Here is a 57,671-nt window from a genome sequence, read left to right on the forward strand (position 1 = left end):
GGCCTCCACTCCAGCCAGCATCTTGAATCACAGAACCGACTGATCGGGAATCCCCTTCGATTCCGTCAAATCAGGAACCGCTCTAAATTGAGTATGGTGCCAATTGGCTCCAAAGACCCGCCTCCCGAGGCGGGTTTTTCGTTTCTGACCCTGTTGGCGCCAGGCTCAATCGATCTTGATGAACACGCCCTTGGTGTTGAGATATTCGTCGAGGTGTTCGGCGCCACCCTCGCGGCCGTAGCCGCTCATCTTGTAGCCGCCGAAGGGCACGGCCGGATCGATGGCGTGATAGGTGTTGACCCAGACCGAGCCGGCGCGGATCTTGCGCGACAGCTGGTGGGCGGTGGCGAGATTTTGGGTGAAGACCCCTGCAGCCAGGCCGTAAGGCGTGTTGTTGGCCCGCTCGACCGCCTCGTCCAGCGTATCGAACGGCAAGGCTGAAATCACCGGCCCGAAGATCTCCTCACGGGCGATCTTCATGTCGTCCGAGACGCCGGCAAAGACGGTCGGCGCGACGAAATTGCCGGCGGCAAGCGCGCCTTCCACAAGCCGGGTGCCTCCGGTGACGAGTTTCGCCCCTTCCGCGGTGCCGGCCTCGAGGTAACCGGTGACCCGTTGCAGCTGCTTTTCGGAGACGAGCGGACCGATCTCGGTCGCCGGGTCGATGCCGTCGCCGACCCTGAGACCCTTGGCGTATGCCGCGAGCCGCTCGACGAACTCGTCATGGACGGCGCGTTCGACGAAAAGGCGAGAACCGGCGATGCAGATCTGGCCGGAATTGGCGAACACCGACATCGCCGCCACCGGCACCGCCTTGTCGAGATCGGCATCGGCGCAGACGATGACCGGCGACTTGCCGCCGAGCTCCAGGGAGACGCGCTTGAGGTTGCCGGCCGAGGCCTGCACGATCGACTGGCCGGTCGCCGTAGAGCCGGTGAAGACGATCTTGTCGACGCCCATATGCTCGGCGAGTGCGGCACCTGCCTCGGTGCCGGTGCCGGTGACGATGTTGACGACGCCTTCCGGAACGCCGGCCTCGTTCATGATGTCGGCGATCAAAAGTGGCGTCAGCGGCGCCTCTTCCGATGGTTTCAGCACGATGGTGCAGCCGGTCGCCAGCGCCGGGCCGATCTTCCAGATCGACGCCGCCGTTGGCGCGTTCCAGGGAATGATGGCGCCGACGACGCCGACCGGCTCCTTGCGGGTGAAAGAGACGATTTCGCCGGGCAGCGAGTTGTCGATCGTCTCGCCGTGCAGCGCCGTCGCCATGCCGGCATAGTAGCGCAGCATGCCGATGACGCGGTTGCGATTGGCGCGGGTGCGTATGATCGGCATGCCCATGTCGGTGGTGTCGGAGCGGCTGATCTCTTCCCAGTGCTTTTCGAAGAGGTCGGCGATCCTTAGCAGCAGCACCTGCCGCTCATAAGGCTTGAACCGGCTCCATGGCCCCTCGAACGCCTTGCGGGCGGCAGTCACCGCGACGTCGATGTCCTGGCGGTCGGCGCGCGGCACTGTGGCGATGACCGCGCCGGTGGCGGGGTTGCGGCTCTCCATGGTCCGACCGGAGCGGGCATCAACCCACCCACCGCCGATGAACATCCGGCGATGGCGCCCGTCGATCGGCAGCCGCAGCGCCGCCGCTGTCTGAGGCATGGTCATAACGTCCTCCTCCGGCGCCTACGCCTGGTGGGCGGATTAAACCGCCGGAGGTCACATTTGCCAACAGCGCTATTCGGCCGCCAGGGCCAGTTGCGGCCTTTCGTTCTTTTCTTCCGTCTCGGCCGGCTGCTCCACCGCCTTCTTGGGCTCCCTGCCGAAGAACAGCGCATAGGCTGCCGGCAGGACAAGGATGGTCAGCACCGTGGCGACGAGAATGCCGCCCATCATGGCGTAGGCGAGCGGCCCCCAGAAGACGCCGCGCGAGATCGGGATCAGCGCCAGCACCGCCGTCAGCGCCGTCAGCACGATCGGCCGGAACCGGCGCACCGCCGAGCCGATGATGGCCTCGGAACGCTCCACGCCGGCGGCGATGTCCTGGTCGATCTGATCGACCAGGATGATCGAGTTGCGCATGATGATGCCGAGCAGGGCGATGACACCGAGGATGGCGACGAAGCCGAACGGCGCGCCGCTGATCAAAAGTGCCGCGGCCGCGCCGATAATGCCGAGCGGACCGGTCGCCAGCACCAGCATCGCCTTGCCGAAATGCTGCAGCTGGATCATCAGCAGCACGACGATGACGGCCAGCATGATCGGCGCTTTCGCCGCAATCGAGGCCTGGCTTTCGGCCGCATCCTCGGCGCCGCCCTGGATCTCGATCTTGTAGCCGGGGGCGAGGCTGGCGCGCAGGCCCTGCATCTCGCTGTACATTTTCATGGCGACATCGTTCGGCTGCACGCCATCCGGAAGCGTGGCGCGTACACTGATGGTCGGCAAGCGGTCGCGCCGCCATTCGACGCCTTGCTCCAGCACCGGGACGATCTTGGCGACCTGCGACAGCGGCACGGAGCCACCGAAATCGGTCGGTATATAGACGGAGTCGACCGCCGACAGCAGGTGACGGCTTGCCTCCGGCTCACGGGCGACGATCGAAACCGTCTCCTCGCCGTCGCGGAAGTCATCGAGCGGCGCTCCCGACATGGTCGCCTGCAGCATCTGGCGGATGCGCTGCGAGGTGACGCCGAGCGCACGGGCACGATCCTGGTCGATCACCAGCTTCATCGCCGGCACCGGCTCCAGCCAGTCGTCGTGGATGGCGCCGAGCAGCGGATTTGCCTGGAACTTCGCCTTTACCTCGTCGGCAATGCGTCGCACCTCCTGGCGATCGGGACCCATGACGCGCATCTGCACCGGCCAGCCGGTCGGCGGACCGAGGAACAGGCGATCAACCTTGGCGCGGATCGATGGGAAATCTTCGGCCAGGATGGTGCGCAGCTTGACGATCAGCCGCTCGCGGGCCGGTTCGTCATTGGCCATCACCAGAAGCTGGGCGAAGTTCGGGTTGCGAAGCTGCTGGTCGAGCGGCAGGAAGAAGCGCGGCGCGCCTTCGCCGATATAGGTGGCTATGAAGCGCTTGTCCTTGTCGTCCATCATCCTGGCTTCGAGCGCCTTGGCCTGGGTCTCGACTTCCTTGATGCTGGTGCCTTCCGGCAGCCAGAGATCGACGAGGATTTCCGGACGCGACGATTGCGGGAAGAAATTCTGCGGAATGAACTGGAACGCCCACAGGCTGGTGGCAAACGTCATCAGCGTCATCACCAGGACGATGATGCGATGGCGCACCGCCCATCCCACGGTCGAGCGAAGACGGCGGTAGAAGCGCGTGTCGAAGACATCGTGATGGTTGCCGGCGTGCTTGCGCTGCTTCAGGATCATGTGGCCGAGCCACGGCGTGAAATAGACTGCCGCAAACCAGGACACGACCAGCGCGATGCCGACGACGTAAAACAGGGTGCGCACATATTCGCCGGCCGTCGAGGCAGCGAACCCGACGGGAATGAAGCCGGCCGTGGTGATCAGCGTGCCGGTGAGCATCGGGAAAGCGGTCGAGGAGTAGGCGAAGCTCGCCGCCTCGACCTTGACCAAGCCTTCCTCGAGCTTTCGCTCCATCATTTCGACGACGATCATCGCGTCGTCGACCAAGAGGCCAAGGGCGATGATCAGCGCACCGAGCGAAATGCGCTGCAGGTCGATGCCGAGCTCGTACATAATGGCAAACGTAGCCGCCAGGACTAACGGAATGACGATCGCGATTACCAGGCCCGAACGCCAGCCGATCGACAGGAACGAAACGAAAAGCACGATCAGGAGCGCTTCGCCGAGCGCTTCCATGAATTCGCTCACCGCCTCTTTCACCACGTGCGGCTGGTCGGAAATCTGATCGACCGCAACGCCATAGGGCAGCGCCTCTTCGAAGCGCTTGTAGGTCGCTTCGACGTCCTTGCCGACGTCGGTGACGTTGAAGCCCTTGGCCATGACGACGCCGAGCTGGACGCTGTCGTGACCGTTGAAACGGTATTTGCGCTGGTACGGATCCTCGAGGCCCGAGGTCACGGTAGCGATGTCGCCAAGGCGCGTCACCTGGTTGCCGGCGCGCAGGCGAAGCTCACGGATGTCGGCCGCCCTGGTGACATCGCCCTCGACCGAAATGCGCACCGAACGCTGGCCGGTGTCGACAGAACCTGCCGGGTCGACATTGTTCTGGCCTCGGATCGCATTCTGCAGGTCGGTCAACGTCAGGCCACGTTCGGCAAGCGCCTTGGATGAAACGTCGATGTAGAGTTTTTCCGGCTGGTCGCCGATGATCACGGCCTTCTCGACACCGGGCGTCGTCAGCAACATGTCACGCGCCTGGATGGCGAATTTCTTCAGTTCGGGATAGCTGTAGCCGTCGCCGCTGATCGAATGCAGGGTGATGAACGTGTCGCCGAATTCGTCATTGAAGTAAGGCCCGAGCAGCCCCTGCGGCAGCTCATTGGCGATATCGCCGACCTTCTTGCGCACCTGATAGAAAGCATCGGCGACCTGCGCCGGATTGGTGTCGCCCTTAACCTGCAAGGTGATGATGGCGCTGCCGGCGCGGGTGTAGGAGCGGACAAAATCGAGGTGTGGGGTTTCCTGCAGCTTGCGCTCGATCTTGTTGACGACCTGGTCCTCCATCTCCTTGATCGAGGAGCCTGGCCAGATCGCCTGGACGACCATGACGCGGAAGGTGAAATCGGGGTCTTCCTTCTGGCCCATGCGCATCAGGCCGAGCGCACCGGCGACGATGATCAGCCCGAACAGGAAGCGGGCAATGCTCGGATGGCCGATTGCCCAGCGCGAAAGATTGAAAGACCGCTTTTCATTGGTGTCGATGGTCATCGGCGTCAGTCCGTTTCAATTTGATCAACAGAGCACGCGCTTTCGCATGCCCAAGGAACTTCCGATGTGGGCTTCCGGGCGGCGTGGCTTTCCGAGTTGAGAGATCTACATCGCGGTGGGACGCGAGGATCGACGTGGGGGTTACATCGACCTGAGATCTCGAAAATCGGGGGAGGCCTGCCGCCCGGAAACCGTGAATTGCCTGGCCGTCAGCGCAAGCGCCTTGCAGCGTCATCGGCAGACGCCGACTGTTGCGCTGCATCACCGGTCAGCTTGACTTTCAGATTCTCGGTCATGAACTGCGTGCCGGCGGCGACGACCACGTCACCCGGCTTCAGCCCATCGGCGACACTGACGCCGTCGGGGGTGAAGGCGGCGACCTTGACCGGATGCGCGTGGACGGTCCCGCCATTGCGGTCGACGGTCCAGACGATCGATTGGCTGTCCTTTTGCGCCAACGCGGCTAGCGGGATCGACACCAGCTGCTGCCGGTTGTCCGCCGCGGCTTCGATGGAGGCGGTCATGCCTAGCAGCACGCGAGGATCGTTGGGCAGGCTGACGCGAACGGCAAAGGTGCGCGACTGCGGATCGGCGCTGCCGGCGACTTCGCGGACCTTGCCGTCGAGCGTCAGCGCCTCGTCGGACCAGAAGCCAGCCTTGACGGTCTTGCCCGGCTTGAATTCGGCGATATCGGTTTCCGGAACAGCGATCAGAACTTCCTTCTCGCCGTCGATGGCAACGGTCACCACCGGCGTGCCGGAGCCGACCACCTGGCCGACATCGGCGGCAACGGCGGTGACGATGCCGTTCTTGTCCGCCTTGAGATCGGTATAGCGGACCTGGTTCTGCGCCTGGGCAAGCTGCGAGCGGGCGGAGTCTCGCGTGGCGACCGCCTGATTATAGGTGAGCGTCGCCTGCTCGAGCTGCGACTTCGGCGCGAAATTCTTGGCGTAGAGCTGTTCGGCGCGCTTGCGCGTAAGCTCGACTGTCTCGACCTGACGGTCGGCGGCATCGAGGCTGGCCTGAGCGCTTCTCACCGAAAGCTCGTAGTCGGTGGGATCGATGCGGGCGAGAACGTCGCCCGGCTTGACGCGGTCACCGATGTCGACAAGGCGCTCGGTGATCTTGCCGTTGATGCGAAAACCGAGACTCATCTCGGTGCGGGCACGCACCGATCCGGAATAGGAAAGCTGACGGGTATCACTCGCCTTGGCGATCTCGACCACCTTGACCGGGCGGATGATCTCGGTGACCTCGGCTTTCTCCTGCGAGCAGCCAGCGAGGCCGAGGGTGGCAACGACAAGCAATGCCAGGCCTGCGGCCGGTCGCCCGTTGGTGATGGACTTGGACAAAGACACTTTTCGTACTCCCGAACTGTGGAGATGAATTCTCGGCATCGCCGCCCGACGGGCGGCAACGGTCATTTCTTCAAGGCTCTGATGGCAAAGTCGGCAAGCTCGTCCGGCGTTGCCCGGTTCTTCTTGGCGAGGCACTGGGCCACCATCTGCGGATGACAGAGGCTGATAATGGCAGCGCCGAAACACCGGGAAGCGATCACCGGATCCTGATCGACGAACTCGCCGGTAGCGATGCCCTCGCGGATCACTTCCGCGACCAGTTCATGGATGCTGTCGATGTGCTTTTCGATGACGTGCCAGTCGCGCTCGATGGCGACGATGACCATCTCGTGCACCTTCTCCTGGTCGATCATGGTCTCGAGCGTCCACTGATAGTGCGTATGCACGTAGCGGCGGAGCTTTTCGCTGGCGGTGCCGGGGCTATGGCAGGCTTCGTAGGTCAACCGGTAGCAGGTGGCGAGCATACGGCCGCAAACCGCCTGGTGGATTTCCACCTTGGAGGCGAAGAAGCGATAGATGTTGGCGGTCGACATGCCAAGTTCGCGCGCTATGTCGGCGACGTTGGTCTTTCCGTAGCCGTAGTGGCGGAACAATCGCTCCGCGCAATCCAGGATGCGCGTGACATTTTCCTGGCGGGCGGAATCGGCGGTGGTGTCTAGCGTTTCAAGCATCTCGTTGGCCAAAATTTACGATTGACGAATTTAGAATTTCGTCACTCGTAAATTGAAAACCATCACCTGTCAAGGCACGATTTTGGCCGCTGACGACAGAAAGTGACATCTCTGGACGGAGCTGGCCCATGAAGCGCATGGGATTGGCGCCGGGCGCGCCTGCGACAGCGCGCGTCTTTGTGTGCGAAGGATTTTTGGAAAGATGCTTTCCGAAATCGGTTCCGTTTCGGATCAGGCGCTAAGGCTGCTTCGCCATCTCCCGCAGCCGGAACTTCTGGATCTTGCCCGTCGAAGTCTTCGGGATTTCGGCGAAGATCACCGCTTTCGGCACCTTGAAGCGGGCGAGCAGCGCGCGGCAGTGCTCGATGATTTCGGCCTCGGTCACCGCCTTGCCCGGCTTCAGCTCGACATAGGCGACGGGCACCTCGCCCCATTTGTCGTCGGATCGGGCGACAACGCCGCAGGAAGCCACGGCGGGATGCTTGTAGAGCGCCTCCTCGACCTCGATCGAGGAGATGTTTTCGCCGCCGGAGATGATGATGTCCTTGGAACGATCCTTGAGCTGGATGTAGCCGTCCGGATGCATGACGCCGAGGTCGCCCGAATGGAACCAGCCGCCGGCAAAAGCCTCGTCGCTCGCCTTGCGGTTCCTGAGATAGCCCTTCATGACGATATTGCCGCGGAACATCACCTCGCCGATCGTCTCGCCGTCGGCCGGCGTTTCTTGCATGGTCTGCGGGTCCATCACCGTCAGGCCTTCGAGCGCGGCGTAGCGTACGCCTTGCCTGGCATTCTTCGCCGCCCTCGCCCCCTTCTCCAGCCCGTCCCACTCGCCGTGCCATTCGTTGACGACGGCCGGGCCGTAGGTTTCGGTCAGGCCGTACAGATGGGTGACGGCAAAGCCCGCATCGGCCATGCCCGACAGCACCGCCTCAGGCGGCGGCGCCGCGGCGGTGTTGAAGGTGACGGTCTGCGGAAACTGTCGCTTGTCCTCGTCCTTGGCGTTGATCAGCACCGACATCACCACCGGCGCGCCACACAGATGGGTGACGCCGTGATCGGCGATGGCGTCGTAGATCGGCTTCGGCCGCACCCAGCGCAGGCAGACATGGGTGCCAGCCTGCACGGCAAGCGTCCAGGGAAAGCACCAGCCGTTGCAATGGAACATCGGCAGCGTCCACAGATAGACCGGGTGCTTGCCCATGCCGGCATGGATGGTGTTGGCATAGGCCATCAGTGCCGCGCCGCGATGGTGACAGACGACGCCCTTCGGATTGCCTGTCGTGCCGGAGGTGTAGTTGAGCGAGATGGCATCCCATTCGTCGTCCGGCATCGACCAGGCGAAATCCTCGTCGCCGTCGGCGACAAACGCCTCATAGTCCAACGTGCCGATCCGTTCCCCCTTGGGATAGGGCGCATCGGCGGCATAGTCGGGATCGTCGTAATCGATCAGCAACGGCCTGACCTTGGCCAGCGTCAGCGCTTGCCGGACCACGCCGGCGAATTCGCGGTCGACGATCAGCACCTTGCTTTCGGCGTGATCGAGCTGGAAGGCAATGACGGCGGCGTCGAGGCGGGTGTTGAGCGAGTGCAGCACCGCCTTGGTCATCGGCACGCCGAAATGCGCTTCCAGCATCGGCGGTGTGTTGGACAGCATGACGGTGACGGTGTCGCCCTTGCCGATGCCGCGCTTAGAAAGGGCCGAGGCAAGCCTCAGCGAGCGTTTCCAGAAATCGCGATAAGTCGAGCGCCGGCGGCCATGAATGATGGCGACCTGGTCGGGAAAGGTTTTTGCCGCCCGCTCGAAATAGGTGAGCGGCGTCAGCGGCTGATGGTTGGCCGGGTTCCTGTCGAGATCCTGTTCGTAGGGATTGCCCATCCCGTCCTCCCCGATGTTCGTCCAGAACTTTAGCTACAGGTTTGCGGTCCGTCACCACCAACGATGCCGCGACAGACCGCATTTGGCACAATGACGGTCTAGATTCGACCGGCGCGAGAGCATTACCTGCCCGCGCGTAGTTTGACTTTTGTCGAGAGCCGTGAATAATGTCAGCGAGGAGATGGCATGGCGATCCGACCGGCAGAACAGCTTATCCACAAGGCCGCGTGGCTTTACTACGCACACGGCTTGCGCCAGGATCAGGTGGCCAGCCAGCTCAAGATTTCGCGTGCCTCGGTGGCGATGTATCTGCGCAAGGCGCGCGAGACCGGCATCGTCAACATCTCGACCTCGACCCAGCTTTTCACCGACGACGTCCTGGCGCGCGAGCTGGAAGACGCGCTGAAGCTCGACGCCGTCTGGATCGCGCCGGAAAACGGCTATGTCGCCGACCCGTCCACCGACATCGCGGTACTTGCGGCAAGCGTCTTTCTCGAGCTGGTCAGGAAGGGCGACCGCATCGGCGTCGCTTGGGGGCGGACCATCTACACCATCGCCGATATCATGTCCTATGCCGATCTGCAGGACGTCACCGTGGTGCAGCTCTGCGGCAATCTGGGCGCCCCCTATTCGTACCGGCCGGACCAATGCACCATGGAAATCGCGCGCCGGCTCAACGCCAAGGGACTGAATTTTTACGCGCCGCTGGTGCTGACGACGGAAGAACTGGCACGCGGCCTGCGCGCCGAGCCGGTGATCCGCGAGCAATTGTCGGGCATCGGTGACTGCAACCTGGCGCTATACTCGGTCGGCTCGGTGGACACCGACAGCCATCTGGTCAAATGCGGCGCGCTGACGCCAAGCGAAATGGCTACATTGCGCAAGGCGGGTGCGGCCGGCGTCATTGCCGGGCAAATCATCGACGCCCAGGGCCAGGCGCTCGACTGCAGCTACAACCGCCGGCTGATTTCGGCGGAGCTGTCATCGCTGCGCCAGATCGAAAAGCGCCTTGTGGTGGTGCAGGAGGAGAGCAAGTTCGAACCGCTCGTCGCGGCGATCGCCGGCGGGCTCTGCACCCATCTCGTCGTCGGCGCGCGCATGGCACGACGGCTGCTCGACCATGCCGGAGCGGCAGCAGAAAAGGTAGCCTGATAGCCGCCGGTGCGTTGTCATCAAGGCGTCGCGGCATTCCTGTTCACAACAAAGAGAAATCGGACGAAGCTGACATGAAGAACCTATGGAATGACGGCGAGGCGGAGAAGCTGGTCGCCGACTATGCAAAGAAGGGTGTGGCCCGCGACCTGGCGTTGCGCGTCTACACGACCAGGCTGCTGGGCGGCGAGCCGCGGCTCGTCCTACATGGCGGCGGCAACACCTCGTGCAAGACCAAGGCCACCGATCTTGTCGGTGACGAGTGGGACGTGCTCTGCGTCAAGGGCAGCGGCTGGGACATGGGCGTCATCGAGCCGCAGGGGCTGCCGGCGGTCAAGCTCGGCGCGCTGTTGAAGGCGCGGTCGCTGAAGAAGCTCTCCGACGAGGACATGGTCGCGCTGCAGCGGGCGAACCTCATCGATCCGTCCTCGCCAAATCCATCGGTCGAGACGCTGCTGCACGCCTTTCTGCCGCACAAATTCGTCGACCACACGCATTCGACCGCAATCCTCGCCATCGTCGACCAGGAGGACAGCGAGGCGCTGAGCCGCAAGGTGTTCGGCGAAAAGATGGGCTTTGTGCCTTACATCATGCCGGGCTTCGATTTGGCGAAGGCGGCCGCCGATGTTTTCGACGCCGATCCGATGGTCGAAGGCCTGATCCTCGACAAGCATGGGATTTTCACCTTCGGCGACGATGCCAAACAGGCCTATGACCGGATGATCCATTACGTGAACGTCGCCGAGGATTTCATCGCCAGCCACGGCAAGCCGCGCACCGAAAAGCTGGCACTGCCAGCCGGGCTGGCCAAGCCCGCGGAGATTGCTCCGATGCTGCGCGGCGCGGTGGCGGTGGCGCGCGGCGAAGGCCGTTTCGACCGCATGATCAGCGATTTCCGCACCTCGGATGCGATCGTCGACTTCATCAATTCGGCAAAAATTGCCGACTATGCCGGGCGCGGCGTGTCGACACCCGACCTGTCGATCCGCATCAAGACCGGACCGATGGCACTACCAGCGCCCGACGCTGACAAGGTCGGCGACTACAAATCCGTCATCCGCCAGCATGTCGAGAAATTCGCCAAGGACTATCGCGCCTATTTCGAAACCAATGATGCGCTCGACGACGTGAAGCGCACCATGCTCGACCCGATGCCGCGGCTGACGCTGGTGCCCGGCCTCGGCATGTTCGGCCACGGCCGCACACTCAAGGACGCGAAGATCGCCTCCGACGTCGGCGAAATGTGGATCGAGGCGGTGCGCGGCGCCGAAGCCGTCGGTGACTTCCGCCCGCTCTCCAAAGCCGACCTGTTCCCGCTCGAATACTGGTCGCTGGAACAAGCCAAACTCGCCTCCAACAAGCCGAAGCCGCTGACCGGCCAGGTGATGCTGGTCACCGGCGGCGCCGGCGCGATCGGTGCCGCCACGGCAAAGCTGTTCGCCGACAACGGTGCCCATGCTGTCGTCGTCGATCTCGATGGGTCAAGGGCTGCCGAGGCGGCAAAAAAGGCCGGCAACGGTTCGATCGGCATTGGCGCCGACATCACCGATCCGGCGCAGATGCGCGCTGCGTTCGACAAAGCGGTCGCCGTCTACGGCGGCCTCGACATTCTCGTGTCAAATGCCGGCGCTGCCTGGGAGGGCCGGATCGGCGAGCTCGACGACGCCACCTTACGCAAGAGTTTCGAACTCAATTTCTTCGCTCATCAGTCGGCGGCGCAGAATGCCGTGCGCATCATGCTGGAACAGGGCACCGGCGGCGTGCTGTTGTTCAATACCTCCAAGCAGGCGGTCAATCCGGGGCCGAAGTTCGGCGCCTATGGCATTCCCAAGGCGGCAACGCTGTTTTTGTCCAGGCAATATGCCCTCGACTACGGCGCGCATGGCATCCGCTCCAATGCCGTCAACGCCGACCGCATCCGTTCGGGGCTGTTGACCGATGCCATGATCGCCAGCCGCTCGGGCGCACGCGGCGTGTCTGAGAAGGAGTACATGTCCGGCAACCTGCTCGGGCAGGAAGTGACGGCCGAAGACGTCGCCCAGGCCTTCCTGCATCAGGCGCTGGCCGAGCGGACAACCGCCGATGTGACGACGGTGGACGGCGGCAACATCGCGGCGGCGTTGAGGTAGATCTAAACACCGGGCCAACAAAAAAGAGCGGCCCGCGAGCCGCTCTTTTCCTTTGCGGATAGCGAAAGACTACTTCGCGTTCGGGTTCGGCATCCAGGCCGGCATCGCGACGTCGGCATGGGCGAATTGCGGCAGCTTGGCCGAGAGGTCCTCCATGTTCTTGATGTCCTTGTCGATCAGATCCTTCTGAGTGATCAGCGTCGGCGGCACGATGACGTTGTGGCCGGGATCTTCACCGGCCAACAGCTGCGCCAGCGCACGCACCGAGACCTGGCCGACGACGGCCGGGTTGGTGGCGGCGGTTGCGGCCCAGGCGCTGTCCGGCTCGCGCATCGCGGCGATGTCCGAGGTCGAGATGTCGGCCGAATAGATCTTGATGTCCTTGTTCAATCCGGCCTCGTCGACGGCGATCTTCACGCCTTTGGCGAATTCGTCATAGGGCGCGAACATCACCTTGATGTCGGGATGAGCCGACAACACCGAGCGAGCCTGGTTGGCGACCGAATTGGCGATCGGATTGTCGAGCGTGCCGAACATGGCGACTTCGTTGATGCCCGAATATTTCTTCTTGAATTCGACCCAGGTCTCGTTGCGGCGGTCGAGCGGGGCGATGCCGGCGACATAGACATAGCCGGCCTTCCAGCTCTCGCCATTGTCTTTGACCGCCTGTTCGAGCGCCAGGCGCGCGAGGTCGCGGTCGGATTGCTCGATCTGCGGGATCTTGGGGTTTTCGACATTGACGTCGAACGCGACGACCTTGATGCCGGCATCGACCGCGCGCTGGGCGGCGTCCTTCATCGATTCCGTCAGTCCGTGCTGGATGATGATGCCCTGGACGCCGAGCGCGATGGCCTGGTCGACCATGTCGGCCTGAAGCGCTGCGTCCTGGCGACTGTCGAGCACGCGCAGGTCGACGCCGAGCGCCTTGGCCTGCGCCTCGACGCCGGACAAATACGCCTGGAAGAAGTCGCCGGTCGAGAGATAGCGGACCAGCGCTATCTTGACGGCGCCCGGCTTGTCGAACGGCGCTGGCCGATCCTGCGCCATTGCCGGCAACTGCATCAGCAATGTTGCGCCGGCAAGCCCGAGCGCTGCCTTCCCCAAAAGTCTTCTTGTGATGTTCACGTCGCTTCCTCCACTTGTTGAACCCAAAATGTGACCCGGTCGAACCCTATCTCCTGCCCCTGCCGGACAGGGCGAAGGTGAAGACAAGGGCGACCACGAGAACCACGCCCTTGACGAAATCCTGTGTGTAGTAAGGCGCGTTCATCATCGTCAGGCCCTGCAGCAGCACGCCGACAAACACCGCGCCGACAGCCGTGCCGAAGGCGTTCGGCTTGGCGGCGCCGAGAACCGCGTAACCGATGAGTGCCGCAGCCACCGCGTCGAGCAAAAGATTATTACCCGAGGCGATGTCGCCACGTCCAAGCCGGGCGGCGAGCAAAATGCCGCCGATCGAGGCAAAAACCCCAGAAATAACGTAGGCCCAGATTTTGTATGCCTTGACAGGCGCGCCGGCGAGTTCGGCAGCGCGTTCGTTGCTGCCGACCGCATACATCATGCGCCCGAAACGCGTGTATTCTAGAAAGAACCAGATCAGTACGGCCAGCACGAGCAGGACGACGACCGACACCGGGATGAGGTTCGGGATGAAGAAGTCGAAGCGATGGCGGCCAAGCGCCAGGAACGCGGCGCCGAAGCTGCCGTTGGCGACCGAGCCGTCGGGCATGGTCATGCCGGTGGCGATCGAACGGCCCTCGGTAGGTATGCGCTGCAGGCCGACAAGCAGGAACATCATGCCGAGCGTCGCCAAAAGGTCCGGCACCCGCATATAGACGATCAGCCAGCCATTGATGAGGCCGACGACGGCGCCGATCACAAGGCAGACGACGACCGCCACGACGGCGTTCTGTTCCAGCACCACCATGACGTAGGCAGCCGCCATCATGGCGCTGGTGGCGACCGAGCCGATCGACAGGTCGAAGCCGCCGACGACCAGCGTAGCGGTGACGCCGAGCGCCAGAACGCCGGTGATGGCGACCGACTGGAAGATGAAGACGGCGCTTTGCGGCGAGACGAAACCATCGGCGGCGACGGCGAAATAGGCGATCAGCCCGAACAACAGAACGATGAAGCCGTATCGAATAGCATGGTCGCGCAGGATCATTCAGCGCTCCCGCACGCTGGCACCGTCTTTATCCGACCCGAATTCATACCCTCTCCATTCCAATTCTCATCGTCTTCCCGCTGTCAGGCTGCGCTGTGCAACGGCCCGCCCGCCACTTCGGCCAATAGCCGCTCGAGATCGACATCGGTATTGCGGTGCTCGCCGACGATCGTCTGCTCCGACATCACCAGGATGCGATCGGCTGTCTCCAGGGCTTCGTCGAGTTCGGTGACGAACAGCAGCGTCGCGCGGCCGTGGGCGCTCGCCCGCAGCTTTGCGGCGATATCGCGTCTGGCCGAGATGTCCACACCTTGAAACGGCTCGTCGAGGATGAAAAGCCTTGCCGCCTGCGACATCCAGCGGGCGACCATCACCTTCTGCTGATTGCCACCGGAAAGCGACGCCATCTCGTCCCTCTCGGAGCGGCAGACGATGCCCAACTCCTGGATCTGCTGGCGGGCAACAGCGCGTTCGATACCGCGTTTGAGAACACCGAGACGCGACATGCGACTGTGGAACGGCAGGCTGATGTTTTCCTGGATGTTGAAGTCGCCGACGATGCCGTTTTCGCCCCGGTCCTTGGCGACGAGAAACACGCCGGCGGCAATCGCTTCGCCGGTCGACGCCGGCGCATAGGGTTTCCCGTTCAGCACCATGGTCCCGGACAGCGGCTTGCGCAAACCGAACAGCGTCTCGGCGAGTGCGGTCTTGCCGACACCGACGAGGCCGGTGATGGCGACGACCTCGCCGTCGCCGAGGGTCAGCGAAATCGGCCTGGCGCCTTCTGCAATCCGCAACCCGTCAGTGGCAAAAATTGCCTTGGCCGAATTCCTGGCGACGATCCGCTCAAGCTGGATCTTGCGGCCGAGCATGGCGTTGACCGCACCTTCGTAATCCAGCGGCTTCCTGTCGAAGATGCCTGAGATGACTCCATCGCGCATCGAAATGATGCGATCGGCAAGTCGCCTGATGTCCGACATACGGTGCGAGATGTAGAGGATCGCCACGCCTTGCCGGCGGAGCCGGTCGAGCAATGCGAACAGCCGGTCGGCTTCGGCGCTGGACAGCGAGGAGGTCGGCTCGTCGAGGATCAGCACTTTCGGCCGGTGCGCCATGGCGCGGGCGATCGCCACCATCTGGCGGTCGGCCAGAGAGAGATCGCTGATCCGGGCCTTGAGGTCGATGGCCAGTCCCATACGGTCGGCCACCGCCTTTGCCTCGCGACGCACTCGGCCCGGATTGAACAGCGTCGGCACGCCGCTGCCGCTCAACCTGTCGAGGGTAAGATTGGTGGCGACGTCGAGGTCGGCGACGACACCGTCATTGATGTTCTGGTGGACGGTAACGACGCCGGCGCGGATCGCCTCCGCCGGCGTTTTCGGGTCGAAGTCCTGACCGGCAAGCGACATCGAGCCGCCGCCATGGTCGTAAACGCCGCTGATGATCTTGACGAGGGTGGATTTGCCGGCGCCGTTGGCGCCCATCAGCACGGTCATCTCGCCGGCATGCAATTCGAGCGAGACGCCGCCAAGCACCTCGATATGGCCAAAGGATTTCCTCAGGCCGTCGACGCGGAACACGGCATCATTGCCCATTCGTTCCTCCCTGACCTGACGCTATGGGCTATATCGGCAATTGTCAACACGATTGACAATTGCCAGAAGGCTTCCTAGCTTGGCCCGGCCGCCATGGCTCCGCTATCATCGGAGCTCATAAGCGGGAGGTGAGGATGACTGGGAAATCGCCGTTCGAAGCACTGTCGGTCGAGACACTGGCGGGCCGTCTCGGTGCCAACGAGGCCCTGTGTTCGCAGATCGGCAAGGATACGAGCCAGTGGAAAGTTCGTGAAGTCGGCGACGGCAATCTGAACCTTGTGTTCATCGTCGAGGGTGCTCAGGGTGCGGCCGTCGTCAAGCAGGCCCTGCCCTACGTCCGGCTGGTCGGCGACAGCTGGCCGCTGCCGTTAAAACGCTCCTTCTTCGAATACCATGCGCTGACGCGGCAACAGGCACGGGCGCCGGGTTCGGTGCCTGAGATCTACCACTTCGATGAAGGCCAGGCGCTGATCATCATGGAGTACCTGTCGCCGCACATCATCCTGCGGCGGGCACTGATCGAAGGCCGGCAATTGCCGAACATCGCGAAAGACATCGGCTTGTTCATGGCCCGCACGTTGTTTCGCGGCTCCGACCTGCATATGGCGACCAAGGATCGCAAGGCCGATCTGGCGCTGTTCGCCGACAATGTCGAACTCTGCGACATCACCGAGAACCTGGTTTTCTCGGATCCGTATTTCGATGCCAAGATGAACCGGCACACCAGCCCGCAGCTCGACGGCATTGTCGCCGAGCTGCGCGCCGACCGCGACCTCAAGGTCGAGGCGCAGCGCATGAAGCACATCTTCGCTGCCAATGCCGAGACGCTGCTGCATGGCGACCTGCATTCCGGCTCGATCATGGTCACCGACACCGAAACGCGGATGATCGATCCCGAATTCGCCTTCTACGGCCCGATCGCCTTCGACGTCGGCATGCTGCTCGCCAATTTCTGGATGGCGTTCTTCTCGCAGCGCGGCCATGAACAGGACGGAAGCCGCGATGCCATGCGGGACTATCTGCTCGGCGTTACGGTCGAGACATGGTCGGTGTTCCGCGTCGAGTTCTCGCATCTGTGGCGGACGGAGCGTACCGGCATGCTCTACCAGAAGAGCCTGTTCGAAGATCAAGGCGACAGGCTTGGCGCCGAGCAGGCGCTCGACCACGTGCTGCAGTTGATCTGGACCGATCTGCTCGGCTTTGCCGGCGTCGAGGTTCACCGGCGCATTCTCGGCCTTGCCCATAATGCCGATTTCGAGACCATTGCCGATCCTGATCTGCGCGCCAGATGTGAGGCAAAGGCGCTGAAATTCGGCCGTCACCTCGCCGTCAACCGGCGCCAGATCCACAGCATCGACGAGGTCAACCGGTTGGCCGCGCTGATCGAACGGGAGAGCAGGATTTGAACGTCGGCGACCGCCACTACCGCACCATCTGGCCGAGTGACGACGGGCGTTCGGTGGAGATCATCGACCAGCGCTGGCTGCCGCACGAGTTCCGCATCGAAAAGATCGATACCGTCGCCGGCATCGCCACGGCAATCCGCGACATGTGGGTGCGCGGGGCGCCGCTGATCGGCGTCACCGCGGCCTATGGCGTCGCCATGCAGATGGCCGACGACCCGTCGGATGCAGCACTCGACGCCGTCTGGGCAACCTTGCACGAAACGCGCCCGACGGCGATCAATTTGCGCTGGGCGCTGAACGAAATGCAGCGCTTCCTGCTGACGCTTCCCCTGGCAGAACGTGCCGCGGCTGCGTATCGGCGTGCCGGCGAGATCGCCGACGAGGATGTCGGCCTCAACCGCGCCATCGGCGCCCATGGGCTCGAAATCATCAAGGCGATCGCGGCGCGCAAGCAGCCGGGCGAACCAGTCAACATCCTAACCCACTGCAATGCCGGCTGGCTGGCCACCGTCGACTACGGCACCGCCACCGCGCCGATCTATCTGGCGACGGAAGCCGGCATTCCAGTCCATGTCTATGTCGATGAAACGCGACCCCGCAACCAGGGTGCCCAATTGACCGCCTGGGAGATGGCCGGCCACGGCGTGCCGCATACGCTCATTGTCGACAACGCCGGCGGCCATCTGATGCAGCGTGGCCAGATCGACATGGTCGTCGTCGGCACCGACAGGACCACCGCCGACGGCGATGTGTGCAACAAGATCGGTACCTATCTCAAGGCACTGGCCGCCGCCGACAACGACGTGCCGTTCTATGTCGCGCTGCCGTCGCCGACGATCGACTGGACCGTGGGCGACGGGCTGGCCGAAATCCCGATCGAACAGCGCTCGCCCGACGAGGTCTCGCTGGTCTGGGGCAAGACCGCGTCCGGCGAGATCGCCCAGGTCCGCGTGTCGCCGGAAGCCACGCCGGCGGCCAATCCGGCCTTCGACGTGACGCCGGCGCGGCTGGTCACCGGTTTGATCACCGAACGCGGTGTCGCTACGGCCTCGCGCGAAGGCCTGAAGACGATGTTTCCCGAGCGCGGATGATCGGCTTTTCCGGGAGGGCGCTCTGGATTGCCTCATCTCACGATTTCTTGACCACGGCACGGTTAAAAACGCCCGTTGCCTGTCCCACATGGACGGCCGTATGCGTAGCGGCGGGGCGGCGCCCAACGCTCGAAGCCGGGGTTGACCACGGCCCGGCGAGTGAACAAGCGGGGTACCGCGATGTCATTCAGACCATTGCTTGGTGACGGACGGGTTCGGAGCCAGGACGAGAAGTCGGAGCCCCTGCAAACCGCGTCATGGGTCAGCTCCTCGATCGTGTTCGACAACCGGCGGTGGGCGTGCCGGGAGGCGGAGCTCCGCTGGACAGCCCCTCATCATCTGATCGTGCTGACCGAAGAAGGCGGCACGTCCCATACATCCATCCGGCACGAGGCACGATCCCTTTACGATGGAATGGACCGTCCCGGAGCCCTCACCTTCGTCCCGGCAGGCGCGGAGCGACAGGGCTTCTATCGCGATGTAAACCTCTCCTATTCAGCCCTGTGGATCGATCCCGATATCAGGCTTCCCGGATGCGAACGCCTGAGGAATCTGCCTATACTGGTAAACAAGAAAGACGCGGTCGTCGCCACGCTCCTGAGTTCGCTTCGCGACGAGATGGCACTCGGCCACAAGCCAGACACTGCCTATGTCGAGCATCTGGTCGCCCTGGTCAGCCTCCGCGTGGCCAACCTGAGCCGGGAGCAACAGCGGTTTGTACGTCACGGCTGTCTCAGCCGCCGAGCACTTGGTCGCGTTCGGGATTACATCGATGCGCATATGAATTCCGACATTTCGCTAAGCGAGCTGGCAGCCGTCGCGGGCATGGCCGTCGACAGCTTTGCGCGTCGCTTCAAGGCGACGACCGGCCTTGCACCCTATGCCTATGTGATCGAGGAACGGGTGCGGCGAGCGGAGGTGTTGCTGCGCGAAACGGGTTTGTCGATCGGTATCATTGCCTTTCGGCTCGGCTTTTCAAGCCAGAGCCACTTCACCACGACCTTCCGACGTCTAAGGCGCACGACGCCTCGTGCCTATCGGATGAATTCTTCTCCAGAATCCTGATAGTGCCGCCGGTTTCTTGAAAGAAAGGCGCCGCGCGCACTCCCACCTCCAGTGTCGTTGGGTGACAGAACCCGAGGGTTGCTCGGGTCAAGTTGCCGTCTGCGCTTCATTGCGACTGGGAGATCATGCATGGCCAAAACGGACAACAGGAGCGGGCCGACGCGTCGGATGGTGTTGGAAGGCGGTGTTGCGACCGGGGTGCTCCTGGCTACCGGAATACCGGTTGACGCCGAGCCGGCCGAGACCGTCACGGCGGCGGCATCGGCCACGCCGGTACCGACGATGACGATATCGTTGCGGATCAACGCGAAGGATCTTGCCATCGCGCTCGACCCGCGGACGACGCTGCTCGACGCCCTGCGCAACCATCTCGGCCTCACCGGCTCGAAGAAGGGCTGCGACCACGGCCAGTGCGGCGCATGCACGGTGCTCGTCGATGGGCGCCGGATCAATTCCTGCCTGACGCTTGCCGCAATGCATGAAGGCGACGAGATCACCACGATCGAGGGCCTTGCCGAGGGTGACCGGCTGCATCCGGTCCAGGCTGCCTTCATCGCCCGCGACGGTTTCCAGTGCGGCTACTGTACGCCAGGCCAGATCTGCTCGGCGGTTGGTATGCTGGGCGAAGCGCGGGCCGGCTGGCCAAGCCATGCGAGCGCTGACGTGGCAGCGGCTTCCGTCGGTCTCACCGATGTCGAGATCCGCGAGCGGATGAGCGGCAACATCTGCCGTTGCGCCGCCTATCCGAACATTGTCGCTGCAATCCGCGACGCGGCAGAGGAGGCATGAGCAATGCAGTCCTTCACTTATGAACGTGCGACGAGTGCCGAGCAGGCGGCCGCCGCGGTTGCGGCCCGGCCGGACGCCAAGTTCATCAGCGGCGGCACCAACCTGCTCGACCTGATGAAGCTCGAGATCGAGCGCCCAGCGCATCTCGTCGACATCAGCCGGCTGCCTCTTGATCGGATCGAGGAGACGGCGGAAGGCGGGCTTCGGGTCGGCGCCCAGGTCCGCAATAGCGATCTCGCCGCCGACCCACGGGTAAGGTCGCGCTACCCGATGCTCACGCAAGCGCTGCTGGCGGGAGCGTCTGGACAGATACGCAACAAGGCCTCGACCAGCGGCAATCTCCTGCAGCGTACGCGCTGCCCCTACTTCTATGACCGCAACATGCCCTGCAACAAGCGCCAGCCGGGTTCGGGCTGCGCGGCGCTTCAGGGCTTCAACCGCATGCACGCCGTACTCGGCGCGAGCGAAGCCTGCATCGCGGTACATCCTTCTGACATGGCGGTCGCCATGTCCGGGCTCGACGCCTGGATCGAGACCGTCTCGCCCGGCGGTGAGACCCGCACGATCACGATCGGCGATTTCCATCGATTGCCCGAGGCGACGCCCCATGTGGAGACCGTGCTCGGCCACGGCGAAATGGTCGTTGCGGTTACCCTGCCGCCGCCACCACCCGGCCGGCAGCTTTACCGCAAGGTGCGCGACCGTGCCTCCTACGCCTTCGCGCTGGTGTCGGTGGCAGCAATCGTCGAGAAAAGCGGCGACCGTATCCGAAGCGCTCGGATCGCCATGGGCGGCGTGGCAGCGAAACCCTGGCGCGCGACGGAGGCGGAGCGCGCGCTGGCAGGCGCGGCGGCGTCCCACGGTGCCTTTACCGACGCGGCCGAAGCCGCGCTCGCCGGAGCCGTCGGGCATGGCGCCAATGATTTCAAGGTCCCGCTGGCGAAACGGACGATGCGGCACACGCTCGCTGCTGCCGTCGAACGTGCATGAGGTGGTGCGATGACAGAGACGACGACCCCGAGCAGCGGTTCCCAGATGCAGGCGACGAGCGGGGGATCGATATGAAACTCACGCGACGCGCCGTTGCCGCCGCGGGTGGCGGCCTTTTTGTTTCTGCCGCCGCAGCCTGGGGCGCCACATCCGACCCGGCAGCTCGTCACGTGCTCGAGGCCGCCGTTGACGCCTTCTTTGCCGGCTGGGCCTCTGGCGACTGGACGGCATTCCTTGATTCTTGCGATGAGACGATGACCTTCCAATTCCCTGTCGGCGAGCAACGAGGCCGACATGGACCGCCAGAAGGCAAGCAGGCACTCGCAGCCTGGACCGCCGCGCATCAAGCGCAGGGAAACAGGATCACGAAATCGACCGTCGATCTCAAGCTCTTCGCCGCCGACTGGGTCATCGTCTGCGATCGCGGGAGCGGGACAATCAGTGGCGCGCCCTACACTGGCCTGCATGCGATCTTCATGCGGGCCGGCCCGACAGGGAGGCTGGTCGAGTTTCGCGAGTATTTCGGCGAGATCGCCGCGTGAGCTCCGGCCGCCGCGCGACGAACATGAAGGTGCAAGGAAGAGGCGTCGTCGCGGCCTCGATGCTTCTGAACTCCCAATGAAATCTTTAGGTGACTTATGAACGACACCATACCCGGACTGCCCGGCTCCGCCATCCATTCAGGGGTGAAACCTCGTCCCGATGCCGGCGTCATCGGGCGGCCGATCGACCGCATCGACGGTCCGCTCAAAGTGACGGGCGGCGCCACATACGCTTACGAGAATGAGCTGGATGGTACAGCCTTTGGCTACATTCTCGGCGCCTCCGTCGCCAAGGGCCGCATCGCCGAGATCGACACGACCGAAGCCGAACGGGCGCCGGCAGTGTTGCTCGTCATGACGCACCGCAATGCGCCGGCCCAGCCGGATTTCGGCCCAACGGTCACGCCGACGGTGCCGGAGGTCTTCACGCGCGCCCGGCCCGCGCTCAACAGCGAGCGGGTGCGGTATTACGACGAGCCCGTCGCGCTGATCGTTGCGGAGACGTTCGAGGCGGCACGCGCTGCTGCGGGCCTCATCATGGTGCGCTACGACGAGGAGCCGGGCGTCTACGATCTACCGGGCCATAAGGCCGACGCCTATGCACCAAAGCGGACAAATGCCGGCTTCGAGACCGACAGCGTGATCGGCGACTTCGAGAGCACCTTTGCTGTGGCTCCGGTCAAGATCGATGCCACGTACCGGACGCCTTTCGAACATCACAATCCGATGGAGCCTCATGCGACGCTTGCTGCCTGGTCAGGCAACGAGCTGACGATCCGTACATCGGCGCAGACCCTCGCGAACTTCCGGGCCGGGGTCGCCAGCACGCTTCGCATCCCGCCCGAGCGAGTGCGCATCGTGAGCCCCTTCATCGGCGGAGGCTTCGGGTCCAAGCTGATTGTCCATGCCGATACGATCCTGGCCGCGCTTGCAGCGCAGGTCCTGCGGCGCCCCGTGAAGATCGCGCTGACGCGACAACAGATGTTCGCCAATGCCGGTCATCGTGCAGAGATGATCCAACAGGTGCGTCTCGGCGCGCGCACCGACGGGCGGCTCACCGGGATCGCGCACGATGTCTGGTCCGCAACGTCCAGCTTCGAGGAGTACTGCGAACAAACGGCAGTTTTTGCGCGCTCGCTCTATGTGGCGCCGAACCGTCTCACCCGCCATCGCCTGGTTCCGCTGGATATCAACCGCGGCGAATGGATGCGCTCGCCCGGCGAAGCGCCCGGCATGCTGGCTTTCGAATGCGCCATGGATGAGCTCGCCGACCGGCTCGGCCTGGACCCGATCGAACTCAGGGTCCGAAACGAGCCGGCACAGGATCCCGAGCGCGGCGTGCCGTTCTCCACCCGCAATCTCGTCGCCTGCATGGAGGAAGGCGCCCGCCGTTTCGGTTGGGAGCGGAGAAACCCGACACCTGGCCGCACCCGAGAGGGCCGCAAGCTCATCGGCTACGGCATGGCGGCGGCAATCCGTCCGAACTACATCGGCGCGGCGACGGCGCGGGTTGCGATCGACCGGGACGGTCGGGTGACGGCGCGGCTCGACATGACCGATATCGGGACCGGCACCTATACGATCCTGACCCAGATCGTGGCGGAGAGCCTCGGCCTGCCGATCTCGTCCATCAAAGTGGAGCTTGGCGACAGCCGCTTCCCGCGTACCGCCGGCTCCGGCGGGTCCTGGGGCGCAGCAAGCGCGGGTTCGGCGCTGCACAACGCCTGCAACGCTCTGAAGGAACGCATCCTGGAGGCGGCGCAGTCGAACGAAGCCTCGCCGTTGCGCGGCGCGAACGCCACCGAGGCAAGCTTTGCCGACGGCGAGGTCAGGGTCGGCCAGCGATCGGCGAGCCTGGCCGATCTTATCCGAGGGATCTCTCCCGACGGGCTCGAAGCCGAAGGCTCCGTAGCCGCGGGCGCCACTACCCAGTCATACAAGACCTATTCGCAGCATTCCTATGGCGCGCATTTCGCAGAGGTCGCTGTCGATTGCGATACCGGTGAAATCCGCATGCGCCGGATGCTGACTGTGATCGGCGCGGGCCGTATCCTCAACGCCAAGACCGCGCGCTCGCAAATCATCGGCGGCATGACCTGGGGGATCGGTGCAGCGCTGATGGAGCAGACGGTGCTCGATCCGCGCTACGGCCACTTCGTCAATCACGATCTTGCCGAGTATCATGTGCCGGTCAATGGCGATGTCCCCGATATGGAGGTCGCCTTCCTCGAGGAAGATGACGACAAGGCCAACCCGCTTGGCGCAAAGGGTCTCGGCGAGCTCGGCGTGTGCGGTGCCGGGGCAGCTGTCGCCAACGCCATTTACAACGCGACCGGCGTGCGAGTGCGTGAATTTCCCATCACCTTGGACAAGGTGCTGCCTGCCTTGCCTGTGATCGCCATTTGACGCTGCAAGTTGTCAGCGCCTCCTCGCCCTCAAGGGTGACCGCGACGCCGGTGGTTGACAGCGTCATCCAGCCCTTTCATACAAACGCCGTCAATGTTCTCAGGGCGGGGTGAAAGTCCCCACCGGCGGTGAAGGGTTTCGGCCCAAGCCCGCGAGCGCCTTCCAGATGATCGGAAGGGTCAGCAGATCCGGTGTGATTCCGGAGCCGACGGTCAAAGTCCGGATGGAAGAGAACGAATGGAAGACGGGTCCGCTCTCGCGGTTCGGATTCCCTATCGTGCGTCCTGATTCTGGTTCGAAACGGAAGGATGGACCCATGAATCAGCATTCCCGGAAAAACTATGAAATGATCCGCGTTGCCGTCATTCGGGCGCGCTGGCACGCCGACATCGTCGACCAATGCGTTGAAGCGTTCGAGGCGGAACTGGCGGTTCTCGGGGAGAAACGCTTTGCCGTCGATGTCTTCGACGTGCCGGGTGCCTATGAGATTCCCCTGCATGCAAAGACCTTGGCCCAGACCGGTCGCTATGCGGCGATCCTCGGCGCGGCGTTTGTCGTCAATGGCGGCATCTACCGCCATGAATTCGTGGCGGGCGCTGTCATCGACGGCATGATGAACGTGCAATTGTCGACTGGCGTGCCCGTGCTTTCGGCGGTGCTGACGCCGCACAACTACCATGACAGCGCGGACCATCACCGCTTCTTCTTCGAGCATTTCAAGGTCAAGGGCAAAGAGGCGGCCAGTGCCTGCGTGCAACTGCTGGCGGCACGCGAACGCATCGCGGCATGAAATCTCCGTCGCGGGTGGAAATCCCGGTAAGGCGCTGTAGTATCTCACGAAAACCAGGGAGGATGCCGGTGCAGACCAAGAAGATCATCAATGACGGTAACCGCTCCGTCGACGAGATGCTGGAGGGCATCCTGGCTGCGCATCCGCGCCATCTCAGCAGTGCGGAGGGAAGTCCGCGCTCCATCATCGCCCGCGACGGCCCACGCCCCGACAAGGTCGGTCTCGTCATCGGTGGCGGCTCGGGCCACGAGCCGACCTTCCTCGGCTTCGTCGGCAAGGGGCTGGCCGACGCCGCCGCAATCGGCAATGTCTTCGCCTCGCCGCCGCCGGACCCGATCCTCGAATGCGCCAAGGCGGCCAGCGGCGGCGCCGGCGTGCTGTTCATGTACGGCAACTATGCTGGCGACGTGATGAACTTCGACATGGCCGCAGAGATGGCGGCGATGGACGACATCGAAGTGCGCACCGTGCTGACCACCGACGACGTCGCCTCGGCGCCACGCGACCAGAGGCAGAAGCGGCGCGGCGTCGCCGGCAATTTCTTCATCTTCAAGGCCGCTGGTGCAGCCTGCGACCGGATGCTGTCATTCGATGAATGCGAACGCATTGCCAGGAAGGCCAACGATCACACCTTTACCATGGGCGTGGCACTGTCGCCCTGCTCGCTGCCGCAGACCCGCCGGCCCAATTTCGAGATCGGGCCGGACGAGATGGAGATCGGCATGGGCATTCATGGCGAACCGGGCATCGCGCGCGGAAAATTGAAAACCGCCGACGAGATCACCGACGAGATGCTGGACAAGATCTTCGACGAGATGGCGCCGGCGCGCGGCGATAAGGTCGCCGTGCTCGTCAATTCGCTCGGCTCAACGCCGCTGATGGAGCTCTACATCATGAACCGGCGGATCAAGCAGAGGCTCGATGACATCGGCGTTTCCGTCCACGCGACCTGGGTCGGCAATTATTGCACCTCGCTCGAAATGGCCGGCGCCTCGGTGACGCTGATGCATCTCGACGGCGAATTGCAGGAGATGCTCGACCATCCCTGCGACTGCGCCATGTTCCGCGCCGGCTGAGAGAGCATCATGACATCCACCGATACGGCCAAATTGAAAAGAATGTTCGATGCGATCGCCGCGGCGATCGACGCCGACAAGGACAGGCTCTGCCGGCTCGACGGCGTCATCGGCGACGCCGACCATGGCATCGCCATGGCACTAGGCTTCGGCGCTGTGCGCGACACGCTGGACCAGATCGATGCGTCGACCGAGCCGACGGCATTGCTCAACACCGCGGCAAAGTCGTTTCTCAACGCAGTCGGCGCCTCGTCGGGCCCGCTCTATGCGACCGCCTTCATGCGCGGTGCCGCCGCCGTCAAAGGCAAGGCAATTCTGGAGGACGCTGACGTCATCGCCATGTTCCGGGCGATGGCACAAGGCATCCAGGATCGCGGCAAGGCCGAGCTCGGCGAAAAGACCATGGTCGACGCCTGGCTGCCGGCAGCGCAGGCAGCGGGTGTCGCACAGGAAGCCGGCAAGAGCCTGTCCGAGAGCCTGGATGCGGCACTTGCCGCGGCCGAAAGCGGCGCCGAGGCGACCAAGGACATGATCGCCACGAAGGGCCGCTCTTCGCGTCTCGGCGAGCGCTCGATCGGCCATCTCGATCCTGGCGCCGCATCGGCCGTGACGATCATCAGGGCAATGCGGAACAGTCTGGCTTAACCCCGCTTCGCCGCGTCGAGCCTGTCGATGGCCTGGACATTGCCGGCCGATGGTCCCTTCTCATCGAATTCCGATGCGAGCCAGGCGTCGACGATCGACTTGGCCAGTTCCGGGCCGATGACGCGCGCGCCCATGGTGATGATCTGGGCGTTGTTGGATTTTGCCGCGCGCTCTGCCGAATAGGTGTCGTGGGTGAGTGCGGCGCGAATGCCGGGCACCTTGTTGGCGGAAATGGATACGCCGATGCCGGTGCCGCAAAACAGGATGCCGCGATCGTTCTCGCCGTCCAGGATGGTCTGGGCGAGCTTCTGCGACAGGTCGGCATAGTAGCCCGCCTGGCTGAGGTCGCTAACCGTGAGGCCGGGCTTGGTGGCGAGGTGAGCGGCAATGACGTCGAGCAGCGGCTTGCCGGCGCTGTCGGCTCCAATGGCTATTTTCATGTTCGGTTTCCTTCCTGTTCGATGCTTCAGATCGCCGCCGAGGCGCGTTTGAGGATGTCGATATAGCCTTCCGCCTGCCAGGCGGAACGGCCGATGAACAAGCCGTCTATATTGGGCTGGCCGACCAGTTCGGCGGCATTTTGCGGATTGACGCTGCCGCCATAAAGCACCGGCGGCACCACCGGCAGCAGGTCGCGGGCGATTTTCTTGATCAGCGCCTGCTGCCTGTCGGCATAATCAGAACTGGCCGGCACGCCCTTGTCGCCGATCGCCCAGACCGGCTCATAGGCAAACAGGATCGTCGCCGCCTTCGCCGCCCCTTCGAGAAACTGCAGTGCGCCGTGCACCTGCAGGGCCAGTATCGCAGCGGCCTGCCCGCTGTTGCGTTGAGCCAAGGTCTCGCCGACGCAGATGAGTGGCACGAGACCGTGCTTCACCGCCGCTGCAGTCTTCAGCCCGACAGCCTTGTCGGTCTCGCCGAAATGCTCGCGCCGTTCGCTGTGGCCCAACTCTACCATATCAAGTTCGCAGTCTTTCAGCATTACCGGCGAGATCTCGCCGGTCCAGGCACCGGCGTCGGCCCAATGCATGTTCTGCGCGCCAACCTTGATGCGTGTCGGCGACAGCGCTTTCTTGACCTCGCGGACCGCCGTGAAGGGCGGGATGACGAAAGGCTGAATGCGCTCGTCGAAACCGGGGACGAACTCCGCCAGCGCCTCGGCGAAAGCCATCGCCTCGGCGAGCGTCTTGTTCATTTTCCAGCTGGTGCCGACCCAATAAACCATACGCGCCCTCCTAGTCTGCGATCACGGTCAGCGAAACGCCAGCGCCATCCAGCGCGGCGCGCATCTGCGGCTGCGGCTCGCGGCCGGTGAAGACCATGTCGAAGGCCTTGAGATCGGTCAGGAAGTGCAAGGCGGTGCGGCCAAACTTGCCGTGATCGGCCAGCAGATATTTGCGCGCTGCTGCGGCCATCATCAGCCGTTTGGTCTGGACCACTTCCTGATCTTGGTGAAAGGCAGAGGCACCATGGATGGCCGATGAAGACAGGAAGGCGACATCTGCGCGCAAAGATTTCAGCGTGTCTTCGGCGAGCAGGCCGAAGAAGCCGTGGAACTTCTTGCTGTATTGGCCGCCAAGCGCAATCAGGTTGATGCCGGCAACGCCCGCCAAATCCTGGATGACAGCCAGGTTGTTCGAGATCACCGTCAGCGGACGCAGATCGGCAAGGTGCCGAGCAACGCCGCCCGCGGTCGAGCCGTCGTCGATAATCACCGTCTGGCCCGGTTCGATCATCCTCACGGCGGCGACGGCGATGCGCTTTTTCTCGTCGCCAGCCAATCTCTGGCGGTAACGGAAATCGCTCTCGAAAAGGCTGCTCGGCTGGATCGAGGCGCCGCCGCGCACCTTGCGCAGAAAGCCGCTTTCCTCGAGCTCGTCGAGGTCGCGGTGGACGGTCATCTTCGACACGCCGAAGCGTGAGGCAAGATCGTCGACACTGGCCGTACCGGTGTCCATCAGAAAATCCATGATGCCTTGCCGACGGCCGTCGCTCTTCATTTCCGCGGCTTCCTCGTGCACCCCGGTTCCGAGACATAACAGCAAACGTCGCACAAGCCATCAAATTTTTTGTGATAATGTTATGTCTCTATGGGATATCATGACGCTTCTGGTCGCGTGCTGTAACAAGAATTGCTGCCGGCCGAGCGCCCAGCGGTTGCGGTGCCGCGGAAATCCGGCCAGAAGCATCAGGGGCTCGACGACAACCGAACAGCCCGCAAACACTGGCTCGAAACCGGATACGGGAGACTACTGAGTGGCTCGCATCACACTGAGACAATTGCTCGATCATGCCGCCGAATACGGCTATGGCGTGCCTGCCTTCAACATGAACAATATGGAACAGGGCCTCGCCGTCATGGAGGCAGCCGAGGAGACCAAATCGCCGGTTATCCTGCAGGCGAGCCGCGGCGCGCGAGCCTACGCCAACGATGTGGTGCTGGCCAAGCTGATCGACGCGCTGGTCGAAATCCATCCCGATATCCCGGTCTGCATGCATCTCGACCATGGCAACAACGAAGCCACTTGCGTCACCGCGATCCAGCACGGCTTCACGTCGGTGATGATGGACGGATCGCTGAAGGAAGACGGCAAGACACCGGCCGACTACACCTATAATTCCGGCATCACCCGCCGCGTCGTCGACATGGCGCATTGGGGCGGCGTCTCGGTGGAAGGCGAGATCGGCGTTCTCGGATCGCTGGAGATGGGTGGCGGCGAGCAGGAGGACGGCCATGGCGTCGAGGGCGTCATCAGCCACGACCAGCTGCTGACCGATCCCGTGCAGGCCGAACAGTTCGTGCGCGACACCCGTGTCGATGCGCTGGCCGTCGCCATGGGCACCAGCCACGGCGCCTACAAGTTCAGCCGCAAGCCGGACGGCGCTGTGCTGGCCATGAACGTCATCGAGGAAATTCACCGCCGCCTGCCGAACATGCATCTCGTCATGCACGGCTCGTCCTCGGTGCCGGAAGAGCTGCAGGAGATCATCAACAAATACGGCGGCCAGATGAAGCCGACATGGGGGGTGCCGGTCGAGGAGATCCAGCGCGGCATCAAGCACGGCGTGCGCAAGATCAACATCGATACCGACAACCGCATGGCGCTGACCGGCGCCATTCGCAAGGTGCTGACCGAGAACCCGGGCGAATTCGACCCGCGCAAATATCTGACGCCGGCGATGGCCGCCATGCGAAAGCTCTGCAAGGAGCGTTTCGAGCAATTCGGCACCGCTGGCAACGCACCGAAGATCAAGCCGCTGCCGCTATCGGAAATGGCCAGGCGCTATAAATCCGGCAGCCTCGACCCTAAATTCGGCTGATGTGTTCTGGATGAGCAGGGGCCGCATCGGCTCCTGCTCATCCATCATGCTCGCGGCAAAAGATCGGCCCTGCCAGTCTCGATGAAGGGCGCCCAATAGTCGACCGACTCGCGGATCATGGCGATGACCCGGTGGTCGACGGGCTCGCGCTCGCGGAACGACAATTCGAGGCAGATCTCGTTGTCGACGCCGCCGCCACGGCGAACCGTCTCCAGCAGCTTTTCCGGCGTGATGCGGCCGTCCTTGTTGTGGGCGGCAATGAACGGCCAATGGCCACCCTTGTTCATCGACGACTGCTTGACGTGGATGATCGGCGATTGCTTTGGAAAGGCTTCGGCCCAGGCATAAGGGTCGATGTCGTCCGGATTGCTCGACGTCACGTCGCCATGGTCGATGTCGACCATCATCTTGAGCGGGATCGCCATGCCGGCGGCATCGATCTCGCGCTGCAGCGTCCGGCAGCTCTCGATCGTATGGCCGAACTCGCGGCCGACCGACATCGGCTCCCAGAACAGGTAGATCAAGCCGGCGGCCCGGGCATGCTCGGCAACCTCACGCCAGCACGCCAGCGCGATGTCGAAAAGCCGCGCGCGACGTTCAGGATCGTCGTAATCCCGATGGGTGAAGATCGCGAACTGCGTACCCATGCCGCCGGCGCCGAGCTCGGCCGAAATTTCGGCAAAGGTCTTGAACCAGTCGACGTAGTAGCGTCGCACGTCGGCATCGGGATGGCCGAAATGATTGAGCCGGCCGTAAGGGCCGGTCATCGCCGAGGTCACGCGCACCCCGGTGCGGTTGAGAGCGGAGCGGAACAGGCGGGTGAATTTAGCGATCGTTGCCGCCGGCCAGCCGGGATTGATGAACTCATGCGTGAGCTGCACGTCGCGGATGCCGATGTCGTAGGCGATCGTATCGATCAGGTCGTCCGGTTCGGCAAAACGGTTGACCAGCGGATTGGTGTTGAGGGACAGCGTAAAGGCCATCAGCCGGCCTTCGCCAGCCGATTCGAACACCAGTCCTCGAACGCTTCTCTTTCCGCGCTGGACAGATGCAGGCCGTGCTTGGTGCGTCGTTCGAGAATATCGGCCGCGGTCTCGGCCCATTCGTGCTCGAGCAGGTAGTTGGCTTCGCGCTCGAAAAAATCCTTGCCGAAGCGCCGGCCCAGTTCGGTGAGCGAACCGGCCGCGCCGACCAGATCACGCGTCCTTGTGCCATAGAGCCGGCCATAATGCTTGACCAGGGAGGCGGGCATCCAGGGATATTCGTGGCCGAGGTCACCGAGGAACTGCTCGAAATCGGCATTGGCGATATCGCCGCCCGGCAGATGCCCTTTCGAGGTCCACGGCTTGCCCATCTTCGGAAAGAACGGGGCGATGCGGTCCAGCGCGTGCTCGGCCAATTTGCGGAAGGTGGTGATCTTGCCGCCGAAGACGGAAAGCAGCGGCGCCTGCCCTGCCGAAGCGTCGAGTTCGAAAATATAATCGCGGGTCACCGCACTCGGATTGTCGGCATTGTCGTCATAGAGCGGCCTGACGCCGGAAAACGAATGAACGACGTCGCTGCGCGCAAGCTGGCGCTTGAAGTAGCGGTTGACCACCTTGATCAGATAATCGATCTCGCCGGCATCCGCGGTCACGTCTTCCGGCCGCCCGTCATAGGGGATGTCGGTGGTGCCGATCAGCGCCAGATCGTTCTGGTAGGGATTGATGAAGATCACGCGCTTGTCGCTGTTTTGGACGAGATAGGCCTGTCGCCCTTCCCAGAATTTTGGCACGACAATATGGCTGCCCTTGACCAGGCGCACGTTCCGCTTGGAGTTCTGGCCGGCCACGCGGTTGACGATGTCGTTGACCCAGGGACCGCCGGCGTTGATCAGCGCGCGTGCCCGGACGGTGGTCCTGACGCCGGTTCGACCGTCGCGCATCTCCACCGACCACAGGCCGCTTTCGCGACGGGCGGCAATGCAGGCGGTGCGGGTGAATATCCTGGCCCCGCGCTCGGCGGCGTCGAGCGCGTTGATGACGACCAGGCGGGCGTCGTCGACCCAGCAGTCGGAATATTCGAAGCCGCGCTTGAAGGCGTCCTTGATCGGCGCGCCTTCGGGTGCGGTGCGCAGGTCGAGCGTGCGGGTGGCCGGCAGCCGCTTGCGGCCGCCAAGATGATCGTAGAGGAACAGGCCGAGCCGGACCAGCCAGGCCGGCCGGTCATCGGGGCTGTGCGGCAGCACGAAGCGCATAGGCCAGATGATGTGCGGCGCGGATTCGAGCAGCACCTCGCGCTCGATCAGCGCCTCCCGCACCAGGCGGAACTCGTAATATTCGAGATAGCGCAAACCGCCATGAACGAGCTTTCCCGATCGCGAACTGGTGCCCTCGGCGAGATCGTCTTTTTCGCAAAGAATGACCGACAGGCCCCGGCCCGCCGCATCGCGCGCGATTCCGGCGCCATTGACGCCGCCGCCGACGACGAAGAGGTCGACGATTTCGGTTTCACCGTTCATCTCGCTCGATGCCCTGTCGTCAGCATGGATTGACCGGAGGCAGACCGGCGATGAAGCGGCGCACTTCCTCGGCCGCCTGCTCGGCCGCATAAGTCACCGTGCGCACCGACGCGCCGGCGATATGCGGCGTCAGTGTCACGTTCGGCAACTGCAGCAAGGGCCAGTCGGCAGGCACCGGCTCGACGGCGAACGTCTCCAACATGGCACTGCCGATCTGTCCCGAGACGAGCGCCTCGTAGAGTGCATCGTAGTCGACCAGCGGTCCGCGCGCGGTATTGACGAAGATTACGCCTGGCTTCATCCGGGCAATAGCGTCCTTGCCGATGAGGCCGCGCGTCTCTTCGGTGACCCGGGAATGCAGCGTGACCACATCGGAGCGCGACAGCAGATCGTCCAGCGCTACCAGCTCGACGCCGGCATTGCGGTCCTCGACGCTCAACTGCACATAGGGATCGCAGACCAGGATGCGACAGCCGAAAGCACGCAGCAGCCGAACCAGCCTGGTGCCGATATTGCCATAGCCGATGACGCCAACGGTCATTTCGTTGAGCTCGCGGCCGGTGCGGTCGGCGCGGTAGAGATCGCCGCGCCACTCGCCCTTGCGCAAGGCTTCGTGACCGACGCGGATCAGCCGCGTTTCGGCGAGAATGGCGCCAATGGTGAACTCGGCCACCGCGCTGGCGTTGCGGCCGGGCACATTGACCACCGTGATGCCATGGGCCTTGGCGGCAGCCATGTCGATGTTGATCGGCCCGCCGCGCGACACCGCAACCAGCTTGAGTGTGGGCAGGCGCTGCATCATGGCTTCGGAGAGCGGCGCAAGCTGGGTAACAAAAATTTCGGCATCGCCGATAAAATCGACCACCTCGTCCGGATCGCCGAAATACTCCTTGACCTTGTCGAGGCCGAGCGCCGCATTGCCGAATTGCATCGGCTCGTCGGGCCAAGCGGTCTCAACGGTGCGGATGTCGAGATTGTCGCCGCAGGCCGCCTCGATTTTCTCGCGAAACACGTCCGGAAGCATGAAGCGGTCGCCGATGATCGCAATTTTCTTGGGCATGCTCTTCTCAATTCACGTCGGTTTGCCTGGACGCGGCCAGCGAACGCCAGACCGGCCGCAGCGCCTGGTGCGCCAATGTGTAGGACGGAGCCATCGCCTCATAGGCAGCGGCAAGCTTTCGGTCGCTGGGCTCGGCCGCACGGAGCAACGGTGTGACCCATTCACTGACGCAATCGTCCATCGATGCGTACTGGCCGACGCAGACCGCAGCAATCATTGCGGCGCCCGCCGCACCGGCCTCCTCGCGCTCGCTGGTGCGAATGTCGGCGCCGATCGCAGCACCCAGGATATTGCGCAGCGCCGGGCTCCTGGCCGCTCCGCCGGTCAGGCGGATTTCCTTGGGCAGCGGCCCCATGGCGGCGTAGCAATCGCGTGCCGCGAAAGCCAGCCCCTCGAACACCGCACGAACCATGTCGGCATAGCCGTGCCTGGACGAAATGCCGATGAAGCCGGCCCGGGCATTGGCATCGACGAACGGGCCGCGCTCGCCGGCCTCCGAGACATAAGGCTGGTAGAGCAACGAGCCTGGCTCGGACGACGATATCCACTGGTCGACCAGCGCGATCATCTCGCCATTGGTCCGTGTGATACCTTGCGAGGCGAGAATGCCGGAGGCGAGGCCAAGGACCCAGTCAATATTGAGCGTTGCCGCCATGTTCGACTGCATCTGCGCAAAGACGCCCGGTGCCGGCATCGTCATCGTGTAGCCGGTTGCAGCCTCATTGAGCAGAACCTCCTCCGGCGTTTCGGCAAGCCGCATATGCATTCCGGTGGAGCCAATGATCGAGCATCCCGGCTTGCGCTCGCGATCGAACAGGCCGGCGCCAAGCGCCGTGCAGGCGACATCGACATAGGCCAGAACGACCGGTGTGCCGGCGAGCAGACCGGTCGCTTTGGCTGCTGCCGCCGACAGCGAGGTGCTTTGCCTGGTGCCATCTACGATCGGCGGCAGCAGATGCCGGAGATCGGTGACTCCGAGTACCTCGAGCACATCATCTGAATAGCCGCGCGTGCGGAAGTCGCCGAAGGTAAAGGTGCCCTCGGACGGGTCGGTGGCGCGTTGGCCGGTCAATTTGAAATAGAGCCAGTCCTTGCAGTGGAAGGCCGTCGCTGCATTGGCAAGCATCGCGGGCATGTGGCGCTTCATGAAGACGAACTGCGATCCCTGCTGGCAGGCAGCGAGCCCGCTGCCGGTCTTTTCGAAGCGCAGCCGGTCCTCGGGCCGCGCGCGTATCTCCTCGACGACCGCGGCAGCGCGCGCGTCGAGCCACAGCCAGCCCTTGGCCACCGGCTCACCATCCTTGTCGATCAGCCAGGTGCCGTCGCCCTGCCCGGTCACGGCGATGGCAATGGTCCGGCTGGCGAGATCCGGCACCTTGTTGGCAAGCTCGTGCAAGGTCGTCGCGGTATCGGCCCAGGTGCGTGTCAGGTCCTGCTCGGCGCCGCCGCCCGGCAGTGTCTCGTACTTGTTGGGCAGCGCGGCGGCCGCGATCTGCCTGCCCGCCGTGTCGAAGGCGACGGATTTGATGACAGACGTGCCGGCGTCGACGCCGATCAGCACATCCCGCATCAGGCAAGCTCCGTGCCGTGCGAAATGGCGTCACCGCTCGCCTGATCGAAGACGTGCAGGTTTTTTGGATCGATGCTGACCTTGATCGGCGCCCCGAGCTCCAGGCGGGTCCGGTCATGCTCGACCAGAACCAGCGAACCGCCGGCGAAATCGGCGGCGATATGGGTCTGATCGCCGAGCCATTGATTGGCCGAAACCGTGGCCGGCACGCCGTCCTTGGAGCGGCGGACAGCATAAGGCCTGACGCCGATGACGACGCGCTGCCGGTTGAGCAATTCGTCGCGAACCGGGCCGCTGAAGGCATCCTTGTCGTAGTCGAGCGAAAGCCCGTCGGGCAGCTTGAGACTGATCTTGCCGTCAGTCGTGCCGACATAGGCTTCGAAGACATTCATTGGCGGCTCGCCAACGAAGGTGCCGGTGAACAGGTTTGCCGGCCGCTCCTTGATCCTGTCAGGCGTATCGAACTGCTGCAGCACGCCGCCTTCCATGACGGCGATACGGTCGGCCAGCGCATTGGCCTCCGTCTGATCGTGGGTGACCAGGATCGCGGTCAGGCCGCGCTCCTTGATGAAGTGCTTGATGCGGCCGCGCAGCACAGCGCGAAGCTGCGGCTCGAGTTGGCCCATCGGCTCGTCCAGCAGGTGCAGGTTGGCTTCGCGGATCAGCGCCCGGCCGAGGCTGGCGCGCTGCTGCTGGCCGCCGGAGATCGAGCTCGGATAGCGCTCGAGAATGTCCTCTATCTCAAGCAGCTTGGCGATATGAGCAACCTTTGCATCGACCGCGCTCTTAGCCAGCCTGGCAGCCTTGAGGGCGAAGGCCATGTTCTCGCGCACGGTCAGCGGCGGGTAGAGCGAATAGCCCTCGAAGGCCATCGCGACGTTGCGCTTGACCGGCGGCAACGTGTGCACCTTGCGGCCGGCAACCGAGATTGTGCCGCGTGAGACCTCTTCGAAGCCTGCGATCATGCGCAATGTCGAGGTCTTGCCGCAGCCGGATGAGCCGAGCAGTGCCACGATCTCGCCCTTGGCGATTTCCATCGTCAGGTTCTTGACGGCGTGCACGCCGCGGTCGATCGGACCGTAGAACTTGTCGACGCCCGAAATGGTGATTGCGCTCGGGCTCATGCCGCTTCTCCACTGCGCAAATTGACGACATTTTTCGAGCCGATGCGCTCGCCGCTTGCACGATCGAACAGCACGGCGCTTTTGCTGTCGACAGCGATATGCGCCCTACCCTCGGATTGACCCGGTATCCCGGACGGACGCGAAACCAGGATTTCACGGCCGCGCACGGTGCGCACCAGGGTGACGATCTTCTCGTTGAGCGGCGTCTCGGCCTCGACCGTCACCGGGATGGCGCCGGACGTGCCTTCGTCAACAAAGGCCAGCGCCTCCGGCCGCAAGCCTATCACGCAGTCACGGCCGACCGCCGCCTCATGCGCGCCGGCCAGATGGACCTGGACATTGGACAGGCCGACATAGACGCCCTTGGCATCCCGGGACGGCTTGACGTCGAGCAGGTTGATGGTCGGGTCGCCGAACAGTCGGGCGATCTCGACGTTGGCCGGCTCGCGATAGATCTGTTCGGGCGTGCCGAGCTGTTTCACGACGCCTTGCGACATCACTGCGATGCGATCGCCAAGCGCCATCGCTTCCTTGTAGTCCTGGGTGACGTAGACAACGGTTGCGCCACGATCGGCGAGCAGTCTTGGCAGTTCGAGCCGCATTTCGAAGCGCAATTTGGCATCGACGTTGCGCAAGGGATCATCGAGCAGCAGAAGCGGCGGCGAGCCGACCAGGGCGCGGGCAAGCGCGGTGCGCTGCTTCTGGCCGTTGGACAGCGCCCGCGGCTTGTGGCTGAGCACATGGCCGATCTTCAACAGCTTGCCGACGCTCTCGACGCCGGCCTTGATCGCGCCCTGCGACGAATGCTTCGCCTGCAGCGGCGTGGCGATGTTGTCGAACGCCGTCATATGCGGGAACAGCGCGAAGTTCTGGAATGCCATGCCGACGCCGCGGAACTCGGCGTCGACGTCGGTCATGTCCTCGCCGCCGATGAGGATCTTTCCCTCGTCGGGGTCGATGACGCCGGCGACCAGCCGCAATAGCACCGTCTTGCCGGCGCCGGACGGCCCGAACAGGACCAGCGTTTCGCCGTCGGCGACGGTCAGCGACAGATTGTCGAGAACGGTCTGGCTTTTGTAGCGCTTGACGATGTTTCGCAGTTCGAGGCTTGCCATCGGACTATCCTTTCACCGCGCCAAGCGACAGGCCTTCGACGAGATAGCGCTGCGCATAAAGCGCGAGCGCCAGCGTCGGCGTGATCGACAGCACGATCGCGGCTGAGATCTGGCCGTACTGGATGCCGGAGGAGGTGATGAACGCCAGCGCGCCGACCGTCACCGGCTGCTTGTCGGCTGAAGCGAGCACCAGCGCAAAGACGAAATTGTTCCAGGCGAAGATGAAGGCGAGTAGGCCGGCAGCGGCAATGCCCGGCCCGGCGAGCGGCAGCGCGATCTTGCGGAAGGTGGCAAACCAGGAATGGCCGGCGATGCGGTAGGCGTATTCGATGTCGGCCGGAATATCCTCGAAATAGCCGCGCACGATCCACAGGATCAGCGGCAGACAGATCAGCTGGTAGACCCAGATCAGCCCGATATAGGTGTTGGCCAGCCCGAGCTTCTGGAAATAAAGGGTGAGCGGCAAAAGCACCAGCAGCGCCGGCGCGAACCGGAACGACAGCAGCGTGAAGGCGATGTCCTCCGAGCCGCGGAATTTGTGCCGGGCAAAGGCATAGGCTGCGGGAACGCCGAGCAGTAGCGCGACGGCAACCGAGGTGACCGACAGGAAGACGGAATTCCAGAGATTGCGCATGAAGGCGATGTCGAGCGTGCCGGCTGCCGTCATCAGCTTGCCTGTGATCAAGGCGGTGTAGTTGGCGAGCGTCGGCTCGAAGACAAGCTGCGGCGGGATCCGCAGGATTGTCTCGTTGGTCTGGAACGACATCATCAGGATCCAGACGATCGGGAACATGAAGAAGATCACGACCAGCGCCAGGGCTATGCCACGCAGGATGCGTTCGAGAAGGGAGGTGTGTTCCATGCCAGCCTCCTATGCATGGCCGCGGGCGCGTTCGCGCAGCCGCAGCCAGTTCTTGATGAAAATGTTCGAGAGGAAATAGGTGATCGCCCACAGGATGATCATCAGTGCTGCCGAGCGGCCGACATTGGTCGACTGGAAGAAGTTGAGATAGGCCTCCACCTGGAAGACGGTCAGCGTATCGCCCGGCCCGCCTTGGGTCATGGCGTAGATGATGTCGAACTGCTGGATTGAATCGAGCAGGCGGAACAGCGTCGCTGTCAGGATATAGGGGGTCAGCATCGGCAGGGTGATGCGGAAGAAGACGAAGCTGCGCGGCACGCCGTCGAGTGCTGCCGCCTCGAAGGGCTGCGTCGGCAGGCTGCGCAGTCCGGCAAGCAGCAGGATCATGATGAAAGGCGTGTAGACCCAGATGTCGACAAGGACGACGGTGAGCAATGCCGTCGACGGAGACGACGCCCAGCGGAAATCCTGCAGCCCGATCAGGCTAGCTAGATAGCTGAGTACACCGAAGCCGGGATTGGTCATCAGCTTCCACATCAGCGCGGCGAGCGCCGGCGCCGTCATCAGCGGCATCAACAGCATGATCGAGATGAAGTTGTTTAACGTCGAGCGCCTCTGCAGCAGCATGGCGATACCGAGACCGAGAAGCAGCTCGAGCACGACGGTGATGCCGGCGTACAGCAGCGAAATCTCCAGCGTGTTCCAGAACTTCGGGTCGGTGAAGAAGGAGATATAGTTGTCGCCCCAGTTGAACTGCCGCGCCCAGGGTTGGCTCAACCGGTAGCGCTGGAACGAATAGACCACCGAGGTCAGGAACGGGATCAGGATTCCGATGCAGACCAGCAGGGCCGGCAGGCTGAGGAGGTAAGGCAGCACACGCTTGCTGATCCTGAAGCCCGACGGCCCGTTTCTTTGTATTGTCGCCGCAGTCATCTGCTGCTCCGTCATCCTGTTGCTTCGCCGTCCCGGCCGCCCAAGGGAGCAAGGCGGCCGGTCGGGCGAGCAGGCGGCACCTTTCGGGACCGCGTCGCAAACGATCACATCTCAAAGGCTGGCCCGCGACGGGCCAGCCTTTGCCGCGCCTTAGCCGAGCCCGGCTTCCTTGAGCTGGCCGTTGATGCTCTCGGCCAGCTTGTCGAGGCCCTCGTCGACCGGCACTTCCTTGGCGACCATCTTCTGCAGCGTCGCCGCCCATTCGGTGGTGAGATCGAAGAACAGCGGCTGCGGAGTGAACTTGATGCTGGCGCCCGGCGCCGAGACGTCGAACATCTCGACATAACCGGGATAGCTCTTGTTCAACTTGTCCCGGAACATCTGGTCGTTCCAGACCGACTGGCGGACCGGATTGACGAAGTCCATCTTGGTCGCACCGAACAGTGCATGCTCGGGTCCGGATGCCCATTGCATGAAGTACCAGGTGGCGTCCTTGTCTTTGGAGAAGTTGGACATCGACAGCGACCAGATCCAGATATTGGGCGTCGGTGCCTTGGCGGCGGGATTGGCCTTGAACGCCGCGAAGGCGAGCTTGCCGGCCATCTTGTTATCACCGCCATTCATGAAGTAGCCGAGAATGTCGGCATCGTAGATCATCGCCGAGGCGCCTGCACCGAGATCGGTGCCGACCTGGTACCAGGTATAGGTCGACCAGTCCTTCGGGCCGCTCTCCTGAATCATCTGGACCCACTGTTTGTGGAAAGCCTTGGATTCGGCGGTGCTCATCGCGGCCGACAGCTTGCCGTCAGCCGAGACGTTCAGGTCCTTCTGGTCGAAATTGGCGTAGGCCGACAGGAAGCCCGGGTGGATCGTTGCCCAGGAGCGCGAGCCGCGCACGCCTATGCCGTAGACGCCTCCACCAACATCCTTGGTAAGTTTCGCCGCCGTAGCGACCATCTCATCCATATTGCCGGGAACGCTGACGCCGACCTTGTCGAACATGCCTTTGTTGTAGGTGATGTTGTTCTGTTCGAAACCCCACGGAATGCACCACTGCTTGGCGTCGTCGGAACCGAGCACTCCGCCAGGCTGGCCGTTCCAGGCGCAGGACTTCCTGACGCCGGGCAGGAAGTCGTCCCAGGCATATTTCGGGTTGGTCTTGGCCGGATCCTTGATCCATTCGTTGAGGTCGGTGATCCAGCCGGCCGGGCCGTAGGTCCAGGTCATGTAGGCGCCCGTCATGAAAGCATCGTATTCGGGCGAGCTGGCCGACAGCGCGGCGGTAACCTTGTCGAAATAGACGTCTTCGGGGAACACGTCATAGACGACATTCATGCCGGTCAACTGCTTGAAATTGTCGAGGTTGGCGATCATCGCATCGGCGTAAGGATGCTTGTTGAGCAACAGCTTGATGGTCTTGCCCTTATGCGCCTGCCAGTCGAAATCAGCCGCCAGGGCGCGGGTCTGCCCGAAATTGAGCAGTGTGCCGGCGGTGCTGGCGGCAAGGCCCATTGTACCGAGGCCCTTGATCAGCCCACGGCGGTCGACTTGTCCACGCAGGAACGCGTCGATGAGGTCTTTCTCTTTCTCACGCATTTCTCTTCTCCTCCACAGGGTAGTTTCAACGAAATGGTTGCCGGCTACCCGACCGGCGTCTGTTCCACGAGCGATCGCGCCGTCCGCTCGTCGGTTATCAAGCCTTTGAGATAGCGGCCCTCCAGCACTGACTTGATGGCGCGAACCTTCACCTTGCCGCCGGCAACGGCGACAATCCTGCGGTTGCTGATGTCTTCGCGCGCCAGCGCCAGCGCCCGGTCGGAAAGCGTCGTCGCAACGGCCTTTCCGGCGTTGTCGAAGAAATGCCCGAGCAGTTCGCCGACGCCGCCATTGCGGCGGATCTCCTCCATCTCGCCCTTCTCGATCATACCGGTGGCGACAAGCGAGGCCTCACGTTCGGCGGTGCCGATGCCGGCGATAAGCAAGTCGGCGGACTTGGCGAGGTCGAAGACATCGCTGACGCCCTTCTGCCCGAGCAACACGGTTCGATCCTCGACCGTGTTGGCGAACATCGGTACGGGCATCACATAGGCCTCCGCACCGGTCCGTTCCGCGACGCGGTGGATGACGTCATGCGGATTGGCCGAGAACTTGCGCGTCAGGCCGCCAAGCAGCGAGACGAAACGGATCCGGCCGGCCGATATGCGCGGCAGATACTCCACGCAGGCGGCAAGCGTGCGGCCGTGGCCGACGCCGATCAGCGCCTCTTCGCCGCGTTCGATCTCGCGCTTGAGAAACTGCGCGCCTGCGATGCCGAGCGCCTTGAGCGGCAGGTCTTCGGCATCGAAGTCCGGAACTACCTCGCAATAGTCGAGGCCGTAGCGGCCGGACAACTCGTCCTCAAGCTCCACGCATTCGGAGACTTCGCCGTCGATATAGACTTTGACCAGGCCTTCCTGATTGGCCTTGGTGATCAGGCGATGCGCCTTGAGGCTGGTCAGGCCGAGCCGCTTGGCGACCTCCGACTGGGTCAGGCCGCCGGCATAGTGAAGCCAGGCGGCACGGGCTGCCATACCTGTCTCATCGTCGCGCAGCAGGCCGTTGCCAAAACCAACCATTTCCGCCCTTTGATATTTTTATCAGTTGCTGCAAAATTTTTCACAAGGCGTCGCCCGAGTCAAGCAACCGCTGCGTTTAAATCGCCGACTAGGAGCTTGCGGGCCGGGGTCGATAGGGCCGCGCTACCCAACGGGCAAGAAATCACATCGACCGCGCACCATTTAAAACGTTTGCAATTTCGCTTGAAGTGATTACAAACGTTTCAAACTTCGTTCGGGAGGAACGATGCCGGCCCGCGTTACCACCCTCAAGGAACTTGCTGCGCAGCTCGGCCTGTCGATCACCACCGTTTCGCGGGCCCTTGCCGGCCACGAGCAGATCGCCTTGAAAACGCGCCAACGTGTCACCGAGGCCGCGCGCCTGGCCGGCTATGTGCCGAATACCGCAGCCCGCACGCTGGTCTCCGGCCGCAGCGGCTTTGTCGGCATGGTGCTGCCGATCCGCGGCCCCAATCTGGTCGATTCCTTCCTCGGCGAATTCGTCACAGGGCTCGGCGAAGGGCTGGTTTCGCACGGCTCCGACCTGATCCTGGCCGCAGCGGCGCAGGGCCAGTCGGAACTTTCCGTGCTTCGCCATGTCGTCGAATCGGGCCGCGCCGACGGGGTCATCGTCACCCGTATCGCCGAGGTCGACGAGCGGCTTGCCTATTTGCGCCAACGCAATTTCCCGTTCGTCGCGCATGGCAGGCTGCTCGACGGCGACTTTGCCTACCATTGGCTCGATACCGATGGCGCGCATGCTTTCGGCGAAGCCTTCGACATGCTCTACGACCTCGGACACCGGCATTTCGGCCTGGTGACGATTTCCGAGCCGATGACGTTTCGCCATCTTAGGCAGGATGGGCTCGCCGCCGCGATCGCCCGCCGGGGCGATCCGTCGGTCAGGCTCGATGTGGCGACGGCGCCGCGTTTCGATCGCGGTGCCAGCATCCAGGCGATCAACCGGCTGCTGCACGCTGCCGAGCGGCCGACGGCCATTGTCGCGCTGTTCGACGAGCTGGCGCTGACGGTCATGGAAGAGGCAGGGCGCGCCGGACTTGCCATTCCTCACGACCTGTCGGTGATCGGCTTCGACAACATAGCCGCCTCCGCCTATGCGCCGCCGGGGCTGACCACTTTCGACGCCTCGATCCGCCAGTGCGCGCGCGAGATCGGCGAGATGCTGCTGACCGTCATCGGCGACAGGCCGACCAAGCCGCTGACGCGGCTGGTGCGGCCGATACTTGTCTCGCGGGCAAGCCATGGCCCGACACCTACAGGACGGAACTGACGCCTTAGCGGCGCACAACCAGGGAGGAAGATGACGATGAATGCGTTGAGGACATTGGCAGGTGCGGTGCTGGCGTTGTCGCTTGCTGCTGGCGCAGCACAAGCCCAGCAAGTGTTGTTCTGGTCGACACAGGCGCGACCAGTGGAAGAGACACAGAAGATGCGCAGCGAAGTGCTGAAGGGGTTTGACGGCCAGGTCGACTATCAGGTCGCCGAGGACGGGCCCTGGCTCACCCGCCTTCAGGCCGAACTGCAGGCCGGCTCCGGCACCATAGGCGTGCTCGGCGGCCTGCACGGAGACTTCTCCACCGTCGGCGCGAACCTTGTCGATCTGTCCGGCGTCGATCTCGGTGGCGTCAAGGTCAACGAGACCTACAAGAAGCTCGGCATGCTCGGCACCGGCGAGCAGAAGTACCTGCCATGGATGCAGGCCACCTTTCTGATGGCGGCCAACAAACAGGCGCTGCAATATCTGCCGGCCGGCACCGATCTCAACACCATCACTTATGACCAACTGATCGAGTGGGCGAAAAACATCGCGGAAAAGACTGGTTCACCCAAGTTCGGTTTTCCGGCCGGCCCGAAAGGGCTGAAGCATCGTTTCTTCGAGGGTTTTCTCCTTCCGTCTTATACCGGTTCGATGGTGACCAAGTTCCGCTCGGCGGAGGCCGAGACGGCGTGGAACAAATTCAAGGAGTTGTGGCAGTACACCAACCCGAATTCGACCAACTATGCCTTCATGCAGGAGCCGCTGCTGACCGGCGAAGTCTGGGTGGCATTCGACCACGTGGCGCGGCTTGCCGACGCCTTTAACCAGAAACCCAATGACTTCGTCGCCTTTCCGGCGCCGGCTGGCCCGGCAGGCCGCGGCTACATGCCGGTGGTGGCCGGTGTCGCTATCCCGAAGACCTCGCCTGACATGGACAAGGCCAAGGCGCTGGTCGCCTATATGCTGAAACCGGAAACCCAGATCGCGACGCTGAAGGCGACAAACTTCTTCCCCATCGTCAACGTCAAGCTGCCCGACGACATGCCGGCCTCGGTGAAGGCTTTCAGCCCAGTGATCGCCACCATGACAGCAGCTCCCGATGCGTTGCCGGCGCTGCTGCCGATGGGACTTGGCGGCCTCAGCGGCAAGTTCAATCAGATCTACACCGACAGCTTCGAGCGCATCGTGCTCGGCGGCGAGGATGTGCACGGCGTGCTCGACGAACAGGCGACGGCGCTGAAAGCGATCATCGAACAGGCGAAGGCGCCGTGCTGGGCGCCCGACAAGCCATCGCAAGGCGCCTGCCCGGTCGATTAGGAATCCTCCCTGGGCGTCCGGATTTCCAGCGCGCCGGGCGCCCACCCTTTTTTCAAGCGTCGAATAGAGAGCGCTCCATGCACGGCAAGGCCCTTCCCTATCTGCTGCTGATGCCGGCGACGCTGTTCCTCTGCGTCTTCTTCCTCTACCCGTTCGCGCTGGTCGCCTTCGAGGCGTTCACCCGCGACGGCGGTTTTACGCTCGACAATTTCCGCACCATGGCGGGCAGCTGGAAGTTTCCGGTCACTGTCCGCAATACGCTGCTGCTGAGCGCCATCGTCGTGCCGATCCAACTGGTGATGGCGCTGCTGATGGCAACGGTGGTGTCGCGGCTTGAAACCGGGCGCAGCGCTGCGCTTTACATCTTCGCTATTCCGCTCGGCATCTCCGATCTCGCCGCCGGGCTGATCTGGCTCGCCATCTTCGACCAGTCCGGCTTCCTGAACACCTTGCTCTCCAATCTCGGCGTCATCCACAGGCCGGTTATGTTCCTCGGCTATCAGAGCAAGCTGACGATCTTCATCGCCGTGGCGCTGGCCGAGATCTGGCGCGCGACCGCCATCATGATGGTCATTCTGGTCGCCGGCATGGGGCTGATCCCCCGGGAATACTACGAGGCGGCGGAGGTTTTTGGCGCTAGCCCGTGGAAGCGCTTCATCAAGATCACGCTGCCTCTGCTGCGCCCAAGCCTGCAGACGGCGATCATCCTGCGCGTCATCCTTGCCTTTGAAGTCTTTGCCGTGGTTGCAGCACTCGGCGGCACCAATCTGCCGGTGCTGATGGGCGAGACCTACAATTGGCAGTTCACGCTGCAGGACCGCAATGTCGCCGCCGCCATGGCGCTGTTCATCCTCGCCATCTCGATCGGTTTCACGCTGTTCTTCCTGCGGGTGCTGCGTGTGCCGAAGGAGGCGCGGATATGAGCACGGTCGCGGAACTCTCGATCGCCGCGCCTGAGGCCCGCAAAGCCGGTAACTGGTTGCTGGTCGCCACCGTCATCCTGCTTTGCGTCTGGGTGCTGCTGCCGATCTATCTGTTGATCGTCAACGCGCTGTCGTCGCCGGAAGAGGTGACCGCCTTTCCCAAGCGCTTCTTCCCGTCATTCGATTTCGGCAGCCTTTCTTTCTTCATCAATTTCGCCGGCGTCGCCAAGGCGCTGTGGAACTCCGTTCTCGTCGCCACGCTGACGATGCTGCTCTCGATCGGCTTCGGCGCACCCGCGGGCTACGCGCTGTCGCGCTTCGAATTTCGGGGCAAGGAAACGTTCCGTTTCCTCGTGCTGATGACCCGCGCCTTCCCGCTGCCGCTGCTGGCGCTACCGCTGGCGGTGATGTTCATCCGCACCGGCCTCGACGATACCGCGATCGGGCTGGCGCTGGTCCACACCACGCTGGCGCTGCCGTTTGCCGTGCTGATTACCTTCTCGCTGTTCTCCGGCATCCCAGTCGAGCTGGAGGAAGCTGCCTGGACACTCGGCTGCACGAGATTGCAGGCATTCCGAAAAGTCATTCTGCCGCTGGCGCTGCCGGGCATCGCGGCGTCGGCGGTGTTTGCCTTCACCATCTCCTGGAACGAGGTGTTTGCCGCCGCCGTGCTCACCATCGAGAACCGGACGCTGACCGCCTTCCTGCTGCAGAGCCTTGGCGAATCGCCGCTCTACCTCAAATTCGCCGGCGGTGCTGCCTTGGTTATCCCGGCGCTGATCTTCATCTTCGCCGTCCGCAAATATCTGTTCGCCATGTGGGGGATCGCCAACCGATGACGCGCACAAAAGAGAACGCCGATGGCTGAGATCGTCATCAAGCAGGTGGCAAAACGTTTCGGCGGCTTCACCGCGCTGCATTCGATCGACCTGACCATCGCCGACCAGGAATTCATGGTGCTGCTTGGCGCCTCAGGTTGCGGCAAGACCACGCTGCTGAGGATCGTCGCCGGGCTGGAAACGCCAAGCCAGGGCGAGGTCTGGATCGGCGGCCGTCGCGTCGACCATCTGCCGCCGCGCGCCCGCGGCATCGCCATGGTGTTCCAGAATTACGCGGTCTTTCCGCACCTGACGGTATTCGAGAACATCGCCTTCGGCCTGCGCATGAAGAAGCTGCCGCAGCAGGAGGTCGACGGGCGCGTCAACCGCACCGCGGAGCTCATGCATATCGAGCAACTTTTGAAGCGCTATTCGGGCCAGCTTTCCGGCGGCCAGCGCCAGCGTGTGGCCGTCGCCCGCGCGCTCGCCATGGAGCCCGATGTGATCCTGATGGACGAGCCGCTGTCGAACCTCGACGCGCTGCTCAGGCTCGAAATGCGCGCCGAGCTCAAGGGCGTGCTGGCGGCGTCCAAGACCACCACCATCTACGTTACCCACGACCAGGTCGAGGCGATGAGCCTTGCCGACCGCATCGCCGTCATGCATCAGGGCCGTATCGTCCAGGCCGCCTCACCGGTAGAGGTCTACCGCAATCCGGCGGCCCGCTTCGTCGGCTCCTTCATCGGCAACCCGCCGATGAATTTCATCCCGGCGACGAAGACTGCGAACGGCAGCTGGATCGTCGCCGGCCTGACGCTACCTGGCCCCAAATCGGACAAGCAGACGATAGAATTCGCCATTCGCCCCGAGGATGTGGACGCCGGTAACGAAGGCATTAACGCCACCGTGCGCGTCGTCGAGCCGCTCGGACCGCACACGCTGGTCACCTGCGATGTCGAGGGCGGCCTGTTTCGCGCCATTCTCGAATCGAACGCCACGGTCGCCGTCGGCGATCACTTGCGGCTTTCGCCCAAACCCGATCGCATCCGCTGGTTCGATCCCGAAACCACGAACGCCCTTTGATCCTCCCTTCGATCCTGAAAGTACGAACGCCCCGATGATATCTCTTGCCATTGACGAAACTATCGCCCGCGCCGTCGAGGTGCTCAGGGAAAATGACCAAGGCACCTATACCATACCGACCAAGGGCCTCTACCCGTTCCAGTGGAATTGGGATTCCTGCCTGACCGCCCTCGGTCTTGCCCACTATGACGAGGCCCGAGCCTGGACCGAGATCGACACGCTGTTCGCTCACCAGTGGCCGGACGGCATGGTGCCGCACATCGTCTTCCACGTCTGGAACGACGGCTATTTCCCCGGGCCGGAGGTCTGGCGAACGGACCGCCCGACCGCCACCTCGGGCATCACCCAGCCGGCAGTCGCCGGCTTTGCCGTGCGCCGCCTGTTCGACCAGGCCAAGGACAAGAAACTGGCGGCCGAGCGCGCCCGCGCGCTGCTGCCGAAGATCGACGCCTGGCACCGCTGGTTCTACGAAAATCGCGACCCGAACGGCGAAGGGCTGGTCGCCATAATTCACCCATGGGAGTCCGGCCGCGACAACTCGATCGACTGGGACGAGGCGTTCGAGCGCGTGCCGACCGAAGGCGTCGAGCCCTACACCCGCCGCGACATCCTGCACGCCGACCCTGCGCATCGACCGACCAGGGCCCAGTACGATCGCTATATCTGGCTGCTGCAGCATTTCCGCGAACTTGGTTGGGACAACACCCGGCTGCACGATGCCTCGCCCTTCCAGGTCGTCGATCCCGGCTTCAACGCCATCCTGATCCGTTCCGCCGCCGATCTTGCCGATCTCGCCGATACACTTGGCGAAACTGAAATCGCAGAAGCCAATCGCGCCCGTGCCGAAAAGGGGCTTTCGACGATGGAACGGCTGTGGAGCGACACACATGGCCAGTACATTTGTTTCGACCGAGTGGCCGGAAAGCTCGTGGACAGCGCGTCGGTCGGCGGCATTCTGCCGGTGTTTTCGGCCATTCCGGAAAGCCGGGCGGCGGCCATCGCTGCAACGATCGAGCGCATCGCCGGCAAAGCGCGTTACATCGTCCCCTCGCACGATCCTGGCGATGCACGCTTCGACCCAAAGCGCTACTGGCGCGGCCCGGTCTGGCTGGTGGTCAATTACATGATCGCCGACGGCCTTGCCGCCGCCGGCCACAGCCAAATCGCACAACGGATCACGCAATCCAGTCTCGACCTGATCGCCGAGAGCGGTTTTGCCGAATATTACGGTCCCCTCAGCGGCGAGCCGCTCGGCGGCAATCGCTTCACCTGGACCGCGGCGATGGTGATCGAGTTCCTGAAGGGCAGAGCCTGAACGCTTCCGCCTAGGCCGCCGGCTACCAAAGCCCGTTCTGTCTGCCGAATAACAGTCGACCCCATTTGCGTCTGAGGCATGTCCTGGCCCATCAAACAGGGCCAAGGCATGCCCAATCTTCACCATGCCAGAGCAATAATAATTCGTCACAAACCGCTATCTATACTGCGTCGGGGCGGGGAGAAGCGCGGCTTGGAATTCGATCTGAAGACCATTGAGGCGCTTGCTCCCGATCAGGCGTCGCTGAGCGCCGCCTCCAAGCTCACCAAACGAACGAACTGGCCGCGGCTCGAAAAGCATGAGCAGCAGGCGCTCATCTGGGGCGAATGCCAGGGCTCCGGCTCCAATCCTTATCGAGTGGTGGTCGACACGGGTGATCACGGCTACCAATGCACCTGCCCTTCGCGCAAATTCCCATGCAAGCACACGCTGGCCCTGATGTGGATCGCTGCCACCGCGCCAGCCAGCTTTGCCGCGGCCGAATCCACGCCGGGATGGGTGAATGACTGGCTTGGCCGGCGCCGGAAGACGGCGTCACAGCCGGTGCAGCAACCGGCACCGGGCGCGGAAGCCAAGAGCATTGGCGAAGCCGCACGGGCGGACGAGAGCGCCGCCGTTGAAGATAACGCAACGGTCGAGCGTCGCGAGGCGGCGCAGCGCAAGCGGGCGGAAAGCACACGAGAAGCAGTGTCGGCGGCGCTCGATGAACTCGACCAGTGGATTGCCGACCAGTTGCGGCTCGGTCTTTCCGGGTTTGTCGACGCCAGCAGCGACCGTTGCCGGCGGATTGCTGCGCGGCTGGTCGATATGAAGGCAGCGGCGCTCGCCGGCCGTATCGACGAGATTCCGTCGCGGCTGATGGCGCTGCGCAGCGAAGAACGACCGGATGCGGCGATCCGCGAACTCGGCAAGCTCGTGCTGCTGGCCAAGGCCTGGCGGTCGGCGCCCGACGATCCCGAGTTGAAGCGGCTTGTATCGACATCCGAAACCCGCGAACAGGTGCTGGCCAATCCCGATGCAATGCAAGTCGAAAGTCTCTGGGAGGTTGTCGGCGAGAAGATCGAGACCCGGCGCGATGGTTTGGTCAGCCATTCGACATGGCTGCTCGATCTGAAAAGCTCCACACCACAATTTGCCCTGCTGCTCGATTATTTTCCCGCCTCGGCCGGACGCCGATCCAACGCCTTCTCGCCAGGCGATCGCTTCAATGCCCGGTTGGTCTTTTATCCATCACGCCGGCCACTCCGGGCGCTGGTGGCAGAACGCATGGGCGACGTCGCATCGGGCCCGTGGCCCGATTTTACCCTGGGCGTCGCCAAGGATCCGCTGGCTGCGCATGTGTGCCATCAGGATGCCGCTCCCTGGCTCACAGATAGCCCTCTCATACTGCCGCCTGGTGCGATCCTGGTCGACGATCGGGGCGCAGCCTGGTGGCAGGCCGCCGATGATCCGCAAGGGCTCGCCTTGCCGATCAGTGGCGCCGTCAATCAGACATTGCTCGGCCTCGACCTTGCCGCCACGGCAGCGCTCTGGGACGGCGCTCGGCTTGAGCTTCTGGCGGCTCAAAGCGGGTTCGGGAGGCTTGACCTGTCGTGAATGAGGGCGAGCAAACAGGCCTGGCGACCATGCGCGATTGTTGGATCACCGGCGGAGCCACCTTCGATCTGGCTCCGGCCGCCTGGAAGGCAATCGCAGGCGGCGCAAGTCCCGACGAGCAGGAGCGCCGGCCCTACCAATTGCAGCGCAAGCGCTCGACGTCGCCTTGCGGCCGGCGGCGCCGAAGACGCTCAAGCGGCGGCCGCCGCTGCCCGGGCTTGCCTTGCCAATGCTGCCGGAGCGGTTGCGGCCGCTTTTGCGCGCCGCCCTGAAGCACGCCGCCGACGCGAGGCGAAAGGCACGCGTGGCGGCGCTCGTCGCCAGCCGCGGCTTCGTGCTCCACCCAATGGACTGGATGCCCTCGTCGGATCAGAACAGCCCGGATGTCTACGCTCCATGGATCGACTGGCAAGCCAGCGTGGATGGAGAAAGACATACCCCGCAAGAGAAACTCACGGCGGAAAATTGGGATGAGTTCTATCCCGCCGCGCGCCGCATCGCGCTGGCTGATATGCGCCGGCGCGAACCGGCCGCGGCGCGAATGCTGATCGAGGCCAAGGCCTCGGGCGAACCTGCGGAGGTCAGGCTTGCGCTCATCGAACTTATGCGCTTCGGCCTCAATGCCGAGGACGCGCCGTTCCTGAAAAGCCTTGCCACCGACCGTTCCGGCAAGGTGCAGGACCTGGCTGGCCGGTTGCTGGCAAGGTTGGGCGAGCACGGCCATTCGAGCGAAGGCGGGGCGGAGGATCCAGCAGTCGAACTCGCCGTCTTCATCGGCGAAGGCAAATCCGGCTTCATCCGCCGCCGGACCACCTACACGCCGGCGAAACTCAAATCCCCGGCGCAGGAAAAGCGCCGCGCCGAATTGTTCGAGACTTGCAATCTGGTCGACCTCGCCAGACGGTTCGGCATCACGGAACCCGAATTCATCGGAGCCTGGCAGTTCGGCGCCGACAACACCGCTGATATCCTGATCGCCCGAATGGTCGCCGCTTCTGGGAGCGACGCGGCGGTGACGCATATGGCGGACATGCTTGTCACCGAAGGCGGCAAACCGGCGCTGTTCGTGTTGCACCTTGTGCCGCGTCTGGACAGCCGCAGGAAACGGGCTCTCGTCCGGCTGATCCTCAAGCAAGCAAATTACCTCAGCGCGATCAATCTGGCGGAAGGCATTGATGCTGGCTGGCTGGAATGGGACGATCTTTCGAACGGGTCAGTTCTTCCCGCTTTGCGTTCCGCCGTTGCGGGAAACGACGAAGCCGTGCGGCGGGGCGCTGACGATATACTGGAAACGATCGGCTACCTTGCCACAGCGACCACAGCAGCCAAATTGATCGACGAGGTCGTCGCTGCCGGTATGCCGCCCGCCGCCCCATCACTCAGTGTCCTGCGTCTCAACGCGGCGCTGGCCGAACATCAGTCTCGAACCGACACATGATCAATCCGGAGAATTCATATGAACGCTGCCATCCGTCTCCCGGTCGAGCAGGCCTATGCCTCTGAATTGCAGGCGCTGGCGCGCGGTGACGACAGGCAAAAACCTGCCGGCTGGAGCCTGTCGCCACAGGCTGTGCTGACCTATCTGCTCGGCGGCAAGGCTAGCGACGGCACACTGATAACCCCGAAATATGTCGGTCGCCGCCGGTTGATGGAAACCGCGGTAGCGACGCTCGCCACCGACCGTGCACTCTTGCTGCTCGGCGTTCCCGGAACCGCCAAGTCCTGGGTATCTGAACATCTTGCCGCCGCCATCATGGGCGACTCGACGCTGATCGTGCAGTGCACGGCCGGCACCGACGAGAACCAGATCCGCTATGGCTGGAACTATGCGCAGCTGCTGGCAAAAGGCCCGAGCCAGGAAGCGTTGGTGCCGACGCCGCTCTACCGAGCCATGCAGAACGGCAAGCTCTGCCGGCTGGAGGAACTGACCCGCATGGGCTCGGACGTGCAGGACACGCTGATCACCGTGCTTTCCGAAAAGATGATGCCGATCCCGGAATTGAACACCTCGATCTACGCCCAGCGCGGCTTCAACATTATCGCCACGGCAAACAACCGCGACAAAGGTGTCAACGAGCTCTCCTCGGCGCTCAAGCGTCGCTTCAATGTCGTGGTGCTGCCATTGCCGGAAGACATGGCCGAAGAGGTGGCGATCGTCTCCAAACGGGTCGATGAGATGGCTGGCGGACTCGACCTGCCGGTGCCAAAAAATGTCGGCGAGGAGATCGCCCGTGTGCTGACCATCTTTCGCGAATTGCGCTCCGGCGCGACTGCCGACGGCAAGGTGACGCTGAAGACTCCTTCCGGCTCGCTGTCGACCGCAGAAGCGATCGCCACGATGGTTGGCGGGCTCAGCCAGGCGGCGTGGTTCGACAGTGGCAAGCTCGGCGCCGAAGGTCTCGCCGCCAGCCTTGTCGGCGCGATCGTGAAGGATCCGGTGCAGGATAAGGTGGTGCTCGAGGAATATCTGGAAACGGTGCTCAAGAAGCGCCCCGACTATGCCGGCTATTACGCGGCGCTGAACGCAGCGATCTGACGCCATGAGCCACGGCGACATTGCCTATTTCGGGATACGCCATCACGGGCCGGGTTCCGCCGACAGCCTGCTGCAGGCACTGCAGGATTTGAACCCGGTCGCCGTGCTGATCGAGGGGCCGATCGACGCCTCTGAGCTTCTGCCCATGCTGGCCCGCCCCGAAATGCAGCCGCCGGTGGCGCTCCTTTGCTATCCGGAGGACGATCCGGCTTCGACAAGCTTCTGGCCTTTTGCCGAGTTCTCGCCCGAATACCAGGCGGCGCTTTGGGCTGTGGGCAATAAGGCGACGTTGCAGTTTATCGACCTGCCATCGTCGGCACGGTTCACCACTGCTGCGATCGGTGGCGCGGAGGACACCGACGCGACCGAAGCTATCCAAGCCCTCGAGGATGGTGACGCGGCTCCGCTTCCGCGTGATCCGATTGCCATACTGGCGCACGCCGCCGGTTATGAGGACGGCGAAAGCTGGTGGTCGGACATCATTGAACAGAACCCGGAACCCGGCCCGATATTTGCGGCCATCGCCGATGCGATGACGACACTGCGGAATGGTGAGGGTCCGATCGCGCAGTTCGAAGCCAAGCGCGAGGCGCATATGCGGCTCGAAATCGCCAAGGCGCGTAAGCAGTTCGAGGGGCCGATCGCCGTCGTCTGCGGAGCATGGCATGTGCCGGCGCTGCAGGCCACCCACACTCAGAAAAACGATCAGGTCCTGATCAAGGGAATTGCCCGGCGCAAGAGCACAATGACATGGGCACCGTGGACCGGACCGCGCCTGGCGCTGGGATACCGCTATGGCGCGGGCGTCGTCGCGCCCGGCTGGTGCAAGCATCTTTGGCGCACGCGCGGTCGGCGCGATGCGGCAACCCTGTGGCTTGCCATGATCGCGGCGCTGCTGCGGACGAAGGGCCATCTGGTCTCGACCGCTTCGCTGATCGAAGCGAAGCGGCTCGCCCGCGCGCTCGCCGCCATTCGCGAACGGCCGAAGCCCGGGTTCGAGGAATTGCGCGACGCCGCGATCGCGGCCCTGTTCAATGGCGAAGCGTTGCTGTGGGGGCTGGTCGAGGCCGAGTTGCTTCTGGGTGCGGACGTCGGTGAAATTCCGCCCGACACGCCGCTGGCGCCATTGATCGAGGATCTGCAGCGCAACCAGAAGGCGGCGCGGCTGAAGCCCGAGGCGCTGGAGCGCGAACTGTCCGTCGACCTGCGCAGCGAAAGCGGGCTGTTTCGCTCGACATTGCTGCATCGGCTGAGCGTGCTTGGTGTGCATTGGGGCAGACTGACCGATGCCGGTCGCAGCCGTGGCACCTTCCGCGAGCGGTGGACCCTGGCGTGGGAACCGGAATACGCCGTTCGTCTGGTCGAGAACCTGATCTACGGGCCGACCATCGAAAAGGCTGCCAATGCCCGCCTGATCCAGATGATCGAAACGGCGGCGACGCTCGATACGCTTGCGGCATTGGTGCAGAACGCGATCACGGCAAACCTGTCGGAAGCATCGACTGCCGGCCTTGCGGCGTTGGAGGCGCGAGCGGCGCGCAGCAGCGAATGCCTGGAGATCCTGGCGTCTGTGCCGCCCCTCGCCGACATCATCCGTTACGGCGAGGCCCGCAAAACGGAGACGAACCGGCTGTCCGGTCTCATGGAGCGGCTGATCGTCGAAGGTGCGATCGCGCTTCCGTATGCTGTACGCGATCTGGATGAGCAAGCCGCCGCGACGCTGGTCGGTGCGATGCGCAAGGCCGATGAGGCGATCAGACTGGTCGAGCCCGGGCAAGACGTACTGGACGGATGGCGTAACGGACTGGCTGCCGTGGTGGAGGGATCGCGGTCGACGGCGCTGCCGGCAGGATGCGCCGCGCACCTGCTCTACGAAGCTGGCCGGCTTTCCGCCGAGGACGCTGCCGGACTGCTCGAGCGACGCTTGTCACCGGGGACTCCTGTCATTGAAGCGGCCGGATTCTTCGAAGGCTTCTTCAGCACTGCCGGCCAGCGGCTGATCTATGACGAAGGTCTGCGCGGCGCGGTTGATGCGTGGCTGAAGTCCCTCGACGAGGACGCTTTCATCGCGCATCTGCCGCTGCTGCGCCGTGTCTTCTCCAATCTGGACAGCATGGAGCGCCGGCGGTTGATTGAAGCGGTGCTCGGCCGCGCCGCGCGGCTGCCGGCCGGCCTGATACCGGCGCCCGATCGCGGCGAGGCCTGGCGTCGGCACCTGGAGCGGCTTGGACCCTTGCTCAAGAGCGGGACATAACGATGGACGACGAGGCAGAGGCGACCCAAACGGGCGCACCATCGCCGGATGGCGGAAGAGAGCGCCGCTGGCGTCTGGCGATCGGCGCCGACGATGAGACATCTGCGGCACTTTCCAGCGACGACAAACGGCTTTCGGCGGCTCTTGACGCGTTATACGGCGACGGCGCCAATGCCGCTGCCGACCCGCGCAAACGGCGCGGCGGGCTAGGCCGTTCGGCGCCGCGCGTTGCGCAATGGATGGGCGACATCCGCTCTTTCTTTCCCGCGCAGGTCGTCCAGATCGTCCAGAAAGATGCCTTCGAACGGCTGAACCTGAAGCAGATGCTGATGGAGCCGGAGTTCCTGAAGGCGATCGAGGCGGACGTCAATCTGGTCGCCGACCTGGTTTCGCTTCGCTCGGTGATGCCTGCCAAGACCAAGGACATCGCCCGCGCGATCATCGCCGATATCGTGGTCAAGCTGATGCAGAGGCTGGAGCAGAAGACAGCCGAGGCAATCCGTGGCGCGCTCGACCGGTCGAGGCGCACCAACCGCCCGCGTTCGCGCGATATCGACTGGCAGCGCACCATCTCGGCGAACCTTCGCCACTACCAACCCGAACACAAGACCATCGTGCCGGAGAAGCTGGTTGGTTTCATACGCAAGCAGCGACGGCTAGTCGATCTCGACGAAGTCGTTCTCTGCGTCGATCAGTCCGGCTCGATGGCAAGCTCGGTGATCTACGCCTCGATATTCGCAGCGGTCATGGCCTCGCTGCCGGTTGTGCGCACCAAGCTCGTCTGTTTCGATACCGCCATCGTTGACCTTACCGAAGAACTCAGCGATCCTGTTGAAGTGCTGTTCGGCGTGCAACTCGGCGGCGGCACCGACATCAACCAGGCGGTCGCCTATTGCGCCGACCGTATCGAACGGCCCACCAAGTCGCATCTGGTGCTGATCACCGATCTCTATGAAGGCGGTAATGGCCAGGATCTGCTGCGGCGACTGGCAGCGCTGGTTCGATCCGGCGTAAATGTCGTGGTGCTTCTGGCGCTGACCGATCAAGGCCGGCCCGGCTACGATCCCACAATGGCAGGCTCGGTAGCAGCCCTTGGTATTCCCGTCTTCGCCTGCACGCCGGATCTGTTTCCGGACATGATGGCTGCGGCCTTGCGCCGTGCGGATATCGGAGCATGGGCGGCGACCGCCGATATCAAGCTGGTCCGCGCCGAAGCGCAGGTGTCGAGCCACCCATCACCAACTGCCACAGTTTGACAAAACGCGGTCCGCGCCTATGGTCGACCTGTTACAGGAGCGGTGCATGGCGACAGCAACCGACTGCATTTTTGGCGGGTTTTCCGCATGTTTTCTTTCCAGCGAAATTCGCGTCAAGCCGCGCCTGCAATCCTCGCCGGTCTTCGCGTGCGCTGCATCGATATCTGCGCGCCAATAGCATCCGTGAGCGCCCTCTCCTCACGAACCGCCGAGCTTCTGTCGCGACTTGAGGGTCGGCTGGATCGGCCGGCGATCGTCTCGGCCGATGAGGCCGGGCCGCGTTACAGGGAAGACCCCGACGGCAGGACGGGTGCGCGGCCGGAGGTCGTGCTGCGACCGCGCACTGCCGGCGAGGTGTCGGACATACTGCGCCTCTGCAATGAGGCGGGGCAGAGGCTTGTGATCCAGGGTGGCCGGACCGGGCTTGCCGGCGGCGCTCGCATCCAACCCGGCGAAGCTGTGCTGTCGCTGGAGCGCATGACTTCCGTTGAAGCTCTCGACCGCGAGGCGGCGACCATCATCGCCGAGGCCGGCGCGCCGCTACAAGCGGTGCAGGAAGCCGCCGATGCGGCCGGCCTGCTGTTCGGCGTCGACATCGGAGCGCGCGGCACGGCCACCGTCGGTGGCAATGTCGCCGCCAATGCCGGCGGCATCCGTGTGCTGCGCTACGGTATGTACCGGGCTCAGGTGCTTGGCCTGGAAGCGGTGCTTGCCGACGGCAGTATCCTGACCTCGCTCAAGGGTTTGGCGAAGGACAACTCCGGCTACGACCTCAGCCAATTGTTCATCGGCAGCGAAGGCACGCTCGGCGTGGTCACGCGCGCATGCCTGCGGCTGCATCCGAAGCCGGCCACCGAGATCAACGCCTTCTGCGCGCTTGCTTCGCTCGACGCGGCGATCACGTTGCTTGCGCTGCTCAGGCGGAAGCTCGGGCCCTTGCTGTCGGCCTATGAGGTGAATTTCGCACCGCTCTATGGCGCCATGATCGCCGGCATGGAGGCGCCGGCGCCGCTACCCGCCGGCTCGCCCGTCTATGTGCTTGCCGAGATACAGGGCAGCGAGCCCGACCGCGACGGCGAACGTTTTGCCGCGGTGCTGATGCAGGCGGTTGAAGATGGCGTGATCGACGATGTGGTCGTCTCGCAATCGCCGCGCGAATTCCGGGCGCTCTGGGCGGTGCGAGAAGAGGCCAACCGTTTCCTGTTTTCGATGACAGGCCTGATCGGCGTCGATATCAGCATCCCGCTGGCGAGAATGGCGACTTTCCTGGGCGAAACAGAAGCCGCCATCAGGGCCGTCGACCCTGGCGCCGACATCTACGTCTTCGGCCATCTCGGCGACGGCAATCTGCATTATCAGGTCCGCACCGCGGATCCGGCGGCCGCATACGGCATCGTGTACCGCGGTGTTGCCGCCGCCGGCGGCGGCGTTTCGGCCGAACATGGCATCGGCCTCGACAAGAAGGAATGGCTGCACCTTGTGCGCAGCGACGCCGAGATCGCGGCCATGCGCCGCCTGAAAGCAGCCTTCGACCCGAACAACATCCTCAATGCCGGGCGCATCTTCGACCTCGCGCCGGGCTGAAATCGAAGGCCGGTAGC

The 57,671-nt window shown here is 63.5% G+C and carries 47 protein-coding genes and 1 riboswitch; of the genes, 26 read left to right on the forward strand and 21 right to left on the reverse strand.

Annotation, left to right across the window (positions count from 1 at the left end; all coding sequences use genetic code 11):
- Positions 1-165: 165 nt before the first annotated feature.
- From NKH50_RS14645 to NKH50_RS14665, 5 genes are all read right to left on the reverse strand, one after another.
- Positions 166-1,659 (reverse strand): aldehyde dehydrogenase family protein, encoded by a 1,494-nt coding sequence (locus NKH50_RS14645; RefSeq protein ID WP_352879521.1) that lies wholly within the window; start codon positions 1,657-1,659, stop codon positions 166-168.
- A 69-nt stretch (positions 1,660-1,728) separates the two neighbouring features.
- Positions 1,729-4,863, reverse strand: a complete 3,135-nt coding sequence (locus NKH50_RS14650; protein WP_352879523.1) for an efflux RND transporter permease subunit — start codon at positions 4,861-4,863, stop codon at positions 1,729-1,731.
- 209 nt (positions 4,864-5,072) lie between these two features.
- Positions 5,073-6,221, reverse strand: a complete 1,149-nt coding sequence (locus NKH50_RS14655; RefSeq protein WP_352688685.1) for an efflux RND transporter periplasmic adaptor subunit — start codon at positions 6,219-6,221, stop codon at positions 5,073-5,075.
- A 62-nt stretch (positions 6,222-6,283) separates the two neighbouring features.
- On the reverse strand, positions 6,284-6,892 hold the full coding sequence (locus NKH50_RS14660; protein ID WP_352823113.1) for a TetR/AcrR family transcriptional regulator: 609 nt from the start codon (positions 6,890-6,892) through the stop codon (positions 6,284-6,286).
- Between the two features lie 238 nt (positions 6,893-7,130).
- A complete protein-coding gene (locus NKH50_RS14665) occupies positions 7,131-8,771 on the reverse strand; it encodes an acyl-CoA synthetase (RefSeq protein WP_352879526.1) in 1,641 nt (546 codons plus the stop codon).
- Between the two features lie 186 nt (positions 8,772-8,957).
- On the opposite strand from NKH50_RS14665, the gene NKH50_RS14670 reads away from it, so the two are divergent.
- Positions 8,958-9,923 carry a sugar-binding transcriptional regulator gene (locus tag NKH50_RS14670; RefSeq protein WP_352751119.1) on the forward strand — a complete coding sequence of 322 codons (966 nt, stop codon included), beginning with the start codon at positions 8,958-8,960 and terminating at the stop codon, positions 9,921-9,923.
- A gap of 74 nt (positions 9,924-9,997) precedes the next feature.
- Positions 9,998-12,052, forward strand: coding sequence for a bifunctional aldolase/short-chain dehydrogenase (locus NKH50_RS14675; RefSeq protein ID WP_352879528.1), 2,055 nt, complete (start codon positions 9,998-10,000; stop codon positions 12,050-12,052).
- Between the two features lie 69 nt (positions 12,053-12,121).
- On the opposite strand, the gene NKH50_RS14680 is transcribed toward NKH50_RS14675, so the two are convergent.
- From NKH50_RS14680 to NKH50_RS14690, 3 genes are all read right to left on the reverse strand, one after another.
- Positions 12,122-13,177, reverse strand: coding sequence for a substrate-binding domain-containing protein (locus tag NKH50_RS14680; protein WP_352505322.1), 1,056 nt, complete (start codon positions 13,175-13,177; stop codon positions 12,122-12,124).
- A gap of 46 nt (positions 13,178-13,223) precedes the next feature.
- Entirely contained in the window at positions 13,224-14,219 is a 996-nt protein-coding gene (locus tag NKH50_RS14685) for an ABC transporter permease (protein ID WP_352476556.1), read from the reverse strand.
- Between the two features lie 83 nt (positions 14,220-14,302).
- Entirely contained in the window at positions 14,303-15,814 is a 1,512-nt protein-coding gene (locus tag NKH50_RS14690) for a sugar ABC transporter ATP-binding protein (protein ID WP_352879531.1), read from the reverse strand.
- Positions 15,815-15,948: 134 nt separating this feature from the next.
- On the opposite strand from NKH50_RS14690, the gene mtnK reads away from it, so the two are divergent.
- The 10 genes from mtnK (at position 15,949) to dhaL (ending at position 26,614) form a co-directional block, all read left to right on the forward strand.
- A complete protein-coding gene (mtnK, locus tag NKH50_RS14695; RefSeq protein ID WP_352879533.1) occupies positions 15,949-17,220 on the forward strand; it encodes an S-methyl-5-thioribose kinase in 1,272 nt (423 codons plus the stop codon).
- Positions 17,217-18,311, forward strand: coding sequence for an S-methyl-5-thioribose-1-phosphate isomerase (gene mtnA / locus NKH50_RS14700; RefSeq protein ID WP_352505326.1), 1,095 nt, complete (start codon positions 17,217-17,219; stop codon positions 18,309-18,311). Before mtnK ends, mtnA begins: the two co-directional genes overlap by 4 nt.
- A 180-nt stretch (positions 18,312-18,491) precedes the next feature.
- Positions 18,492-19,376, forward strand: a complete 885-nt coding sequence (locus tag NKH50_RS14705) for a helix-turn-helix domain-containing protein (protein WP_352879826.1) — start codon at positions 18,492-18,494, stop codon at positions 19,374-19,376.
- Positions 19,377-19,505: 129 nt separating this feature from the next.
- A complete protein-coding gene (locus NKH50_RS14710; protein ID WP_352476552.1) occupies positions 19,506-20,165 on the forward strand; it encodes a 2Fe-2S iron-sulfur cluster-binding protein in 660 nt (219 codons plus the stop codon).
- Between the two features lie 3 nt (positions 20,166-20,168).
- Complete coding sequence (locus NKH50_RS14715) at positions 20,169-21,155, forward strand: FAD binding domain-containing protein (protein ID WP_352879536.1); 987 nt, start codon at positions 20,169-20,171, stop codon at positions 21,153-21,155.
- A 71-nt stretch (positions 21,156-21,226) separates the two neighbouring features.
- Positions 21,227-21,697, forward strand: a complete 471-nt coding sequence (locus NKH50_RS14720) for a nuclear transport factor 2 family protein (RefSeq protein WP_352476550.1) — start codon at positions 21,227-21,229, stop codon at positions 21,695-21,697.
- 96 nt (positions 21,698-21,793) lie between these two features.
- Positions 21,794-24,103: a xanthine dehydrogenase family protein molybdopterin-binding subunit gene (locus NKH50_RS14725; protein ID WP_352879538.1), complete on the forward strand. Its 2,310-nt coding sequence runs from the start codon at positions 21,794-21,796 to the stop codon at positions 24,101-24,103.
- 91 nt (positions 24,104-24,194) lie between these two features.
- Positions 24,195-24,342: riboswitch (FMN riboswitch) on the forward strand.
- Positions 24,343-24,419: 77 nt separating this feature from the next.
- The gene (locus NKH50_RS14730; RefSeq protein WP_352701779.1) at positions 24,420-24,893 is read left to right on the forward strand and encodes a 6,7-dimethyl-8-ribityllumazine synthase; all 474 of its coding nucleotides are present in this window, start codon (positions 24,420-24,422) and stop codon (positions 24,891-24,893) included.
- A gap of 68 nt (positions 24,894-24,961) precedes the next feature.
- Positions 24,962-25,969, forward strand: coding sequence for a dihydroxyacetone kinase subunit DhaK (locus NKH50_RS14735; RefSeq protein WP_352701781.1), 1,008 nt, complete (start codon positions 24,962-24,964; stop codon positions 25,967-25,969).
- 9 nt (positions 25,970-25,978) lie between these two features.
- Entirely contained in the window at positions 25,979-26,614 is a 636-nt protein-coding gene (gene dhaL / locus NKH50_RS14740) for a dihydroxyacetone kinase subunit DhaL (protein ID WP_352701783.1), read from the forward strand.
- Here the strand turns inward: dhaL and derI are convergent.
- From derI to NKH50_RS14755, 3 genes are read right to left on the reverse strand one after another with little or no spacing between them, the layout of a single operon-like run.
- Positions 26,611-27,054: a D-erythrulose-4-phosphate isomerase gene (derI, locus tag NKH50_RS14745; protein ID WP_254818715.1), complete on the reverse strand. Its 444-nt coding sequence runs from the start codon at positions 27,052-27,054 to the stop codon at positions 26,611-26,613. The genes dhaL and derI overlap by 4 nt on opposite strands.
- 26 nt (positions 27,055-27,080) lie before the next feature.
- Entirely contained in the window at positions 27,081-27,839 is a 759-nt protein-coding gene (locus tag NKH50_RS14750) for a triose-phosphate isomerase (protein WP_352701786.1), read from the reverse strand.
- Positions 27,840-27,849: 10 nt separating this feature from the next.
- Positions 27,850-28,614, reverse strand: a complete 765-nt coding sequence (locus NKH50_RS14755) for a DeoR/GlpR family DNA-binding transcription regulator (protein ID WP_352701788.1) — start codon at positions 28,612-28,614, stop codon at positions 27,850-27,852.
- 256 nt (positions 28,615-28,870) lie between these two features.
- Between NKH50_RS14755 and fba the strand changes: the two genes are divergently transcribed.
- Positions 28,871-29,935, forward strand: a complete 1,065-nt coding sequence (fba, locus tag NKH50_RS14760) for a class II fructose-bisphosphate aldolase (protein WP_352879542.1) — start codon at positions 28,871-28,873, stop codon at positions 29,933-29,935.
- Positions 29,936-29,979: 44 nt separating this feature from the next.
- Here the strand turns inward: fba and NKH50_RS14765 are convergent, their stop codons facing one another.
- From NKH50_RS14765 to NKH50_RS14810, 10 genes are all read right to left on the reverse strand, one after another.
- A complete protein-coding gene (locus tag NKH50_RS14765) occupies positions 29,980-30,918 on the reverse strand; it encodes a sugar phosphate isomerase/epimerase family protein (protein ID WP_352879828.1) in 939 nt (312 codons plus the stop codon).
- A complete protein-coding gene (locus NKH50_RS14770) occupies positions 30,918-32,435 on the reverse strand; it encodes a glycerol-3-phosphate dehydrogenase (RefSeq protein ID WP_352738507.1) in 1,518 nt (505 codons plus the stop codon). The genes NKH50_RS14765 and NKH50_RS14770 overlap by 1 nt, the downstream gene beginning before the upstream one ends.
- 19 nt (positions 32,436-32,454) lie before the next feature.
- Complete coding sequence (locus NKH50_RS14775; protein ID WP_254818720.1) at positions 32,455-33,495, reverse strand: 2-hydroxyacid dehydrogenase; 1,041 nt, start codon at positions 33,493-33,495, stop codon at positions 32,455-32,457.
- A gap of 7 nt (positions 33,496-33,502) precedes the next feature.
- Complete coding sequence (locus NKH50_RS14780) at positions 33,503-35,065, reverse strand: FGGY-family carbohydrate kinase (RefSeq protein WP_352701796.1); 1,563 nt, start codon at positions 35,063-35,065, stop codon at positions 33,503-33,505.
- Positions 35,065-36,189 (reverse strand): ABC transporter ATP-binding protein, encoded by a 1,125-nt coding sequence (locus tag NKH50_RS14785; protein ID WP_352701799.1) that lies wholly within the window; start codon positions 36,187-36,189, stop codon positions 35,065-35,067. Before NKH50_RS14785 ends, NKH50_RS14780 begins: the two co-directional genes overlap by 1 nt.
- On the reverse strand, positions 36,186-37,304 hold the full coding sequence (locus NKH50_RS14790) for an ABC transporter ATP-binding protein (RefSeq protein WP_352879545.1): 1,119 nt from the start codon (positions 37,302-37,304) through the stop codon (positions 36,186-36,188). Before NKH50_RS14790 ends, NKH50_RS14785 begins: the two co-directional genes overlap by 4 nt.
- 4 nt (positions 37,305-37,308) lie before the next feature.
- Positions 37,309-38,166: a carbohydrate ABC transporter permease gene (locus NKH50_RS14795; protein WP_023676025.1), complete on the reverse strand. Its 858-nt coding sequence runs from the start codon at positions 38,164-38,166 to the stop codon at positions 37,309-37,311.
- 9 nt (positions 38,167-38,175) lie between these two features.
- On the reverse strand, positions 38,176-39,099 hold the full coding sequence (locus NKH50_RS14800; protein ID WP_352879547.1) for a carbohydrate ABC transporter permease: 924 nt from the start codon (positions 39,097-39,099) through the stop codon (positions 38,176-38,178).
- 150 nt (positions 39,100-39,249) lie between these two features.
- Positions 39,250-40,695: an ABC transporter substrate-binding protein gene (locus NKH50_RS14805; RefSeq protein ID WP_352505338.1), complete on the reverse strand. Its 1,446-nt coding sequence runs from the start codon at positions 40,693-40,695 to the stop codon at positions 39,250-39,252.
- A 44-nt stretch (positions 40,696-40,739) separates the two neighbouring features.
- Positions 40,740-41,714 (reverse strand): sugar-binding transcriptional regulator, encoded by a 975-nt coding sequence (locus NKH50_RS14810; RefSeq protein WP_352701800.1) that lies wholly within the window; start codon positions 41,712-41,714, stop codon positions 40,740-40,742.
- A 226-nt stretch (positions 41,715-41,940) separates the two neighbouring features.
- On the opposite strand from NKH50_RS14810, the gene NKH50_RS14815 reads away from it, so the two are divergent.
- The 13 genes from NKH50_RS14815 to NKH50_RS14875 all read left to right on the forward strand — a co-directional run bounded on the left by NKH50_RS14815 (position 41,941) and on the right by NKH50_RS14875 (position 57,654).
- The gene (locus NKH50_RS14815; protein WP_352879550.1) at positions 41,941-42,984 is read left to right on the forward strand and encodes a substrate-binding domain-containing protein; all 1,044 of its coding nucleotides are present in this window, start codon (positions 41,941-41,943) and stop codon (positions 42,982-42,984) included.
- A gap of 30 nt (positions 42,985-43,014) precedes the next feature.
- Positions 43,015-44,289, forward strand: a complete 1,275-nt coding sequence (locus tag NKH50_RS14820; protein WP_352505341.1) for an ABC transporter substrate-binding protein — start codon at positions 43,015-43,017, stop codon at positions 44,287-44,289.
- 77 nt (positions 44,290-44,366) lie between these two features.
- Positions 44,367-45,212: a carbohydrate ABC transporter permease gene (locus tag NKH50_RS14825; protein ID WP_352505343.1), complete on the forward strand. Its 846-nt coding sequence runs from the start codon at positions 44,367-44,369 to the stop codon at positions 45,210-45,212.
- On the forward strand, positions 45,209-46,051 hold the full coding sequence (locus tag NKH50_RS14830; protein WP_352476534.1) for a carbohydrate ABC transporter permease: 843 nt from the start codon (positions 45,209-45,211) through the stop codon (positions 46,049-46,051). The genes NKH50_RS14825 and NKH50_RS14830 overlap by 4 nt, the downstream gene beginning before the upstream one ends.
- 21 nt (positions 46,052-46,072) lie before the next feature.
- On the forward strand, positions 46,073-47,113 hold the full coding sequence (locus NKH50_RS14835; RefSeq protein WP_352505344.1) for an ABC transporter ATP-binding protein: 1,041 nt from the start codon (positions 46,073-46,075) through the stop codon (positions 47,111-47,113).
- Between the two features lie 34 nt (positions 47,114-47,147).
- Entirely contained in the window at positions 47,148-48,428 is a 1,281-nt protein-coding gene (locus NKH50_RS14840) for an amylo-alpha-1,6-glucosidase (protein ID WP_352701806.1), read from the forward strand.
- Positions 48,429-48,620: 192 nt separating this feature from the next.
- Complete coding sequence (locus NKH50_RS14845; protein WP_352701808.1) at positions 48,621-50,024, forward strand: SWIM zinc finger family protein; 1,404 nt, start codon at positions 48,621-48,623, stop codon at positions 50,022-50,024.
- Positions 50,025-50,190: 166 nt separating this feature from the next.
- Positions 50,191-51,462 (forward strand): DUF5691 domain-containing protein, encoded by a 1,272-nt coding sequence (locus tag NKH50_RS14850; protein ID WP_352879554.1) that lies wholly within the window; start codon positions 50,191-50,193, stop codon positions 51,460-51,462.
- 18 nt (positions 51,463-51,480) lie between these two features.
- Positions 51,481-52,560: an ATP-binding protein gene (locus NKH50_RS14855; RefSeq protein WP_352645331.1), complete on the forward strand. Its 1,080-nt coding sequence runs from the start codon at positions 51,481-51,483 to the stop codon at positions 52,558-52,560.
- A 4-nt stretch (positions 52,561-52,564) separates the two neighbouring features.
- Positions 52,565-54,814 carry a DUF5682 family protein gene (locus NKH50_RS14860; RefSeq protein WP_352879556.1) on the forward strand — a complete coding sequence of 750 codons (2,250 nt, stop codon included), beginning with the start codon at positions 52,565-52,567 and terminating at the stop codon, positions 54,812-54,814.
- A gap of 2 nt (positions 54,815-54,816) precedes the next feature.
- A complete protein-coding gene (locus tag NKH50_RS14865) occupies positions 54,817-56,070 on the forward strand; it encodes a VWA domain-containing protein (protein WP_352701815.1) in 1,254 nt (417 codons plus the stop codon).
- 46 nt (positions 56,071-56,116) lie between these two features.
- Complete coding sequence (locus NKH50_RS14870) at positions 56,117-56,248, forward strand: hypothetical protein (RefSeq protein WP_352701817.1); 132 nt, start codon at positions 56,117-56,119, stop codon at positions 56,246-56,248.
- A 5-nt stretch (positions 56,249-56,253) separates the two neighbouring features.
- Positions 56,254-57,654, forward strand: a complete 1,401-nt coding sequence (locus NKH50_RS14875) for an FAD-binding oxidoreductase (protein ID WP_502905695.1) — start codon at positions 56,254-56,256, stop codon at positions 57,652-57,654.
- Positions 57,655-57,671: the final 17 nt, after the last annotated feature.

The sequence above is a fragment of the Mesorhizobium sp. M1027 genome, from assembly GCF_040318745.1.
Lineage (GTDB): Bacteria > Pseudomonadota > Alphaproteobacteria > Rhizobiales > Rhizobiaceae > Mesorhizobium.

Excerpts from the sequence above, each read along its gene's own strand:
- NKH50_RS14805 (WP_352505338.1), bottom strand. The coding sequence starts at position 40,695 with ATGCGTGAGAAAGAGAAAGACCTCATCGACGCGTTCCTGCGTGGACAA.
- NKH50_RS14690 (WP_352879531.1), bottom strand. The coding sequence starts at position 15,814 with ATGGGCAATGATGCCGTGTTCCGCGTCGACGGCCTGAGGAAATCCTTT.
- NKH50_RS14855 (WP_352645331.1), top strand. The coding sequence starts at position 51,481 with ATGAACGCTGCCATCCGTCTCCCGGTCGAGCAGGCCTATGCCTCTGAA.
- NKH50_RS14705 (WP_352879826.1), top strand. The coding sequence starts at position 18,492 with ATGTCATTCAGACCATTGCTTGGTGACGGACGGGTTCGGAGCCAGGAC.
- NKH50_RS14775 (WP_254818720.1), bottom strand. The coding sequence starts at position 33,495 with ATGCCCAAGAAAATTGCGATCATCGGCGACCGCTTCATGCTTCCGGAC.
- NKH50_RS14790 (WP_352879545.1), bottom strand. The coding sequence starts at position 37,304 with ATGGCAAGCCTCGAACTGCGAAACATCGTCAAGCGCTACAAAAGCCAG.
- NKH50_RS14670 (WP_352751119.1), top strand. The coding sequence starts at position 8,958 with ATGGCGATCCGACCGGCAGAACAGCTTATCCACAAGGCCGCGTGGCTT.
- NKH50_RS14685 (WP_352476556.1), bottom strand. The coding sequence starts at position 14,219 with ATGATCCTGCGCGACCATGCTATTCGATACGGCTTCATCGTTCTGTTG.
- NKH50_RS14715 (WP_352879536.1), top strand. The coding sequence starts at position 20,169 with ATGCAGTCCTTCACTTATGAACGTGCGACGAGTGCCGAGCAGGCGGCC.
- NKH50_RS14755 (WP_352701788.1), bottom strand. The coding sequence starts at position 28,614 with ATGAAGAGCGACGGCCGTCGGCAAGGCATCATGGATTTTCTGATGGAC.
- NKH50_RS14820 (WP_352505341.1), top strand. The coding sequence starts at position 43,015 with ATGACGATGAATGCGTTGAGGACATTGGCAGGTGCGGTGCTGGCGTTG.
- NKH50_RS14720 (WP_352476550.1), top strand. The coding sequence starts at position 21,227 with ATGAAACTCACGCGACGCGCCGTTGCCGCCGCGGGTGGCGGCCTTTTT.
- NKH50_RS14765 (WP_352879828.1), bottom strand. The coding sequence starts at position 30,918 with ATGGCCTTTACGCTGTCCCTCAACACCAATCCGCTGGTCAACCGTTTT.
- NKH50_RS14810 (WP_352701800.1), bottom strand. The coding sequence starts at position 41,714 with ATGGTTGGTTTTGGCAACGGCCTGCTGCGCGACGATGAGACAGGTATG.
- NKH50_RS14840 (WP_352701806.1), top strand. The coding sequence starts at position 47,148 with ATGATATCTCTTGCCATTGACGAAACTATCGCCCGCGCCGTCGAGGTG.
- NKH50_RS14725 (WP_352879538.1), top strand. The coding sequence starts at position 21,794 with ATGAACGACACCATACCCGGACTGCCCGGCTCCGCCATCCATTCAGGG.
- NKH50_RS14815 (WP_352879550.1), top strand. The coding sequence starts at position 41,941 with ATGCCGGCCCGCGTTACCACCCTCAAGGAACTTGCTGCGCAGCTCGGC.
- dhaL (WP_352701783.1), top strand. The coding sequence starts at position 25,979 with ATGACATCCACCGATACGGCCAAATTGAAAAGAATGTTCGATGCGATC.
- NKH50_RS14770 (WP_352738507.1), bottom strand. The coding sequence starts at position 32,435 with ATGAACGGTGAAACCGAAATCGTCGACCTCTTCGTCGTCGGCGGCGGC.
- NKH50_RS14645 (WP_352879521.1), bottom strand. The coding sequence starts at position 1,659 with ATGACCATGCCTCAGACAGCGGCGGCGCTGCGGCTGCCGATCGACGGG.
- NKH50_RS14675 (WP_352879528.1), top strand. The coding sequence starts at position 9,998 with ATGAAGAACCTATGGAATGACGGCGAGGCGGAGAAGCTGGTCGCCGAC.
- NKH50_RS14650 (WP_352879523.1), bottom strand. The coding sequence starts at position 4,863 with ATGACCATCGACACCAATGAAAAGCGGTCTTTCAATCTTTCGCGCTGG.
- NKH50_RS14750 (WP_352701786.1), bottom strand. The coding sequence starts at position 27,839 with ATGGTTTATTGGGTCGGCACCAGCTGGAAAATGAACAAGACGCTCGCC.
- NKH50_RS14665 (WP_352879526.1), bottom strand. The coding sequence starts at position 8,771 with ATGGGCAATCCCTACGAACAGGATCTCGACAGGAACCCGGCCAACCAT.
- NKH50_RS14835 (WP_352505344.1), top strand. The coding sequence starts at position 46,073 with ATGGCTGAGATCGTCATCAAGCAGGTGGCAAAACGTTTCGGCGGCTTC.
- NKH50_RS14785 (WP_352701799.1), bottom strand. The coding sequence starts at position 36,189 with ATGAGCCCGAGCGCAATCACCATTTCGGGCGTCGACAAGTTCTACGGT.
- NKH50_RS14865 (WP_352701815.1), top strand. The coding sequence starts at position 54,817 with ATGGACGACGAGGCAGAGGCGACCCAAACGGGCGCACCATCGCCGGAT.
- NKH50_RS14710 (WP_352476552.1), top strand. The coding sequence starts at position 19,506 with ATGGCCAAAACGGACAACAGGAGCGGGCCGACGCGTCGGATGGTGTTG.
- NKH50_RS14660 (WP_352823113.1), bottom strand. The coding sequence starts at position 6,892 with ATGCTTGAAACGCTAGACACCACCGCCGATTCCGCCCGCCAGGAAAAT.
- NKH50_RS14860 (WP_352879556.1), top strand. The coding sequence starts at position 52,565 with ATGAGCCACGGCGACATTGCCTATTTCGGGATACGCCATCACGGGCCG.
- NKH50_RS14780 (WP_352701796.1), bottom strand. The coding sequence starts at position 35,065 with ATGCGGGATGTGCTGATCGGCGTCGACGCCGGCACGTCTGTCATCAAA.
- NKH50_RS14825 (WP_352505343.1), top strand. The coding sequence starts at position 44,367 with ATGCACGGCAAGGCCCTTCCCTATCTGCTGCTGATGCCGGCGACGCTG.
- NKH50_RS14830 (WP_352476534.1), top strand. The coding sequence starts at position 45,209 with ATGAGCACGGTCGCGGAACTCTCGATCGCCGCGCCTGAGGCCCGCAAA.
- mtnK (WP_352879533.1), top strand. The coding sequence starts at position 15,949 with ATGACTGGGAAATCGCCGTTCGAAGCACTGTCGGTCGAGACACTGGCG.
- NKH50_RS14795 (WP_023676025.1), bottom strand. The coding sequence starts at position 38,166 with ATGGAACACACCTCCCTTCTCGAACGCATCCTGCGTGGCATAGCCCTG.
- NKH50_RS14730 (WP_352701779.1), top strand. The coding sequence starts at position 24,420 with ATGAATCAGCATTCCCGGAAAAACTATGAAATGATCCGCGTTGCCGTC.
- NKH50_RS14800 (WP_352879547.1), bottom strand. The coding sequence starts at position 39,099 with ATGACTGCGGCGACAATACAAAGAAACGGGCCGTCGGGCTTCAGGATC.
- derI (WP_254818715.1), bottom strand. The coding sequence starts at position 27,054 with ATGAAAATAGCCATTGGAGCCGACAGCGCCGGCAAGCCGCTGCTCGAC.
- NKH50_RS14870 (WP_352701817.1), top strand. The coding sequence starts at position 56,117 with ATGGCGACAGCAACCGACTGCATTTTTGGCGGGTTTTCCGCATGTTTT.